This window comes from Seonamhaeicola sp. (assembly GCF_028281565.1).
In the GTDB taxonomy this organism is placed as follows: Bacteria; Bacteroidota; Bacteroidia; order Flavobacteriales; family Flavobacteriaceae; genus Seonamhaeicola.
Genome location: NZ_JANQJQ010000045.1, coordinates 1 through 57,671, shown reverse-complemented (window position 1 = coordinate 57,671; position 57,671 = coordinate 1). Strand labels below are relative to the sequence as shown.

Genomic DNA, 57,671 nt, shown 5'->3' with positions numbered 1-57,671 from the left:
GGTTTTAACTGACGTTCAATAACATAGGAATAGGCATCTAAATCCGGTTGATTATTAGGGTTCACTTTATAAACTTCCTTTTCCCTTTCTAAGATTTGTAAACCCATATAAGCACCACCTAAATCCCCCGAAACGACTAACAGGTTATTTGGTTTTGCTCCATTTCTATAGACTTCGTTATCATGATCTACCTGACCAATAGCCGTTACAGAAATTAACAACCCTGTGGTAGAGGATGTTGTATCTCCTCCCACAACATCAACATTATATATTTTAGCTGCGGTTTCAATACCGGCATATAGTGCTTCTAAAGCTTCTAAAGAGAACCTGTTAGACACCGCTATTGAAACAGTGACCTGGGTAGCCTGGGCATTCATGGCATATACGTCAGACAAATTAACCACAACAGCTTTGTAGCCCAGGTGCTTTAATGGCATATAACTCAAATCGAAATGTACACCCTCAACAAGTAAATCAGTACTAACAACTATTTTATGCTCTTTAAAATTTAAAACAGCGGCATCATCCCCAATGCCCTTCACTGTAGAAGGCTGTTTTACTTTAAAATTCCTGGTTAAATGGTCTATAAGTCCAAACTCACCTAAATCGCTTAACGGGGTCCTATGTTGATTTTTATCTTCTATCATGCTGCAAAAATAAGAAGCTTAATGCTATTATTCTATTTTAAAATAATAGTTTTATCAGGTTAAATTTGTTACTTTACATACGGTTTTCAAAAGCATGAGATAATATATGTGTATGAAAATTCGTTTTACTAAAAATTGCTAAGTATGTACTACTTAAAAAAGAAAAGGTATGCGCTTTATTTAGTTGCATTAATTTGCCTTACAGGCATTTTTTTATCATCATGTGAAAGAGACAATAATATTCCTTTAAATACTGATGGAGATGCAATCGTTGTTTTAGCGCCCTGTGTTAATGGTTTGGCCGATATTTATCCCTGCAATGATTACGATTTAATGGCAAATATTCCGTTAAGCACTTTTGATGCCACAGGCGGCAATGATTCCTGGGGATGGGTTGACCAAACTACCGGAAAAGAATATGCCCTTATGTGTTTAGATAACGGTATTGCTTTTGTTGATGTCACAGACCCTGTTAACCCTGTCTATTTAGGAAAGCTTCCAACAGCAACCATTTCCAGTTCTTGGCGTGATGTAAAAATATATGATGACCACGCTTTTATAGTGGCCGATTGCAGCTTTGGAAATTCTAGTTGCACCGATTCCCATGGCCTGCAGGTCTTTGACCTTACCAGGTTAAGAAATGTTGCCAATCCACCTGAAACATTTGCCGAGGACACTCACTTCACCGGTTTTGGAAAAGCTCATAATATTGTAATTAACGAAGAAAGCGGATACGCGTATATTGTTGGCGGTATTGATTACAGCGGCGGGCCTATATTCATTAATATCCAAAACCCGACTGCTCCTGTTATTGAGGGTGGTTTAAGCACCGGAGGGTATTCGCACGATGCCCAGGTTGTGACTTATAACGGACCTGATACTGATTATTCCGGTCAGGAAATATTCATTGGCAGCAATGAAAATGAAGTTGTTATTGCAGATGTTACAGATAAAGCAAACCCATCTATTATTTCAACAATAAGTTACAGTAATGTTGGCTACACACATCAAGGCTGGTTTACTTCAGACATGAAGTATTTCATATTAGGTGACGAATTAGATGAAAATAATTTTGGTTTCGACACTAAAACTATAGTTCTTGATTTTACAGATCTGGACAATCCGTTGTTTCATTTTAACTACTTTGGACCGTCAGTCGCTATTGACCATAATGGTTATGTAAAAAACAACAATTTTTACCTTGCTAACTACAGAGCAGGTATGCGGGTTATAGATATTTCCGATATTGACAATGCTACCTTCACAGAAATAGGCTTCTTTGATACCTATCCTGAGGACGACAATACTGCTTTTGATGGTGCCTGGACTGTTTATCCTTATTTCCCAAGTGGAAACATCATTATAAGCGACATCAACAGAGGTCTTTTTATAGTTAGAAAAAGCGGCACATAATGCTTTATTATGTCAGGACGTTCACAAAAATATCGCCTTCTTATCTGCATATTTTCTTCAGTTTTAGTCACTTTCAATTGTTCTAAAGACGATAATCCAAAAACGCCTACTCCTATTCAAAAAGAAGTAGATTTTGTAAAAACGCTTGGAGGTACAAAAAACGAAAGTGCCCGTTCTATTATACAAACTTCAGATGGCGGTTATGCCGTCTTAGGATATACTCAAAGTAATGATGGTGATATTACAAACAAAACCGATACATCTTTTGATTGCTGGTTATTGAAGTATAACCAAAATAGTACACTTGAATGGCAAAAGACTTATGGTGGAAGTGGTGACGACAGGGGCCATGATATCATTCAAACAACGGACGGTGGTTACGCCGTTTTAGGTTATAGCAAAAGTAATGACGGTGATGTTACAACTAATAATGGGTTAAACGATTTTTGGGTGGTCAGGTTAGATAGTTCGGGTGACATTTCTTGGGAAAAATCATTTGGTTTTTCAGGAACTGATACCGGCCATACTATTATTCAAACCAATGATGGCGGTTTTCTGATAACCGGTGTTTTAGATGTATCGGCATCAGGTGGACAAGGCAACTCCAAAGCATCAACAAAGAAACATGCCGGAGGCGATTATTGGGCTGTAAAACTAAATGTTTCCGGAGCCCTGGAATGGAGTAGATATTACGGAGGCACTTTTACAGATACGCCTTACGATGTTATTCAAACCGCTGATAACGGTTATATACTTGTTGGGTCCTCAGATAGTGATGACACAGATATAAAAGCCAATAAGGGCTCTTACGATTTTTGGGTGGTTAAAATTTCAGACACCGGAACCTTACTTTGGGAAAAATCATTTGGCGGTACCGAAATTGATGAAGCCCGGGGCATTACAAAAACCAATGACGGCAACTATCTTATCATAGGTGATACCAGAAGTAGTGATCTAGATGTTTCTTTTAATAATGGAGCTGCAGATTTTTGGGTCTTTAAGATGTCTCCAAGCGGAGATCTAATTTGGGAAAAAGCCTTTGGAGGCAGCAGTTTTGATGCAGCACGTTCCATCACCAAAACACAAGATGGCGGTTTTATCATCTGTGGAAGTTCAAGAAGTGCCAATGCTGATATTAATAACAATGGGCAAAATGATGCCTGGGTTATAAAAATTGATAGCAATGGTAATATGGCGTGGCAAAAAAGCATCGGAGGTTCGGGCGTAGACCTGGCATATGATGCTTTAGCACTAAGTGACAACTCCGTTATTATAGTTGGCGAATCCGGTAGTTCTGATATAGATGTCCCTGAAAACAAAGGTTTTTCCGATCTTTTAATTTTTAAAATAAAATAATCAATATGAATAAAATCGCCTCAATAATATTCATTCTATTTTCATTGTTATCATGTAGTTCCGATGATGACAATAACACTGTTAGCTTTTCCCTGAATTTCAGCCATAATTGGGACGGAACACCGGTAACCAATGCGGATTTTAACACTATCAAATTCACCAATGCCGAAGGAGACCAATTAAGCATAGAACGTTTACGTTATTTAATTTCAGATATTAAACTTGAAAAGTCAAATGGAGAAACTATCATTATCGAAGCTTATAACCTAGTTGATGTCACTAATAACCAAAACCTTATTTTCTCGCCAACCGCAACTATTTCTGAAGGGACCTATTCCAAGGTGTCTTTTATTTTCGGATTTAAAAACGAAAAAAATCTTGATGGGGTTTACCCGGATTTAAATACGGTTTCGTGGAATGTGCCGGCAATGTTAGGTGGGGGTTATCACTATATGCAATTAGATGGTAAGTTCTTAAACAGCTCTAACATGGAACAAGGATATAATTATCATGCCATCAGGGCAGCCGATAATCCCGGAGCAAACCCAACCTTTCCGCAAGACACTTTTTTTGAAGTTAATTTGGGAAGTGTCACTATTTCCAATAATGCCGTTTTCAATATTGAAATGAACATTGCCCAATGGTTTAAAACTCCACATACCTGGGATTTGAATGTTTTAAACCAGATGCTCATGCCCAATTCGGCAGCTCAAATTATGATGTATGACAACGGACAAAATGTATTTAGTTTAAAATCTGTAGATCAATAAAATTGAAAAAGAGGGTATTACATAATTGCGCTTTTTTGTTTTTCATATGTTTTTCTTGTACAAATGAAAAGGTAGATACTTACAGCCCAACCCCAAGTGCGCTACAAATACCTCAATTGTTTGGAGACAAAATCATAAACCCGGTTATCCCTTTTGATAATCCGCAAACTGTTGAAGGCATTGCCTTGGGGAAAAAATTATTTTTCGATCCTATTTTATCAGCAGATAACTCCCAAGCTTGCGCCGATTGCCATAAGCCAGAAAATGCCTTTACAGACCCGGATAGGTTTAGTGATGGCATTAACGGAACGCTGGGAACCCGAAACTCGATGCCCTTATTTAATCTGGCCTGGAATTATGATGAAGCATTTTTTTGGGATGGCCGGGCTTTTAGTTTGGAACACCAGGCTTTTAATCCGGTAACAGACCCAATAGAAATGGCAAGTACGTGGCCGGAAGTGGAGCAAAAACTGCAAGATCATTCAGAATATCCAACCCTTTTCAATCAAGCATTTGGAACCTCAAAAATAGATTCCTCTTTAGTTACCAAAGCTATAGCACAATTTGAGCGCACTTTAATTTCATCAAATTCAAAGTTTGATAAATATCTCTTAGGTGAAACTTCTTTAACACCTCAGGAACTTAATGGCTTTAATGTGTTTATGGATGAAAACAGAGGGGATTGTTTTCATTGTCATGGTAGTGAAAACAATCCATTGTGGACAGACAACCTTTTCCACAATAACGGTTTGGATGCTATTATTACAGATTTAGGTTTAGGCGAGGTTAGCGGAGACCCGGCAGATAATGGCAAATTCAAATCGCCTTCCCTTAGAAATTTAGCCTTTACCGCACCTTATATGCACGATGGCAGATTCGCCACTTTAGATGACGTGATTGACCATTATAGTGAAGGCCTTCAAGATTCACCTACCATAGATCCGCTGATGAAAAAAGTAGCTCAGGGTGGTGTTCAATTAAGCCCACAGGACAAGGCAGATTTAAAGGCTTTTCTTTTAGCACTTTCTGATTATGAATTTATCAATAATCCTGCTTTTAAAAACCAATAACTAAAAACTATAAAACCATATATTAATATAATGTTAGGTTGTGTTGTAATCCATGACTTATATTGTATATTTGTGCTCTATTTAGAGTGAATCTAATTAAAGTTATGATCAAAGTTTCAGAAACAGCAAAGAAAAAAGTAATAGAGCTTATGACCGAAGACGGTTATAATGCTGCTACGGATTTTATTCGAGTTGGTGTAAAAAGCGGTGGTTGCTCCGGGTTATCGTATGATTTAAAATTTGATAAGGAACAGCAGGATGGCGATAAACTTTTTGAGGACAACGGTGTGAAAATCATTGTAGATAAAAAAAGCTTTTTATACTTAATAGGGACGACTTTGGAATATTCCGGCGGATTAAACGGAACCGGGTTTGTATTTAATAACCCTAATGCCAACAGGACTTGCGGTTGTGGCGAATCGTTTTCACTTTAAATTTTAAGAGAGCATTATGTCGAAATATACCGAAGACGATTTAAGAGAAGAACTAAAAACCAAAGAATACGAATACGGTTTTTATACAGATATAGAGTCGGAAACTTTCCCAAAAGGTTTGAACGAAGATATCGTTCGTGCCATTTCTCAAAAGAAGGAAGAACCGGAATGGATGACCGAATGGCGCTTAGAGGCTTTCCGTATTTGGAAGGATATGGAAGAACCTGAATGGGCCAATGTAACCTATGAAAAACCCGATTTTCAGGACATTTCATATTACTCGGCCCCGAATAGCAAACCTAAATATGATAGTTTAGATGAAGTGGATCCGGAATTACTGGCAACTTTTGACAAACTTGGTATTTCCTTAGATGAGCAAAAGAAACTTGCGGGTGTTGCTATGGATGTGGTAGTTGATTCTGTTTCGGTCGCTACAACTTTTAAAGAAACCTTGGCAGAACAAGGCATTATCTTTATGAGTATTTCGGAAGCTATTAAAGAGCATCCGGAGCTTGTAAAAAAATATATAGGTACCGTTGTCCCTCAAAGAGACAATTTCTATGCAGCTTTAAATAGCGCTGTTTTTAGTGACGGTAGTTTCTGCTATATCCCTAAAGGCGTTAAATGCCCAATGGAACTTTCAACATACTTCAGAATTAATCAAGCCGGAACCGGTCAGTTTGAAAGAACTTTGGTGATTGCTGATGAGGGCAGTTATGTAAGTTATCTTGAAGGCTGTACAGCACCTAGCAGGGATGAGAATCAGTTACATGCCGCTGTGGTTGAATTGATTGCGCTTGATGATGCCGAAATCAAATACTCAACGGTTCAAAACTGGTTCCCTGGAAATGCAGAAGGTAAAGGAGGCGTTTACAATTTCGTAACCAAAAGAGGGTTATGCGAAACCAATGCTAAAATTTCCTGGACGCAGGTTGAAACAGGCAGTGCCATTACCTGGAAATATCCATCATGTGTATTAAAAGGCAATAATTCGGTTGGTGAGTTTTACTCCATAGCGGTAACAAACAATTACCAACAGGCCGATACCGGAACCAAAATGATCCATTTAGGGAAGAACACGAAATCGACTATTATTTCAAAAGGTATTTCTGCCGGAAAATCACAAAACTCGTATCGCGGATTAGTGCAAATAAATTCAAGAGCAGAAAATGCCCGTAACTTTTCACAATGTGACAGTTTACTAATGGGCAATGAATGTGGTGCGCATACTTTTCCTTATATAGAAACCAAAAATCAAACCGCTCAAATAGAACATGAAGCAACCACCAGTAAAATTGGTGAAGACCAAATATTCTATTGTAACCAAAGAGGTATTGACACGGAAAAAGCTATCGCTTTGATCGTGAATGGTTTCAGCAAAGAAGTTCTGAATAAGTTACCAATGGAATTTGCGGTAGAAGCTCAAAAATTATTAGAAATAAGCCTGGAAGGCAGTGTCGGATAAATCATATTTATGAAAAGAACAGTCTTTCTACTAATAATAGGTCTTTTAGTCTTTGCGAGCTGTAAAAAAGAAGGAGCCATTTTAAAAGGCGATTACGTATTCCATGGTGATGCCGCTGTTTTGCAAACCGACAGTATTATTTACGGAGTCATTATCAATAAACAAGTTCATAAATTAAATAAACAAGCCGAACCTTTTAAAAAACAACCGACCGATATGGTTAAAGTTGAAATAAGGGGAACGGTAAATAACGAAAAACACGAAACCATTCTTTGGGAAAACAAAATTGAGATTACTGAAATTCTTGATGTAGAGGCACTTCCCAACGAAGACTATAATAATGTTATAAAACTAAGTCAATAACTATGTTAAAGATAGAAAACCTACACGCAGGTGTTGAAGATAAAAGTATTTTAAAAGGTATTAACCTGGAGGTAAAACCGGGAGAAGTTCATGCTATTATGGGGCCAAATGGTTCCGGGAAAAGTACTTTGTCATCGGTTATTGCCGGAAAAGAAGAATACGAAGTTTCTGAAGGCAATATCATTTTTGAAGGTGAAGATATTGATGAGCTAGCCGCAGAGGAACGTGCGCATAAAGGGATTTTTATGTCGTTTCAATATCCGGTGGAAATTCCCGGTGTTTCGGTAACAAACTTTATCAAAACAGCTATTAACGAAACCAGGAAAGCACAAGGATTGGAAGATATGCCCGCCAAAGACATGCTTAAACTAATTCGTGAAAAATCAGATCTTCTGGAAATAGACAGAAAGTTTTTATCACGTTCACTAAATGAAGGGTTTTCCGGTGGCGAAAAGAAGCGTAACGAGATCTTCCAAATGGCTATGCTGGATCCTAAATTAGCCATACTTGATGAGACGGATTCCGGGTTGGATATTGATGCGCTTCGTATTGTGGCTAATGGTGTAAACAAACTAAAAGGTGAGAATAACGCCGTCATTGTAATTACACATTACCAAAGGTTATTAGATTATATCGTACCGGATTTTGTACATGTTTTACATGATGGCAAGATTGTAAAATCCGGCAGCAAAGAGTTGGCACATGAACTTGAAGCAAAAGGATACGATTGGATTAAAGACGAAGTCGGCGCATAGCGCCAGTAACCAGTTTGCAGTACTCAGTGACCGGTCCAACAGACTGAAAACTGAAAACCGCGACTGAAAACTGAGTAAAATGGATTTAAAAGAAAAATTATTATCGTCGTTTTTAGTATTCGAGAACCAGGCCGAAATAGATTCGTATGTCAACAATGTTAGGAACGATGCTATAAAAACCTTTGAAGAAAAAGGCTTCCCGACAAAAAAGGATGAAGCCTGGAAATACACATCTTTAAACAGATTATTAAAAGAAGATTACAGCGTATTCCCAAAACAGGAAAATGCTTTAGAATATAGAGACGTTAAAAAATACTTCATCCATGAGATTGACTCTTATAAGATAGTATTTATAGATGGCAAGTATTCATCGCATCTTTCAGCAACTACACATGACGGTTTAGATGTTTGTTTAATGTCTGCGGCCTTGACCAAGCCGAAATACCGTTTGGTCATAGAAAACTATTTTAATAAAGCCGCCACAGACGATAGTTTATCATCATTAAATACGGCATTTTCTAAAGAAGGGGCCTATGTCTACATTCCAAAAGGAAAAGTGATAGAAAAGCCCATTCAAATTATCCATTTTTCAACAGGTGATGAGTCGGCAACCATGTTGCAACCGCGCAATTTAATTGTTGTTGAAGAGAACTCGCATGTACAAATTATTGAACGCCACCAGAGTTTAACCGGTAATCCGGTGCTTACCAACAGTGTTACTGAAATGTTTGCTAAAAAGCGCGCTATCATAGATTACTATAAGATCCAAAATGACGGTGATAATGCTTCATTAATAGACAACACTTTTATTAAGCAAAAGCGGGAAAGCATAGCTTCAGTTCACACCTTTTCATTTGGTGGTAAACTAACACGTAACAATCTTAATTTTTATCAGGAAGGTCAGCGTATAGATTCCACATTAAAAGGTGTTACTATTATAGGTAACAAACAACACGTAGACCATAATACTTTGGTACATCACATTGAGCCAAATTGTGAAAGCCACCAGGATTATAAAGGCATTTTCGCCGATAATGCCACCGGTGTTTTCAACGGAAAAGTAGTCGTGGAAAAAGAAGCTCAAAAAACCAATGCATTTCAGGCAAACAACAATATTTTGGTTAGCGATAAAGCAACTATCAACACCAAGCCACAGTTAGAGATTTTTGCGGATGATGTAAAATGCTCGCATGGTTGTACGGTAGGGCAGTTAGACGAAAGTGCTTTATTCTATATGCGTACCCGTGGTATCCCGGAAAAAGAAGCCAAAGCATTATTGATGTATGCCTTTAGTAATAACGTTTTAAGCTCTGTTAAAATCCCGGAACTTAAGCGTCGCATCACCAAAATTATCGCAAATCAGTTAGGCGTCGATATTGGTTTCGATCTATAATTTTTTTAGAAGCTATTTCCCGCTAGGAGTTTATCCTGAGCTTAGTCGAAGGACAGTATCTTTTATTTTGTCATTCCTGCGAAGGCAGGAATCCAGCACAAAAGGATGCCGCTACTATCGGGGCTAAAAAACAAACATGTTAAACGTAGATGACATAAGAAAAGATTTCCCCATTCTTTCACGTAAAGTTAATGGCAAACCTTTAGTGTATTTTGATAATGCGGCAACCTCTCAGACCCCGCAACAAGTTATTGATGCCATTGTAGATTATTATTCAAACTACAATGCCAACATTCACAGAGGGGTTCACACTATAAGCCAGGAAGCAACAGACCTTTACGAACAGTCCAGACAAAAAATACAGGCTCATTTTAATGCGAAACATGCTCATGAGATCATATTTACATCGGGTACAACGCATGGAATCAACTTAATTGCTAACGGGTTTTCATCCATTTTAAAAAAGGGAGATGATATCATTGTCTCAGCTTTAGAACACCATAGTAACATTGTGCCCTGGCAAATGCTATGTGAACGCACCGGAGCAACCCTTAAAGTCATTCCTATGAATGATGCCGGCGAGTTGGTGATGTCTGAATACGAGACACTTCTTTCGGAACATACAAAACTGGTATTTGTCAATCATATTTCGAATGCCCTGGGAACCATCAACCCGATTGAATACATCATTGAAAAAGCGCACCAGGTAGGGGCAGCTGTTTTAATTGACGGTGCTCAGGCATGCCCGCATTTAAAACCGGATGTTCAGGCTTTAGATGTTGATTTTTATGTAGCCTCGGCTCATAAAATGTGTGGCCCCACAGGGATTGGTATGCTCTATGGAAAAGAAGCCTGGTTAAATAAACTACCACCATACCAGGGCGGTGGTGAAATGATTGCGGAAGTTACTTTTGAAAAAACAACATACGCGGACCTGCCTCATAAATTTGAAGCCGGTACACCGAACATAGCCGGAGGTATTGTTTTTGGGACCGCCATCGATTATATGAATACCATAGGCCTTGATGCTATTGCAACCTATGAAGGTGAGTTGTTAGAATATGCTACCGCAAAACTGTTAGACATAGAAGGCTTAAAAATTTACGGGACTTCAAAACATAAAACATCGGTACTGTCGTTCAATCTGGATGGTATTCACCCTTACGACGTGGGTTCTATTTTAGATAAATTGGGCATTGCTGTTCGTACAGGCCATCACTGTGCTCAACCGATAATGGACTATTACAAAATTCCGGGTACCATAAGAGCTTCCTTCGCCTTTTATAATACCAAAGAAGAAATTGACGCTTTAGTTGAAGGCGTTAAGAAAGCCAAAATGATGCTGTCATAAACTTTGGCTCCTTTTTTGTACTTTCATTTTTAAAATGCATCTTATGAAATGGATATTAATGCTTTTCAGTATTATAACGATTAAAACCTGTGATAATTCTAATACCCAAAAAGCCAATTCTATGTTAAATGACACCTATGACATAGTAGCTCTTAGTGGAAAAGATGTTTCGGAATTTGAACTCACTATCGCGTTTGCCGATTCTACTAAAAAGGTGTCCGGGTTTTCCGGTTGCAATCGTTTTTTTGGTTCCTATACCATCGAAAACAATACTATAAAGTTTGGCCCTTTAGCATCCACCCAAAAAATGTGTCCGCCAAAATTCATGAACATTGAAAGTGACCTGACAGAGGCCCTTGGTAAGTCAAATACCTTTTTAAAAGCACGTGATACTTTAAAGCTTTATGAACAGGATACTGTTTTAATTGAAGCAAAAAAACAGGGGGCATCACCCTCAGTTTTATTTGAATATTTACAACATTCGCGAAACAGCTTTCAACATATAAAAATTAACAGAAAATCCGTTTCAGTTCAAAACAAAAGAGAAGGGGACCTTACAGGGATCGTTTGCACCAAAGAGCAATGGCAAAAAATAATGGAAGCTAGTGAAAATGTTAAGTTTGAGAACATGCCTCTTTTGGAAGCGCCTTCGCAAAAACGGTTCTTTGATGGTGCTGCCATCGCTAAATTAAAAGTGACTTTTGATGGCAAAACTTACGAAACACCAAGTTTTGACCATGGAAATCCGCACCCGGACATAGCGAATCTTGTTAAAGAAATCTTATCAATAGCCCAAAACGTTGAATAACAAGGTTTCTTGTTGTATTTTTGCTTAAAATTACATGTTGTCAGGTTGAGCGCAGTCGAAACCTATTTTGAAGACAGCATTTACAATAACCTTTCGACTGCACTCAAGGTGACAAAGTTTTAAATTTGACATAGTGACAATTGAAGATATTCAAAACGACATCATAGACGAATTCTCAATGTTTGATGATTGGGAAGAACGTTACCAATACATGATAGATCTGGGGAAAGAATTGCCCTTAATTGACGACCAATACAAAACTGAAAGCAACATTATTAAAGGTTGTCAAAGTAAAGTTTGGGTACATGCCGAAATGAAAGACGACAAATTAGAGTTCACTGCCGATAGTGATGCTATTATCACTAAAGGTATTATAGCCATTTTAATTCGAGCGTTTTCCAATCAGCACCCAAAAGATATTATTGATGCCGATACCAGTTTTATTGATAAAATAGGGTTAAAAGAGCATTTATCACCAACGCGTGCCAATGGTTTGGTGAGCATGGTAAAACAATTAAAGATGTACGCTATAGCGTATCAAACCCAACTTAACTAGGTTTATTCGTTGATACGTGTATTTGTTTAAACGATTCAACAAATAAACGCATAAACATTTTGAAAATGAGCGAAACAACAATAGATACCAACGCCTTAGGCGAAAAAATAGTGAACGTTTTAAAAACGATTTACGATCCTGAAATTCCAGTGGATATTTACGAATTAGGGTTGATTTACGATGTCTTTGTCAACGAAGATTACGATGTTAAAATATTAATGACCTTAACAACCCCCAATTGCCCGGTTGCGGAAACATTACCCCTGGAAGTTGAGGAAAAAGTGAAATCACTTAACGAAGTAAAAACGGCTGAAGTAGAAATCACTTTTGACCCACCATGGTCACAGGACCTTATGAGTGAAGAAGCGAAGTTGGAGCTGGGTATGTTATAATAGTCCTTTTAAGATTAGAATCCAAATTATTACTCATAATCATGGCCGGTGACTATTACCATACCGAAGAATCCGTCAAACAATATATTGAATTGGCACGGGATGTTAGCGGAGCCCGGATTGTTGAGAAACTAAAAGTATTTCTCCCTGAGGGTTCTAAAGTACTTGAATTAGGCTCTGGCCCCGGAACAGATTATGGCTTGCTAAGCAAACATTACAAAACCGTGGGTTCTGATAATTCAAAAGTTTTTTTGAATCACTTAAAAACGAAATACCCAAATGGGGACTTTCTTGAATTAGACGCCGTTACCGTTAAAACCGGAAATACATTCGATGGTATTTATTCCAATAAAGTCATGCATCATTTAGAAGATAACGCATTTATTGAATCTATAAAACGGCAATATGAAGTGTTAAAACCGGATGGCATCATGTGTCACACCTTTTGGAAAGGTACAGGTTCCGAAATTTTTAAAGGCTTGTTCGTTAACTATCATACTAATGAGAGCCTCAAAAAAGCCCTTGGAGCCCATTTTGAAATATTACACCTGGATCAGTACAAAGAATTTGATGAAAACGATTCACTCATTTTAATTGCAAAGAAAAACTAATGGCAGACGAAATTATAAATCGCGTAGCGAATAGCAAACTGGTGACTTTAGACCTTGAGGATTTTTACCCGGAAGGCAAACGTATATTGTTCGATATTAAAGACTGGTTATTTGAAGGTTTCGTACTGCGCGAAAAAGATTTTAGAGCTCAGGTAAAGGCATTTGACTGGTCGAAATATCAGGATAGTTATATAGCATTAACATGTAGTACCGATGCTATTATTCCGGGGTGGGCCTACATGCTTTTAACCATTCATCTGGAACCTTATGCCAGAAAAGTGGTAGTTGGGGATTTGGAAACTTTGGAAACTTCAGTTTATCACGATATTATTAATGATCTAAAAGTGGATGAGTACAAAGACAAACCTGTCATTATAAAAGGCTGCACAAACAAGCCTGTACCTCAAAACGCTTATATCATGCTCACCAACAAGCTTAAACCGGTTGCAAAGTCTATTATGTACGGGGAAGCCTGTTCTTCGGTACCGCTTTACAAAAACAGATAATACTCTGTGACCCGAATTAAAAACAGGGTCTAAACCTTATATTTATACAACCTTAACAAATTTAAATTTCGAATGAAAAGACTATTACTACTATGTATCTTCTTTATAGGAATAACCTCCATGAATGCCCAAACAAAAGAAGAATTACAAGCCAAAAAAGCTGAAAAACAAGCCGAAGCCAATGCAGCCCAGGCAGAGGCCAATAAATTACAAGCTCAAATTGATGCTCTTCCCGGTTGGCGCATTGGGGCTTTTGGAACCATTGGTGGCACGCTTTCTAATTTTAATAATTGGTATGCACAGGGCACTCCAAATAATAATTCAGGGAATATCGGTTTTACGGTCAATGCTTATGCCAATTTAATTCAGGAAAAATTCTTTTGGAGAAATGCACTTACTACTAATTTAAGTTGGGTAAAGTTAGATGATAAAGATGACCCTAACGATGATGCCGGTTTTAACTCAACAACAGATGTATTTAACCTGTCTTCTCTTTACGGTAGAAACATTGGGAAAAACATTGCTATTTCAGGTCTAATGGAATACAGAACCACTTTACTGGATAATTTTAATGATCCCGGTTATTTGGATTTGGGCCTTGGTGCTACATGGACACCGGCCAAAAATTTAGTGGTAGTTGTTCACCCATTTAACTACAATTTTGTGTTCAGCAGTGGTGATACCGTTTTTGAATCTTCTATGGGGACTAAAATTGTAGCAGATTATACCAGGCAAATTGGTGCTGTTAGTTTTAAAACCAATCTGTCTACGTTCCAAAGCTATAAAGGCAGTGACTACTCCAACTGGACCTGGACCAACTCATTCAGCTATACATTATGGAAGATGATTGGTGTTGGTTTTGATTTCGGCTTACGTAATAACAAGCAAGAAGCATTGAATTATGCTTTAGCACAGGATCCTCCGGCAGCCACCGGATTTGATGATGTTGATAATGATCTGCAAACCTATTATACTATTGGTTTAAGTTATAAGTTTTAAGACGTATTTCTCTTGTGACGTATACACACAACTAGACCTGCCAGGTTTTAAAAACCTGGCAGGTCTTTTTACAATTTAGTTATCCCATATCTTCATAATTATAATCCGGATACAGGAAATGATTGTATGGAAAACGCGTGACATGAATCTCACGGACTTCATCATAAACACGCTTTTTAAAATCTTCCAGGTTACTTTTATTAATAGCAGAAATGAAAAGTGCATTATTGCCTATCTTGCTCATCCAGGTGCTTTTCCATTCGTCTAAGCTGTAATTGGCTTTGGTTCTTTCGGCAATTAAGTCGTCCTCATCAAAAGGCTCCGCTTTATAAGCGTCAATTTTATTAAAAACCATAATAGTTGGCTTGTCACTACTATTAATTTCACCTAAAATCTTATTGACTGAAGCTATATGCTCTTCAAAATTGGGATGTGAAATATCCACCACATGCAATAATAAGTCGGCTTCCCTTACTTCATCAAGCGTACTTTTAAAACTATCTACCAACTGCGTGGGCAGTTTTCTAATAAAACCAACCGTATCGCTTAACAAAAACGGCAGGTTTTGAATGACCACTTTTCTAACAGTGGTATCTAATGTGGCAAAGAGCTTGTTTTCGGCAAATACTTCGCTTTTACTAATCACATTCATCAGGGTGGATTTCCCTACGTTGGTATATCCTACTAATGCCACACGTACCATTTTACCACGGTTACCGCGTTGCACCGCCATTTGTTTGTCTATGGTTTTAATTTTGGCCTTAAGCAAGGCTATTTTATCACGTACAATACGTCTATCGGTCTCTATCTCTGTCTCTCCGGGACCACGCATGCCAATACCTCCTTTTTGGCGCTCAAGGTGTGTCCACATACCTCTCAAGCGCGGTAGTAAATATTCGCATTGTGCCAATTCAACCTGTGTCCTGGCATAACTGGTTTGGGCACGTTGTGCAAAAATATCAAGGATTAAATTGGTGCGGTCCAATACTTTTACGTTAAGTATCTTACTAATGTTTCGTTCCTGGGCAGCAGACAGTTCATCATCAAAAATAGCGGTTCCTACCTCATGTTCTTCTATAAACCTTTTAACATCTTCCATCTTCCCCGAACCAATAAATGTTCTGGGGTTTGGCATGTCCATTTTTTGCGTAAAACGCTTTAATACATCACCACCGGCGGTATAGGTTAAAAACTCCAGTTCATCTAAATACTCTTTTGACTGGGCTTCGTTTTGATCTTTGGTAATAATCCCTATTAAAACCGCTTTTTCTAAAGCTACATCCTTCTTTTCTATCATAAAACTAAATAATGTGCAAAGTTACGCAATTACAACTACTTTAATTCACAAAGAATTGCGCAACATTAAATATTGATCGATTCACAGGAATTGTTATTCTAGCGAATGCGGGAATCTTTTAAATTCTTTATTTTTATATTTTTAAAGTCAATTTTTAATTTATGAATGACTTTCTAGAGGATATTCCGGTGCAGGATAATATGCAAACCATTGCATTTTATAATCTTGAAAATTTATTTGACTTATCGGACGATGAACACACCAATGATAATGATTTTTTACCAACCTCAGCTAAAAAATGGACGCCGAAACGCTATAAGAATAAATTAAGAAAATTAGGATTTGCCATTTCCAATATTGGCAGAAAAGAAACCGGAAAGCACCCTGCCCTGATAGGTTTGGCTGAAGTGGAAAATGCCAAAGTAATTGAGGATTTATTAGATTCAAAACATTTAGCTGATTTGGATTATAGCTATGTGCATTACGAGTCGCCTGATGAACGCGGCATAGACGTAGCCTTACTTTACGACAAAACAGCATTTGAAGTCACGCACTCAGAAACTTTTACCGTGCATTTAACCGATGATGAAGGCTTACCGGACTACACGAGGGATGTTTTGCTGGTAAGCGGTAATCTGGATGGCGAAGCCATTCATGTGATAGTTAACCATTGGTCCTCCAGGCGTGAAGGCACCGAAGAGACAGAACCTAAACGATTAGCCTCATCAGAAAAAGTTGGCGACATCATTACTGCTTTAAAAGAAGAAAACGAAGCTGCTAAAATTGTGATTATCGGTGATTTTAATGACGAACCTCACAACAACAGTATTGTCAGGCTGGTTGAGGATTATGGATTGTACAACCCTTTTGAAACTTTACGCTCTTTCAATCGAGGCACCGTGAGCAGGTTTAAACAATGGAGTTTATTTGACCAGATATTCTTTACTACCAACTTCTTTGAAAGTTCAAAAAGTGAGTTTGAATATTTTAATGCCGATATTTTTGATGAAGCATTCCTGAAACAGTTTAAGGGCAAATTCAAAGGCTCCCCTTTTAGGACCTATGTTGGCAAAAAATACAAAGGGGGTTACAGCGACCACTTTCCGGTCTATGCGGTTTTTAAGAGATAAATAGACCTGCCAGGTTTTAAAAACCTGGCAGGTCTCAAGCCTAGCCTTGTAGTTACTCCACATAATCTACACTAATATCATCTAACTCATACACGCCATCAAACCCTTCTTGTCCACCACCCGTATATTTAAAAGCTATATGAATGGTTCCGCTTATACAAGATAAGTCGATATTTCCTGAAGGCAACCACTCCACAAAAGCATCTGAATCTTTTGCCACATAAGCATCTGTTAAAATGCTCCACGTTGCTGTTTTAATATTAGCTTCAACACCATTCCAATTCTGGGAGTAAAACACTTCCATATAGCTGCTATCGGCTCTACTATTAGATGTTTTAAAGTGAAGCGTTTCGCCTTCCTGGATGTCTAAATCAATTTCCGGAGTAATCAGCCAGCCGATATTTTTGGTGTCTCCGGAACCTGACGATCGGAATCTTGCAGAACGTCCCAATGAAGCATTGGTTGATGTTGAGGACCACGCTTCCCAACCTTCAGACCCAGCCTCTATATAGTTTGTCCATCCATTACCTTCAATCAACCGGTTATTATGCTGCGATTCGAAATCCTCAAAAAACAAATTGCCTGAACCAACAGATTCCGCTATACCACAAGAAAATTCTAAAGGATCACACCTTTCAGTGCTATCGAAATTCACATCCGCCAAATTGCCAGGTAAAATTACATTAAAATCATCTCTAAAGTCTCTGCTTAAAATACCAACTATACTTCCTTTTCCCGGTGGCACGGGAAGTGATTTAAAATCGGAAAACGTACTGGTTTGCATGATCACCTGAACACCGGAATCGCAACTTTCCAACAAACGTAAACCATCAAACTCGTCAAAAGACTCACCGGCAAAAGTAGCCCCTAACTCAAACCTGTTCAATTGCATGTTATCTAGCCGAATTAGGGTGTTCTCATCGGCTTCTGTCAAATTTTCCGGGCTTACTATCTTGGGTATTATTTCAATAATGTCATTACTTCTTATGACAATATCTTTATACTCTGTGGCCTGAATTTGTTTTACATTAACGGCATCACCTTTACCAATAGTTAAAACACCATTCGTTTCTCCTATAGTTAACCCGTTTAATTTTATATATACCTTTTGCCCAAACTGGTACGTATCTGATAAATGATTTTTATTAATATCTATTTTAAACCCAAGCCTGGGGTCATTATCAGGATTACTATCATCTGTTTTATTCTGAACAATGAGTTCTTCAAAAAAGTTCCCGGCTTTATCCGAAGACACCACATAGCCTTCAAGATAAACATCATCAGTAATAACTACCGTTGTGTTTCCTCCGTTAACAGCTTGTTCATATAAGGACTTAATGGCTTTAAATGTTGTTATTTGATTTTTAGGAATATCAGGCTCTGAAACAGAAATATCAGGAATACCATAATCACCATCTTTAATGCAAGACCCCATAAGTATTATGATATTGCTTAAAATGACTAGCATCTTTGCTTTACCGATTTTATTCATAATTATTTGTTTTAGATTCCTGCCAAAATTTATCCTGAGATAGTAAAGACAGGAGTGACAATTTCTAGAATCTGATGTTGAGGTTTAAGAAGTAGGTAGTTCCTCTTCCATACCAATATTTTGGCCCAAAAACCGGTATATCCAATGCCTTATCATCTCTTAATTCCCTATAATTAGCATTTCTTCCCTGTTCAAAACCACCGGTTTTATATATTTCATCCAAAAGGTTATTTATACTTGCAAACAGCCCTATATAATATTTGCCAACTTTCCATGATTTACCACCAACCAAATTAATGACCATATAATCATCAAAACGTTCTTGTTTTAATAAGGCTCTTGCTAAAGCTTCGTCATAATCGTTAAAAACATTGCCATCAAAATCCGTATTAAAGTTTGAAGACCTGGTTAATGGGCTTACATCAATATAAGTGTTTGAGAAAAAATTAGCTGTTGCTCCAAACCACCAATACTCCGGGTCTCTGTATTCAAAACCAACTGAACAGGCATTTTGAGGGCCGGAAGCCAACCTGTAATTTTTTAGTTTTGACTGGCCAAAATCCTTAAATCCATTAACAAAACCGGCATCTGTAGATTCCTGATCCGGCTCCGTTGAAAGATATAGATTAGGATTATTGTCATAAGTAAATTGACCAACAGCAGCAGCCCCTTTTAATTTAATATCTGAGGTTACCTGTGCTTCCACACCTATTTCTACTCCTAAATGCTTTTTATCAATGCCTTGTAAAATCTCCTGAACAAATACGGCATTATCACCACCAATACCATCGGCAAAAAAGAAAGATATCTCACTGGCATCTGTTATTTTAGTATAATATCCTGTAAATTTTGCCTGTACAAATGGTGATCTCAATATATAACTAGCATCTACAGACATGATATTTTCTTCTGAGATATCAGGTACCACATTGTGATTTTCTCTTGAGTTTGAAAAAGTATTTTGAATGGAAGGCGCTCTTGAAATATAACCGGCATTAACATTGAATAAATGTTTTCCTGTTAATTTTAAAGTTGCTCCTGCCTTAGATCCAAAACCAGTAAAAGGCAATGGCGCTCCTTTACCTAAAGAACTATCCGGGAAACCGCCATTTTGATAAATTCCTTCTCTTTGATATTGTGTTCGTTTTACATTACCTGAAACATAAAAATCTATCTTATTATAAGTTAATTGTGCTTGTGCAAAAGCATTAAGCTCAGTAACCAGCACATTGTAATGATATTTGAATTTATCGCCTTCGCTAACCAACCTGTTTGGGTTCAATAGATCATTTTGTGCTTCGTCTATATTAGTTGCAAAACCATCAATATCCAAATACGTCGAAGCCCCTAAAAGATCTAAAACTTCAGCAAAATTCTCTGATTTTAAATTTTTATAACCAACAGAGGCATTCAAAACCATATGGTCATTTAAGGATTTATTTAAAATGGAATTAACGGTTAATTGTGTATCATCTACTCTATCCTCATATAGAGCATATATAGCATTTCCACCATTCTGCACATTACTTAAGTTAGCATCATACATAGCATTCCAGTTTATCTGCCCATCATTTTGAAACGCTTTTAATGCTCCGTAAGCAAATTGCAAGTCGTTAGGAAAGTTTCTTTCAAAATAACCTGGTAATTTTTGATAATACGTTGGACTGGGGTTTGCCCCTCCTCCCTGGGGGAAACCATTAATTAAATCAGTACCGTTATAATCTAAACGACTGTTTCCCATTTTCCCGAACTGATAAGCCATATTGGTATTTAAAGTAGTTTTACTGTCTAAATCCCAGTAGTGATTCAGCATTATTACAGGTTCATTAACTTCTTTAATTCTTGAGTTTCTTTTTGCACCATCTTGCCAGCCCCAATATTCATTATACTTTGTATCCTTTAAATCATACACTTCTTGTGTATTGGGCGAAGATTTCCCTCTTCTATTTGGGGTGTAAATAGTAGTTAAGTTTAGACTATGCCTATCATTAAATTTCTTTTCTACGGAAACAAAAAACGAATTGGAATTGTAAAGCGTGGCGTCCTGATAGCCTTCACGGCCCCAGCGTCTTCCTACTGATATAGTATAGGCCCAGTTGCTTTTCAACAATCCTGAAGCATAAGTAGCCATTAGCCTGTTTGCATAACTCCTGTTAGAAGAAGCGTAAGTTATGCGTCCACCGGGTAGTGTTTCGGATGCTCTAACATTGACATTAGTACTACCTAAAACACTACCAAAAGTGTAACCGGCCGGAGCTAACCCAAATGACAACTCCTGATTTCTTAATACGTCATTAATCCCTCCCCAATTGCTCCATTGTGGTCTTCCGTTAAAAGCTTTGTTCATCTCAATACCATTTATCAGAATGGAGCTGTTATTTGAATCCAATCCTCGAATTCTAAAAAATGATGAGCTGAATTCAAAAGCCGCTGTCCTTTGAAAAATATCCAAAGAGGATGCCAGCAATCCCGAAATATTATCGGCGCCACTGGTATCATCATTTAGTTCGTCATCAGACAAGGTAATTGTAAATAAATCTTCTGTTTCAGAAGCAACCCTTTCTAAGGTCATATCCGTTATATTTACAATTTGACCTTCATTTACTACTATTGGAAATCGTTTTGATATATATCCTGTTTTTGAAATCGTTAAAATTTGTTCTCCTAAAGGAACACTTTCAGAAAACATAAATTCTCCTAACCGGTCAGTAAGTGTTTTTAAATTAGTCCTTTCAATGGCTACCAATACACCTTCAATAGGCTCAAAGGACAGGACTTCTTTTACACTTCCGGTAACGACCGTTTGTTGCGCATAAACAAGGGGTGAAAAAAATCCAAAAAAAAGAATTAGTAACCTTTTACTCATATTAATATTAAGATTAATACAATAATAAAAGTAATCTAATTCGTATAAATAACAAAATACGATATTATTTATACTAAACATTTAACTTTAGCTTAGCTTTGTATATGAAGTTAACTTATAGCTATTTCATGTTATGACCTATTTAAAATGTTGTGTTTCCGTTTTACTAATAACCTTAAGTATAACTATTAATGCCCAGGAAAAGAAATTTAAAATTCATACCGTAGCCTTCTATAACTTAGAAAACCTGTTTGATACCATTAACAACCCCAATAAATTGGATGAGCATAGCCCGATCATGGAGCTTAAGGCCAATAGAGGAAAAGTTTACAGGCAAAAGATCAAGAATATGGCGAGAGTTCTTGCCGATATAGGCAGAGAGACCACCAAAAACACCCCAAGTATCATTGGTATTTGTGAAGTTGAAAACCGGACCGTCATAGAAGACCTGGTCAATGACTCTTTACTGGCACCTAAAGATTATGGTATTATACATTATGATGCTCCCGATGCCAGAGGTATTGATGTGGCGCTTCTTTACCAAAAAAAAGTCTTTACGCCATTACATAGCAGTACATATGAACTGAAAATATATGACGACCAGGACCGGACAAGAGTTCATACACGCGATCAATTATTAGTTAGCGGAACGCTTGAAGATGAATTAATCCACCTGATAGTCAATCATTGGCCCTCCAGGCGGGGAGGGGAAAGCAGAAGCAGGCCCAAGCGAGTGGCTGCCGCTAAATTAACCAAACGCCTGGTGGACTCGCTACAATCTAATGATCCCTATGCTAAAATTTTCATAATGGGCGACCTCAACGACAACCCGACCAACGCAAGTATTGAAGACGTTTTAAAAGCAAAGGAAAAAAGGGACAATGTTGGCTTAAAAGGTATTTATAATCCCTTTACCAAATTCTATAAAAACGGCTTGGGAACCACGGCATATAGGGATATCTGGAATTTATTTGACCAAATACTGGTCACCAAACCACTGCTTGATAAGCATACACCTTCGCTGAGATATTATAAGGCCGGTATTTTTAATGCGTCTTATTTAATTCACAATAAAGGGCAGTATAAAGGCTATCCGTTCAGAAGTTTTTCAAGGGGTGCATTCACCAATGGCTTTAGTGACCATTTCCCGGTTTATGTTTATGTAGTTAAAGTGATAGAATAAGCATTTTTATGCCATCCATGTACTCCACGGGATCCTGGATAAAAACAACACTAAAGCAATAGTATAGAAAACAGCTATGGTCTTAAGCTTGGCTTTAGAGGTTAGTTTCTTTTTATGTTTGGAATAACCAATGGTAATCAATGCTACGGCAATGATATTTACCAACGGGTGTTCCACTAAGAACAAACGTGCCAAACTGTTGCTCATGACACCACCTCCTAATTCACTCCACAGTTCAAATCTGGGTGACACAAAATAAAGTATGATCCCTATTAAGAGTTGAATGTGTGAGACTATTAAAGTGAACAGGGAAACCCTAAAATCTTTGGCACTGTATTCTTTGCCTCCAGCAGTTTTAATAATCGCATTAAACGTGGCAATAATTAAAATTAAAAGCACAATATAGGCCCAGTAAGAATGTAAAGTAAGTATGGTTTCGTACATGATCTTGAATTTAAATGAAACCAAAAATAGTGATTTTAATCCATAAAAAAACCGCTTCTTAAAAGTAGCGGTTTGAAATCTTTAACAGATAAAAACTATTCCCATTTATTCTCGGCAGCATTACCTCCCCAAATCAAAGTAGCTAAATAGGGATTATCAATAAACGGGTTTCTATTCCCCTGAGCCCCATAAATAACCGTATTACGTTGTTCTTCAAAGACGGATACTGGGTCCTCAATATTCCATTGTAAAAACAACTCTATAGTACCAACCTTTGTGAATATTTCGCCATACCTAAGGTTCAAATACATCATCATTCTGGCCACATCCCCTTTCCAGGCATCACCGGGGAACCAGGTTTCTCCAATTAACTTATAAGCACCGCTCCCGTCAACAAAAGGATAGTTAAGCCTGTCACTGTTTACCGTAGCGTCACATGCTCTTAAATGATGTAAATCTGTTACGGCATCATCTGCACTTAATAAAGACTGCGGATACACGTGCTCCGTATTGAACGTTTGAGGGGAATAAGGGTTAGTCCCTGATGTATACTCTTCCCAATACCTACTTTCTCCTGAATACATTAAAATGACATTATCGGCATTACTCAAATCTTCATCGGCATTGTATAAATATTGATGCCTCTGGCCATACGATAATATGGTTGTATGTTTAGTCTTTGTTACTGCTTCCAATTCTTCAAACATTAAATCCGGATCTGCAGAAAAAATAACACCGCTGTAATAATCAACAAGTCCCGCCTGAATATTAAAATCAATGGCACTTATAACAGTTAGGGTAACGGTTGCCGTCGCACAAGAGTTTGTTGGCTCATCGTCATCACAAATGGTGTATGTAAATGAATCAGTTCCAACAAAATCGGTTTTAGGCGTATAACTTACCGTTCCATCCCCATTTAAAACTACCGTTCCTTCTGTTAAAGCGTCATCAATTGATGTTAATACGGCATCGTCAATGGCAGCATCATTTTCTAACAAATTAGAGATCACTTTTGTTTTATTCTCCAAAACATTCACGGCGTCATTTTCGGCCGTTGGATTCCCTTCATCTGTCACCGTAATGGTAACTGTAGCGGTTGAGCAATTAGCCGGCGCATCATCATCACAAAGGGTATAGGTAAAAGTATCATCTCCAACAAAACCCGGTTTTGGAGTATATAAATAATGGGTTCTTTCATCAGACACCGTTCCTCCTTTACTAGTAGTAGCATCAAAAGCGGTGATTTTGGCATTATCAACAACGGTATCATTATCCAATAAATTGGAAATTGAAAGTTCTTCGTCTTCCTGAGTGGTAGCAGTGTCATTAACTGCAACCGGTTCTCCGTCATCTTTAGGTTCCTGCTTTGGAGCAGGTGTATCATCCCCTCCTGAGCTACAACTATAGATCAAGGTTGTTATAACTATTAAAACAAATTTTTTCATTGCCATATAAAGGTATTGAATTATCAGGAAAAAAAACCACCTCTGGATGAGGTGGTTTTTTATATTCTATAAATGTTTGATTTATTGATATACCCAAACACCATCGGTTTTGATAACGCTCATGGTTTCGTTAACGGTAGAACCATTATAAATAACATACGTCAATACATACTTCTGCCCTTCTTCTGCTGATGGATTTTTATCATTTAAAAGTACATTAAATGCTTCCAAGAGCATCCCATCACTCCAATAATTGTTGCTTCCCGGTCTTCTGTCAAAACTTCCGAAGAACCCTACATTATCTGCCGGCCCCGGATATATTTCTATAAAAGCGTTGGAGATAAAAGCAACATCATCTCCGGTAAATGTATACTTAATAGTATTATCAGGAACCCAGGTAGATCCGTCATGACCAAACTGAAGCGTTTCACTAATTATATTGGTATATTCTGCCCAATCTGCACCATCAAAAATAAAGTACTTCACATAACTATACGTAGTTCTGTCATCAGTACGTCCATCGTTATCAATGTCATCAACATCGGTAACAAAAAGTTTGTACATAATAGCCTCAATATCGCCTGCTGCTTTCGGTTCAAACTTAAAGATATCTTTTAAAATGATTGGGATCTTGGCAATAGCCTCATCTTCATTGGAGAAATTCGGGAAGCCTTCTCCCATTTCAGTGTATTGGTCATCGGTGAATCCCAGTACAAACATCCATGCTCCGTCAAGGTATAAGTATCCGTTATTGAATTCATTAACGGAACCATTCCAAAAATCATAGGTTAATGACACTAAGGTTCTATCCTCCGGAGAGGGGTATTTCCACTCTAAGAACTCGTAAATTTCGGAGTCTCTGTCAAAATTCCCAAAAGTATGCCCCAAATCATCATAATCCTGGCTGCTTACGGTATATCTTATAAGGCTTCTCTCATCACTTTTAGGGGCCCACAAATCATACGTAACAACCGCTATAGACCCTAATCCCCAAATCGGATACTTGTCCGACAATAACCCTGGAATCATAGATTTAGCATCATCAGTAGAGCTAAAATTAGGGAAGCTTAAGCCCAGATCATCATAATCATCATCTGAAAGTGTTAGAGTCACGTCTCCAACAATAGGATCCTCAACAGCATCTAATCTGTTGTAAATATCTTCATTAGGATTACAACCGGTCATGATTGCTCCTAACATGGCTAAACAATAAATTATTCTTTTCATTTCTACAGTTTTTTAAAAATTAAGTTTTACTCCCACACTAAATGTTCTTCCAAAACCATAATAAACTAGTGCAGTATCCGTCCTAGATTCAGATCCATCTTGAGCATCAGAGATATATTCTGTGTCAAATACATTATTAACTCTACCTGTTAAAGTAGTGTCAAATGGTCCAAATTCAAAATCGTGCTTGAACACTACATCAAACAATCCAAAATCTGGTAGTTTCCAAGGTTGAATAGGATCTGTAGCTAACTCTGCAGCTATTTCTTCTGGAGTATCACCATTAACCCCCCTATCACTAGGGTCAAAATCGGCATAATTATCGGCAAAATAATTATAGTCTATTATTAACTTAGTCTCAGGAGAAATTTTATAATTTAGACCCAAAGCAGCAGTTGTTTGCGCTGCATCACCAACTTTTAATCCAGCAATGTGTAAGTTAAAAGGATCTCCAACTTGCTCTTGTTCTTCATTAAATATTATAACATTTTCTACATTGTTATCCCATTTCCAATCTCCTAAAGATAACATACCTGTAATATTTATTTTCTCACTAACTTTATAGTTAAAGTCTAATTCTACACCTTGGTGTATTGCATTAACACCTAAAATATTAGCTGTAGCTCTAGTAAGATCGGGTTGCTGGAAGGTTGCAGTTTCTGTTCTGTCATTCCATGATGTTCTATATAAATTTAAATTGGCAGACAACCTATCGCTTCTGTAACCATAACCCAATTCAAAACTTGTAATCTTTTCGTTTTCAGCATCAGCATTAATGTTGTCATTGCTAAAGTTTAAGAATACGGCATCAAAATCTGCTGCTCGTTCAAAATAACCAACATTAACAAATACATTATGATTATCATCTATTCTGTAGTTACCACCTCCTTTAACACTAAAGCCAAAAAAGTTGTATTTGTCAGTTTCCTGTAACGGATCAGAATCAAGGTAATTAAAGTAATCTATTCTTTGGTATGATGTATTAGAGGCGGCTAGAGCTAAATAGGTATTAAAGCTCTCATTCACATCATATTCTAATTGACCAAAAGCTCCTATCCATCCTACTTTACCGTCATTATGATAATTAATTTTATCGCCAACTCTTGTTAAATTATTCGGATTATTCTCATCACCATCATCTAACCAATACTGACCTCCTAATAAATCTGTAACTTCTTGGAAGTGAATACCGGTGTAAGATCTAAAATCTAAACCAGCTAACAGAACTAAATCATCAGATAAATATGTTTTTAAAGTTGATAAAACGCCATACCAGTTATGATCATTACGAGACGCTCTTAAAATGGTTTCTGATCCATTTGCGCCAAGCGCTTCATTTTCTTCAGCAATTTTATCGAAGTTTATAGGTCCATAAAGTCCTACTCTGTAATCACTGCTTCCATCAGGGTTAAACGTGAATTTATTTTCACCGCGAATTCCGCCACCGCCACCAGTACCAAATGACACATATGCAGAGGTACTAATTGAGGTATTATCACTTAAATCCCAATAATGATTTAAGGAAATTTGTGGCTTGTGATAAAAGTTATCTTCCTGAAAAGTTAATTGTCCTTGTTTATAACCCCAATCGGCATTAAATTTTCTACCTCTTTCATTATTTCTAAAAGTAGATATTAGCTGTCTATTTTGTCTTTGCCCATGTCGTTGTTTGGCACCAAAAGCAGAAAAAGAAATTCTGTGCGCATCGTTTATTTCTTTGGAAATATTCACAAAATAATTAAACCCTGTAAACTCGGTACCATCTACATAACCATCACCTTCTGTTTTAGCCGCAGAAACTGTTGCTGCAAAACCATTCTCCATTAAACCTGTAGAATAAGTAAGTCCATACTTAAAATACCCATCATTACCAATAGATGTTATTAGATTACCCCCTTGTTCAACATCCGTAGTCTTTGTAACAACATTAATGGTTCCTCCAATTGATGGTACAGCTATTTTTGAAGCCCCTAGACCTCTTTGAACTTGCATTTGGCTTGTTACATCACCAAGACCAGCCCAGTTACTCCAGAATACACGTCCGTTTTCCATATCGTTAACAGGAATACCATTAATCATAACGGCAACGTTTTCAGATTGAAATCCTCTTATATTAACGCGAGCATCTCCATAACCACCGCCTTGCTTGGTAGCATAAACACCTGGTGTGGACTTTAAAATTTCAGGAAATTCCTGTGTCCCTAATTTAAGTTCAATATCAGCTGATTTAATTGTTGAAACCGCCACAGGCGTCTTTCTGTCCACAGCAACTGATGCGATAATCTGAACTTCCTCTAAACCAACCTGACTGGATTCAAGTTCTATAGTTCCTAGATCGGTATTGCCCGAAAAGGCAATGGTTTTAGAGTTGTATCCAATAAAGGAGATTATAATCTCTCCGGAAGACGATGTTGTCTGTAAAGCAAACTTACCATCAAAATCTGAAGTAACACCATTAGATGTACCTTTCTCGATAACATTAGCCCCGGGAAGCGGCACATTAGTACCAGCCTCTACAATGGTTCCTGAGACTGTCTGAGCAAAAATAGCTGCACTAAATAACATAGCCACAACCATTAATAAAAAATGAGTAGTTTTTTTCATTGTGAAGAAAAATTAATTAATTGAATTAGTCGAACAAAAATAAGCATAATAAGCGTGCAAATGTTATGCGTGCATTAAATAATGTTAACAATTATTTAAAAAAAAGACGCGAATATCAAAATATTCGCGTCACTTATCCATTTTAAGTAATAAACCGTAAGGTTTTCTTTCTTATCTCAAACTCTTATAATAAGCTAACAGGTTATTAGTAGAGGAATCGTGTTCATTGATTACCGAACTATTGAATTCCTTTAAAATTTTAGAAGCTAATTGCTTTCCTAACTCTACCCCAAACTGGTCATAGCTGAATATATTCCAGATAATCCCCTGAACAAAAATTTTATGTTCATACATGGCGATTAATTTTCCTAAACTTTCGGGGCTTAATTTTTCAATAAAAATAGTATTTGTTGGCTTGTTACCTTCAAATATTTTAAAAGGAATAATAGCCTCTTTTGTTCCTTCCGCAATCACCTGATCTTCTGTTTTTCCATTCAATAGCGCTTCTGTCTGGGCTAAAAAATTTGAGATCAATTTATCCTGATGGTCCTGATTACCATGTAATGATTTGGCAAACCCAATAAAATCTGCCGGAATAAGCTTAGTCCCCTGATGTATCAATTGGAAAAAGGCATGCTGTGAATTAGTGCCCGGTTCTCCCCAAATTAAAGTTCCCGTTTGGTAATCTATTGGGGTTCCTTTTCTGTCAACGCTTTTACCGTTACTTTCCATAATACCTTGTTGCAAATAAGTTGCAAACTGGTTCAGGTATTGTGAATACGCTATAATAGCTTCACTTTCAGCATTAAAAAAGTTGTTGTACCAGATACTAATCAAACCTAATACCACCGGAATATTAGAAGCAAAATCTTCATTTTTAAAATGTTCATCCATTTTATTCGCTCCGGCTAATAAACTTGAATAATTATCATATCCAACTGCCAGGCTAATAGATAATCCTACGGCGCTCCAAAGTGAAAAACGGCCGCCGACCCAGTCCCACATGGGGAAAATATTATTTGGGTCTATTCCAAAGTTTTTAACAGCCTCTAAGTTTGTGGAAACCGCTACAAAATGTTTTGCGATATCTTCCTCTGAAGCCGATTGTAAAAACCAGTCTTTTATAGTATTGGCATTTGACAGTGTTTCCTGGGTAGTAAAGGTTTTTGATACCACCACAAAAAGGGTCGTTTCCGGATTTAAATTTTTAATCACTTCATTGACATGGTCTCCGTCAACATTACTAACAAAATAGGTTGTAAGGTGGTTCTTGTAATATTGCAACGCATCCACAACCATGGCCGGCCCCAGGTCAGACCCGCCAATACCAATATTGACAATATGTGTAAATGGTTTCCCTGTATAACCTTTTCTTTCGCCATTGACGACTTCATTTGTAAAGGTTTTAATCTTTTGCTTTACACTGTAAACTTCCGGAATAACGTTTTCTCCATCAACATTAATAGTTGCTGATTCGGGAGCTCTTAACGCTGTGTGCAATACGGCTCTTCCTTCAGTTTGATTTATTTTTTCTCCTGAGAACTGACTTTGAATAGCATCTTTAAGCTTAACATCATCGGCTAAGTCCAATAAATGTTTAAACGTTTCTTCTGTAATCCTGTTTTTTGAAAAATCTACATAGAAATCGTCCCATTTAATAGTAAATTTATTGGCTCTTTCAGCATCCTGAGCGAATAAATCTTTCATATGCAAATCTTGAACTTCACTAAAATGCGCTTTTAATTTTCCCCAGGCATTAGTGGTAGTAGGGTTGGTTGTAGGTAGTGACATAAATTAAAAATTCTGTGTGATAAGGTTTTCGTTTAATTGTTCTTCCATAACATCCTCATTAAACGGGATGCTATCTAATTGAACTTTTATAGGTTTTATATAGTCCAGATATTTTACTTTTAAGGAATCTGAAATAGGTTTAGCTTCCGGTAATTTTTGTTTGAACGGATCTACTTGCCTGCCATTTACCCAAAAACGGTAGCATACATGTGGCCCACCGGTATTACCGGTCATTCCAACCCATCCAATGACATCGCCCTGTTTTACAAATTGGCCCACTTTTACATTACGGTTTTTCATATGTAAATATTGGGTCTCATAAGTAGCATTATGTCTAATCTTAACATATTTGCCATTACCACTGGTATAACTTGCTTTAGTGACTGTTCCGTTAGCAGTTGCCATAATGGGCGTGCCAATGGGAGCCGCAAAGTCTGTGCCTCTATGGGCCCGTACTTTATAGCCGTAAACCGCTATTCTTCGTCTTAAATTATAACGAGATGATATTCTGCTAAACTTAACCGGTGCTTTTAAAAAGGCACGACGTAAATTTTTAGCTTCTTCATTAAAATAGTCTATGATTCCCTTAACAGAATCTGTTTCAAATTGGAAAGCGTAAAAAGGTTCTTTATTGTGTTCAAAATAAGAGGCCTTCACATCATGAATCCCGCCATAAATAGTATCATCAATATATTTGTCCGTATAGATTACTTTGAATCTATCCCCTTTTTGCAGGCGTCTAAAGTCAATGGTCCAGGCGTAAATATCGTCGGCTAATTTATTAGTCAGTACCGGACTAACCCCCATTTGATCCAGAGTTTCAGAAATACTACTTGTTATAACGCCTGTAACTGTTTTTTCTATATAGGTAATTGGCTTTCTGCTTTTGAAGGCATGAATGGAATCTTTAAAATTGATGACTACATATTCTTCTTTGTTGGGCTGATATATAAATGATTCCGGTAATTCCAGGGAATCTCTTGAACACAAAATAGTATAAGGCCTCCCTTGTTGAAAAAACCTGGCAATATTGTAGGCCTCCTTAGTTTTTTCGGCAATGTGAAAGATCTTAGGATAGCCAATTTTGTTTCGTTCCAAAATTTGTCCAAAACTTTCTCCAGCCTTTACGGTATCTCTTTTTACTACATAGTCGTTTAAATTGAACCCAAACTCATAGACCTCTTTAGGTTCTTCAACAACAGCTACTTCTTCTTCTACAACGTCTTCTTTCTTGTCTTCTTTACAAGCATTAAAAAGAGATAATAAAAGCACTAATATTACTAAATATCTGTTCCCCAATCCTCTATTTCTTTTTTTGTCCATAATTCCGGAAAAAATATCCTTTTTTGATACTTCGGATGCATGTATTTAACCCACTCACTACCACCTGTTGCTTCGGCCGTTTTACCACCAATATTCAAATAATGATTTGCCGTATTGTAATGCGCCATCACCCACTTAATGTTGACCGTATAGTCATAATGCCGCATTGCTTTTACAAGTGCTTTATCTTGTTGTGCTTCTTCAGGCAAAGCTTTGAACTTTGACCAAAGATTGTTTTTATAATAAAATTTGGTAAATCTAATAAACTCTTCCTTATATCGCTCTTCAAAAACTGTTAAAGTATAACTCTTTTTCCCTGTTTTATAATCCTTTCCCGCTGCCTGCCAGTATAAATGTTCAAAGGCATTTTCATAAGACGAATTTCTGTCAATAGTATCCCTGAACCTTTTATCAATAAGATTTATTAATTCTGTTGAAGCAAATTCTATTTTTCTATACTGCGCACTTTGAAAACCACTGGCCGGTGTTAATGTGGTTCTGAACTTGTTGTACTGATCTACATCCATACCATCTTTCATGATACTGAAAGACGAGGTAAGCACATCAAAATAACGACTCACACGCATTATTTTATCTGCAAAAGTACCCGCATCAACCTTATCATTTTTAGCTACCTGCTCTATTTCGGAAAGTATCATTTTGAACAGGAGTTCCGTAACCTGGTGGTACATGATAAATACCATTTCATCCGGAAAATCAGTTCTTGTTATTTGAAGGTTTAACAGGGCGTCGGTTTGAATATAATCCCAATAGGTAATGGGTTTACTGTGCAATAAGCCTTCTAAATGATCTTCTAAATCCTGGTCTATTGCCTTGTATTTTTCTTCGAGTTGGTTGGTAATGTCAGAATGTAACCCCATTAATTTTTAACTACTATTTGAAAAGGATGCTTTAATCCTTTAAAAGCGTCAAGATCTGCCCTTAAAGACCCCACTGCTAAATCTGCTTTGATGCGCAAAGGTACTTTATTTTTGTCTTTTGATACCCATAGTGTTAAACTTTCTTCCTCTTTAAACACACGCCCTGCCATAACATAAGGCCTGAATTTTAAAGTCTCTACTTTACCGAAATCTGTATTGATGGTTTCTTCTCCAAGATATTTTAGTTTGAAGCCATAGTTTTCTTCATCAAAAAACATATCAACTCTTACTTCATCACCAATACTTAAAGAATCGGTATCCATATGGTTTCGCAAATAATAGAAGGTAGATACCATATCCTGAATATTGGGCCTGGTATCAATCACCGATTGTTTATTATGCTTTTTATTATTTACGTAGGCTTTGTTGTTTTCCTGGTCAAAATCTATTTCAATATCTTTAGTATAGCCGCCTTCATCTATGTTTCTAATGAATTTATAAGGTAATATGGTTTCCTTATCAAAATAACTTTCATACCTGTCTTTTACCTTAAAAAACCATTTTATCATACCTGTGGTCCACCCTTTTCCAACCACATGGTACACATCTTTATTATTTAATTTGGCATCTTTAACGGTAAGTGTAGCATTTCCGGCTTTTAAAAAGCCGCTATAGCTCATTTTGAATTTGAACCATTCGCCTTCTCCAAATGCCGATTCTTGCTGTGAGAACGACATCTGCATTGCACAGAACGCTATTAGTATAAGTAGTATTTTCTTCATTTCTTAATTGGGTAATGTAATTAACTTCTTAAATACATTTTTATTGTCATGCCTAAGAAATTACAATTACTATTCCAAAAATATAAAAAAACTTCGGAGTGCCTGTTTTTATAAGAAGTTCTTAACACAAATTTGTTACACAAAAAAACGCCATCAAATCTTAATTTGATGGCGTTTTCACATTAAATTGGACAACTAATTAAAGTGTACCTCGTTTTGCCTGTTCCCTTTCTATAGATTCAAAAAGCGCTTTAAAGTTACCGGCTCCAAAACCACGGGCTCCCATACGCTGTATGATCTCAAAAAATAGCGTAGGCCTGTCTTCAACAGGTTTTGTGAAAATTTGAAGCAAATAACCTTCTTCATCTGCGTCAATCATAATACCAAGACTTTTCAGGGTCTCTATATCCTCTCTTAATTCATGATCATGTGCCAATAAACGCTCCGGTACGGCCTCATAATAAGCATCAGGCGGCGTGGTCAAAAACTCTACACCCCTGGAACGCATGCCACTTACAGTAGAAATAATATCGTCTGTTGCCACCGCAATGTGTTGTACGCCTGCACCTTCGTAAAAGTCCAAATACTCTTCAATTTGCGATTTTTTCTTCCCTTCGGCCGGTTCATTAATTGGAAATTTAATGCGTCCGTTGCCATTACTCATTACTTTACTCATTAGCGCCGAATACTCCGTATGAATTTGCTTGTCATCAAAAGACAGGAAGTTTTCAAAGCCCATAACATCTTCATACCATTTTACCCAGGTATTCATTTGGCCCCAACCTACGTTGCCAACCATATGGTCTACATATTTTAAGCCAAGTGGTTCCGGGTTATAGTCAGATTCCCATATTTCAAACCCGGGCATAAATATCCCGTTATAGTTTTTACGTTCTACAAACATATGAACCGTTTCTCCGTAGGTATAAATACCGGCTCGAACCACTTCACCATGCTCATCACGCTCTACAAAAGGCTCCATATATGATTTAGCACCTCTGCCGGTGGTTTCTTCATAAGCCTTTCTGGCATCTTCTACCCAAAGCGCAATGACTTTTACACCGTCACCATGTTTAACAATATGGTTGTTAATGGGATGTTTGGAATTTAACGGTGTTGTAAGCATTAATCTGATCTTGTCTTGCTTAATCACATAAGACACCGTGTCTTTACTCCCCGTTTCTAATCCTTTATATGCATAGGACTGAAACCCAAATGCGGTTTTATAAAAGTGAGCTGCTTGTTTTGCATTGCCTACATATAGCTCTACATAGTCTGTGCCTAAAAGTGGCAAGAAGTCTTGTGCGCCTTCAAATATTTTTTCTAAACCGTAGTTTACTGATTTTATGTCTTTACTCATGTCTCTACTATTTATGTGTTTATTTGTTGATATGTTTATCAACTTATTTAACCCCGATAGAAAAGGCATCCTTTTGTGTGGATTCCTGCCTTCGCAGGAATAACAATATAAAAGATACCACCCTTCGGCTTCACTCAGGATAAACTCTAAGCGAGGTATAGCTTTTAATTAATCTATTCCAACCAGGATTTATGATAATCCTCATCGGCAATTTTCATGGCTTCTTCCGTAACCATAAGTGGCTTGAAAGTATCTACCATAACCGCCAGTTCGTCCGTTTTCACCTGCCCAATACTGCGCTCAGCAGCTCCGGGGTGCGGCCCGTGCGGAATTCCCGCCGGATGCAATGAAATATGGCCTGCTTCTATATCATTTCGGCTCATAAAATCGCCATCCACATAATAAAGCACCTCATCTGAATCTATGTTACTATGATTATATGGTGCCGGAATCGCCTGCGGGTGATAGTCATACAAACGCGGTACAAAACTGCAGACCACAAAGGCATCAGTCTCAAAAGTCTGGTGTACTGGTGGGGGTTGATGCACACGCCCTGTTATAGGTTCAAAATCGTGTATGGAAAAGGCATAGGGGTAATTATAACCATCGTATCCAACCACATCAAACGGATGTGATGCGTACACCATTTCTATGATGTCACCTTGCTTTTTCACTTTAATTAAAAAGTCGCCGTTTTCATTATAAGTTTCTAATTCCTGTGGCTGACGAATATCGCGCTCACAAAAGGGTGAATGCTCCAGCAATTGCCCAAACCAGTTACGGTAACGCTTTGGTGTGTATATCGGGCGATGCGATTCTACAATAAAAAGCCTGGTGTCTTCGGTATCAAAATCTATTTTATAAATTACACCCCTAGGTATGAGCAGATAATCTCCATACTTAAAATCCAGATTCCCTAACATAGTGCGTAATTTTCCGGATCCTTTGTGGATAAAAATTAACTCGTCCGCATCGGTGTTTTTATAAAAATAATCGTCGGTAGATTGTTTTGGTGCAGCCAGCACAATAGCGCAATCACTATTCACCAAAACGGTTTTTCGGCTTTCTAAAAAGTCATTTTCAGGCTTAACCTGAAATCCTTTAAAACGGTATGATTTTATGTTGTTTTCAAGAGCTATTTTGGGCGCAACACTGTATTGCTTCTTTATTTCTTTTACCTGTGTTGGACGCTGCTCATGATAACTGTTGGTTGACATACCATCAAAACCAATAGTGCCAAATAACTGTTCATAATACAAGCTGCCATCCGGTTTTTTAAATTGAATATGTCGCTTATGTGGAATGTTTCCTAATTTGTGATAAAAAGGCATTTCTACTAATATTAAATGTTAGAAAATAAAATACTAAAAGTTGTAAAACTTTAAATATCAGTTATATATAAAGATACAAAAAATGCCTGCTTACTCAGGATTTCTCTTGATAAGGTAGTGTAGAAATTGTAATAAGTCTTCAAAGAAAAACTTCATAACCCTACAAATATCGTGAAAATAAATAAAATGAGTCTTAAGGATTAGTTAAAACCAGAACCCCAAATTAATAAACCAGATACTTTTTTTACGTTCCGTTGAGTGACTGTATTTTACCTGAATAGGCCCTAAAAAAGTCTCCATGGCATAGCCCAAAGCATAGCCTCTGTAATCCGGTAATGTGAACCATTCTCCGGAATCAAAAATATTATCGTCAACATTAGCCCAATTACCTTCAAGTGTAATATGGTGCTTTTTCACAACTTCATAATCTATACCGGCATAAGCTTTGACATAGCTATTCCCGGTAAGTGAAATAAAATCATACCCCAGGAACGGAATGAAATTATTTATCAGATTATTACCATAACCTCCCAGTGCGAAATCTAATGTCTGGGTTGACTTATCTCCTAATTTAAACCCACCGCTTGTTTGTAAGTTGATAGCCAATTTATCAGAGAAACTAAAGGCATATCCAATATCTGCTTTGGCAATAGAAAATGTTTCAAACTCACTATTAAAATGAGATGCATAAACATAGGTGTGCAAATCGCCATTAAAATAAACTCCTTTTTTAGGGAAGTACTTATTATCGTATGTATCTAACTTTAATCCTCCAAAAAGACTTACATAATCTGTGTTTTCAAAAATAAAATCTTCATCTTCATTACTTGTAGCCAACGTTTCCGATTTAATTTCCAAACGCTTATGTTCTACTCCTAAACTAAGGGCAAAATCTTTTCTAAATAAGGTTTGCAAATAGAACTGGTTGGTTTGGTCCTGGAGTTCCACATCTATTTTATTCAACCCGTTGGCATCAATTTCCGAATCTGATAGTAATAATTGAGCGCTTATGCTTTTATGAAAATCATTAAATGTAGACCGTAGGCCGACGCTCCAATAGAATCCTTTATCAATTAAATACTCAAAATCATAACGGACATTATCTCCTAAAACAACATCTAAAGAAGCTATATCATTATCGAATAATAATTGTTTCTTTGTGACATTCACTAAAGCACCACTTTTGTATAAATTGTCATAATGCACCCCAAACTTTAAAAAAGTAGTTGTTTCGGTTTCCTTCAAATTGGCATGAAAATCAAAGCCTTCTTTTTCGTCCGATGCTTTTAACTGATATTCAAAAGAATCAAAATTATTGGTAGCCACTAAGCTATTAATCCCATTCATTAGTTTCGTATAGCTTATTTTTTCTTCGTTTTTAAACTTTAACTTCCCCAAAACATAAGACCTGGTATATTTTTTTAATCCTTTTAAGGATATTCCGTTTATAATGATGCTGTCTTGAGTATACGGTCGCACCTCTGGCCGGGCAACGTCATCTGACTGGTTTTTAACCAAAGCTTTTAGTGCTTCCTGTTTTTCTAAACCCGCTGCACTCCCTAAATCAACTATTTGTTTAGCGGCATCAAACGATACTACGTTATAATCTTTTATATTCGGTTTTATATAAATATCGGTCTTTTTAGACTTCACCTCCATATCTTTTATGGTTCTGAAGTTATTGATTTGAAGGAGCACATCCAGGGCTGAAGTTAATTCATTTCTATCCATGAGTCCGTCCTGAACATCCACCCCAATAATGATATCCATCCCTTTTTCCCTGAGTTCATCTATAGGGTAATTGTTAACCACACCACCATCAATATAAATTTGATCTTTTATAGCTACGGGCTGAAATAAAGTCGGCAAGGCTCCGCTAGCCATAATACTTTGGGTTAAATTTCCTTTTTCCAATATGACCTGTTTTCCGGTTTCCATATTGGTAGCAATACAGAAAAATGGAATGGGAAGTTTACTGAAATCTTCTACCTCATTAACATGAAGTAACAGTTTCAGTAAATAATTGTAGGCATTCTGGCCCCTTGACAGTGCGGAAGGCAACTTGAGCTTATAACCATCAAAAGGCAATTTAACAGCATATTTTTCATCATTGTTGCGTTCAAAAAAGCCTTTGGATGCTCTTGGCAAATTATCAGTGATAATATTATCAAAATCAGCATCTCTAAAAATGGAATCGAGTGCTTTACCCGAATAGCCCGAAGCATATAAAGCTCCAATGATAGCACCCATACTGGTTCCTGCAACATAATCCACTTTTACACCTAGACTGTCTATCACTTTAAGTGCCCCAATATGTGCCAATCCTTTAGCACCACCACCACTCAATACCAAACCAACTTTTGGGGTATCGTCTTTCTCCACGTAAATTTGCGCTTTCGCTGAAATGAAAACGAGTAGGAATATGGCTGATATGATTGTTCTTAAATTCAACAATTTAGTTTAATTAAGGTTCTTTTCATGTCTGCGTGTGGCATGGCTAAGACATACATCTAATAAAAACAATAATTATGAGATTTCTCCTTTCGTTGAAATGACAAGTATATGTTTAAGTTATCACTTCCCATGATAATAATTATAGACCTTTTCGGCCCTTGAAACCCCAATTACTGTTTCTAATTCATCCAACTTGGCATTGGCTACCCGTTTTGCTGACTTAAAATGTTTTAACAGCTCTACTACCGTTTTTTCTCCAATGCCGGGTATGGTTTCCAATTCAGTATTTAACGCGCTTTTACTGCGTTTATTTCTGTGATGTTCAATCCCAAAGCGATGTGCTTCGTTACGCAACTGTTGAATGATCTTCAACGTTTCGCTTTTTTTATCTAAATATAGGGGAATTGGATCATTCGGGTAATACAACTCCTCTAAACGTTTGGCTATGCCTATAATGGCTATTTTTCCTCTTAACCCTAAAACATCCAGGCTTTTTAAAGCCGATGATAATTGCCCCTTCCCCCCATCTATGATGATTAAATGTGGTAAAGGTTGCGCCTCATCAAGTAATCTTTTATACCTTCTAAGCACAACTTCTTCCATGGAGGCAAAATCATCCGGCCCTTCCACCGTTTTTATATTGAAATGACGGTAATCCTTTTTACTGGGTTTTCCGTTCTTAAAAACCACACAGGCTGCTACCGGATTGGTTCCCTGAATGTTTGAATTATCAAAACATTCAATATGCCTTGGTTCTTCAGACAGACGTAAATCGGCTTTCATTTGTGCCATAATTCTGTTGGCATGCCTGTCAGGGTCTACAATTTTGTCCTGTTTGAAACGCTCCATTCTATAATATTTCGCATTGCGGAGCGATAAATCTAATATGTGTTTTTTATCTCCCAGTTTTGGTATGGTCACTTTTATATTTTCACCCAAATTCACCTCAAACGGCACATAAATTTCTTTGGAATTGGAGTGGAAGCGCTGCCTGATCTCGGTAATGGCTAATTCCAGTAATTGTTTATCGGTTTCGTCTAATTTCTTTTTTATTTCCAAGGTATGCGACCTGATAATGGACCCATAAGACAACTGCAAAAAATTCACATAGCCATAGGTTTCATCACTCATAATAGAGAAGACATCTACATTGCTGATCTTTGGGTTTACAATAGTAGAACGTGCCTGATAATTCTCGAGGACTTCTATCTTTTCTTTAATTCTTTGGGCATCCTCAAACTGCATCGACTCGGCAAATTGCTTCATCTGTCTTTTGAATTGCTGCAAAGAATCTTTAAAATTCCCTTTTAAGATTTGCCTGATGGCCTTTATATTTTCATTGTATTCGGCTTCAGTCTCTTTACCTTCACAGGCACCTTTGCAATTGCCTAAGTGATATTCCAAACAAACTTTGTATTTACCCGCTTTAATTTTCTCATCGGATAAATGATAGTTGCAAGTGCGTAGTGGATACAGGCCTTTTATCAGATCTAACAGTGTTGAAACTGTTTTTACACTGGTATAAGGCCCAAAGTACTCACCTCCGCCTTTAAAAACCCTTCGGGTTGAAAACACTCTGGGAAAGCGTTCTTTTTTTATGCAGATCCACGGATATGACTTATCGTCTTTCAACATCACATTATACCGTGGTTGGTGCTTCTTGATCAGGTTATTCTCAAGCAACAGGGCATCCGTTTCGGTTTCAACCACAATATGCTTAATATCGGCAATCTTTTTAACCAATACTCTTGTTTTACCGTAATCATGTGTTTTGGTAAAATAAGAGCTAACCCGTTTCTTTAAGTTTTTGGCCTTCCCCACATAAATAATGGTTCCGTCAGCATCAAAATACTGATACACACCGGGAGCGTTTGGCAAGGTTTTAAGTTGAATATCTAAGGGCGTTCCACTCATTATATCAAAGGTATTAGGATTTGACCAAAAAGAAAAACTATTTTAACCTGAAAGTCATTGGCATGATTCATAGAGATTCCCATTTTCACGGGAATGACAATTTCAACGGAAACCCCGACGCAGAGCGTCGAGGAATTCTTTTCAATTTAAAGTTATAAGTATTTAAAGTTTAGTATATTTATTTTCGAATAGTTTATTCATGTTAATAACAACCAAAGAACTTTAGGCACTTATAACTTAAGACACTTTAAGTACTTCTATGAACATCGTTATTCTTTCCAGAAACGCCAATCTATATTCTACGGCACGACTTGTTGAAGAGGGCGAAAACAGAGGCCATGATATGGAGGTCATAGATCCTCTTAAGTGTGATCTTATTATTGAGAAAGAAAAACCCACCATTTACTATAAAGATCGTTATTTAGATTATGTGGATGCCATCATTCCAAGAATCGGAGCTTCGGTTACATTTTTTGGATGCGCTGTAGTGCGACAGTTTGAAATGATGAATGTCTTTACATCGGTAACATCTGATTCTATAATACGTTCCAGAGATAAACTACGCAGCTTCCAACGACTCTCTAAGGCTGGCATAGGCATGCCCAAAACAGTATTCACTAATTACTCACGCGATATTGAAAAAGTACTGTCTCATGTTGGAGGCACCCCGGTGATCATCAAACTGTTGGAAGGCACGCAAGGCTTGGGAGTTGTTTTGGCTGAAACCCGCAATGCTGCCGAATCAGTTCTGGAAGCTTTTAACGGGTTACAAGCAAGAGCATTGGTACAAGAGTATATAGCCGAAGCAAAAGGAGCCGACCTGAGAGCTCTGGTAGTTGATGGCCATGTGGTTGGCGCTATGAAACGCCAGGGACGGGAAGGTGAGTTTCGTTCAAACCTGCATAGAGGTGGTAGCGCAGAAATAGTAAGGCTTAGTGAAGCTGAAATAAAGGTGGCCATGAAAGCCTCCAGGGCTTTAAAGCTGCCGGTATGTGGGGTGGATATGCTGCAATCCTCTCGTGGACCGTTGCTTTTAGAAGTTAATTCCACACCCGGTTTGGAAGGTATTGAAAAAGCCACCGGGAAAAATATTGCCAGAAGCATTATTACTTACATTGAAAGAAACAGGCGTTAAGTCTGAAAACGGATAGAAACAGATATATGGCTACTGAAAAAAAGGTCTTAACCATTCTTAATGAAACTATTGCTCCCGGAGAAAGCAAAGAAGTGAACTTTGATGTTGCTAACCTGCATACCTCAACACCTGTTAATGTACCTGTGATTATAGAACGCTCCAAAAAAACAGGCCCAACCGTGTTGTTTACAGCAGGTATTCACGGAGATGAAGTTAACGGCGTGGAAATTGTACGCCAACTTATCGCCAAAGAGATTAATAAACCCAAACGCGGCACCATTATTTGCATGCCGGTTATTAATATTTTCGGGTTTATCAATCTTAGCAGAGAATTTCCGGATGGCAGAGACCTTAACCGTGTCTTCCCGGGAAGCCCAAAAGGCTCTTTAGCCAGTAGAGTTGCTTATAAATTGATCCATGACATATTGCCTCATGTAGATTATATCATGGATTTTCACACGGGTGGTTCACGTAGATTTAACGCTCCTCAGGTTCGTATTGTTGAAGGCGATATTGAATTAAAACAACTGGCAAAAATATTTGGGGCACCTTTCGTGCTATACTCAAAAAACCTTAATAAGTCTTTCAGAAACACGTGCTATAAGCTCAATAAACCGTTGTTGCTTTTTGAAGGTGGCAAATCGTTTCATATTGATGACGGCGTCACCAATTCGGGAGTAAATGGCGCCAAACGCGTGTTGAAACACCTGGGCATGCTTAACTCTAAATTTAAGGCGTCAACACCAAAAAAGGCTTGTGTTTTTATAAGGGAAAGCAAATGGATCCGAGCCAAGTATTCCGGTATGTTTAAACCTGCTGTAAAACTGAATTCTAAAGTTCAAAAAGGGGATCTTTTAGGTAATATCACCGATCCATACGGAAAGCTTAATTACTTTGTGAAATCGCCTAATTCCGGGCATATCATCAATGTCAATGAAGCGCCAATTGTATATCAGGGTGATGCGCTGTTTCATATTAGCACCAAATTAAATGACAAAGACAAATAGTACAGACCTGCCAGGTTTTTAAAACCTGTCAGGTCTAATTATAAGCTACCTATGACAAAAGCTGAGCTAAGAAAAAAATATAAAGCCCTGCGCAACGACCTGTCTTTAGGCGACATAGATACGCTGAGTATTGCAATTGCCAATCAGCTTATCAAACTACCTGTTTGGGACCATTCGTTTTATCATATTTTTTTAGCTATAGAAGAACAAAAAGAGGTGAATACCGAATATATTTTAAGCATACTCTCCGGGAAAGACAAAAATATCCTGGTCTCTAAAAGTGATTTTAAAACCGGCACCATGACTCATTTTTTGTTGACCGACAGCACCAAAATCAAAAAGAACCATTACAACATACCTGAGCCGGTTGACGGTATTGAAATTTCAAGCGATAAAATTGATGTGGTGTTTATTCCGCTTTTAGCGTTTGATAAACAGGGTAACAGAGTGGGCTATGGCAAAGGGTTTTATGATAGATTCTTAGCTAACTGTAAACCGGAAACCATTAAAATAGGGGTATCCTTTTTTGAGGCTGAAGAACAAATCACCAATGTTTTTGAGAGCGATATAAAGCTGGATTTTTGTGTGACACCGGAGGAAGTTTACAGATTTTAATCCATTTCTAATGCTCCTCACAATTCTCACAATAAGTTTCCTTTAAATACTCATTTTCCAACAACTGGAACGTCACCCCGCCTTTTTCAACTGCATTAAACAATTTGCAATAGCGTGCTTTGTTAATGTTAATGGCGTTTAACATGATGGTTCTGTAATCGGTTTGGTATGTGAGATCGTCATTAATTAGTGTGAGGTTTAAATAATAGAACAGTAGGTCTTCATCTATAGCAATGCTTTTGGCTTTTTCTTCTAAAAGCGTAACGGCCATATCCGTATTGGCATAATAGCTGAAGAATTGTGCTAAACTTAAATAGTCATAGTCAGACAATGAGAATTTATTATAATTCTTGTTGATATAAGACACCGATGCATCTTTCCCCGAATAGTCCCGTTTTCGCATTAAATTTTCGGCTTTAATGATGTGGAAATTTACCATCATCCTTGAAATAAGTGAGGCATCAATACCGTAATGCTTCAATCCGTAAATCTGGTTTTTGAGCTTGGTTTCATTGACTTCGATGGCTTTAAATCGCCACAGCCTGATCTTTATAGCAGTGATATTGTATTTAACCTCACCATTTTTGGGTACTATCTTTTCAAGTTCCTGCAGTTCGTTATAAACAATCAAAGCCTGCCTGACATTTAGCATATACCTAAAAGCAGCATTCTTATTAAATATTTTAGCAAATTTTACCTGCCTGGGAATGTTCATCTTTCTGAGAAAATCCGGGGATATTTCTTTCCCTTTTAGTTTTTCAAAAATGGAATTCTGAATCTCATTAGCAACATCTAATTCCTCTTTGCTTATAGCATCATTAAACTTTAAAAGCAGTTCATTGGCAGACATCCCTTTATACTTGTCCTTCTTTTCCAAACCCAATTCCAAAAGCGCTTTTCTGTGATGCTTTAAAATAGGTTCCATCTCTTTTGAAAGTGCTCCCACTAATTTCGCCTTGATATCATTTTTATTAAGCCCCCCTAAATGGCTATACTTGGTGTCTTCAATATCGTTTAAAAACTCTACCCAGTTTTCGGACGAGGAAATCTCCGTTTTAATCGTTGGCTTTTGAAAGGCTTGTAATGCTTCAGCAATGGTACCGGCGCGTTGTTCCTGTAATTCCACATTGCGTTCCAAACTGCCTTCAACCGATGCATACGCTTTGATCTTTATGCTTTTTATATTAAAATCCGTTAAGTGTAATGAATCATAAATAGGCTTGATATCTTCCTGTGAATACTCTGATTTATTTTTTTCAAAAGGAATAGTAAACTTTAAGGTTTTGTTTTTAAGAATATAGCCTTCATTAGAGCTCGGTCTTATTTGCTTGGTATTATAGGTTAACGAATCTAAATACATCCCCATATCCAGCAATTCCCAGGGATAAGATTCCAGGTTATAGATTACCTGGTACCTGCACATATTCTTATTACTTAAAAACAGGATGTTGTATTCCAATTCGTCATTCAAAAAAGTATCGGGCAATCTTCCAACATGGACTCTATATATATTATCTCCAACCGGTTTTAGCATATTTCTCAATTTGGGTCCGTAAACCGGCTTAAGCAACAAGCCTTTTATTTGAGTACGGTCTGCCGTCTCTTCACAATCGTACCTGGTTTTTAGTACTACGTCAATAGCAATACCGTCACCGGAATTTTTGAACAGCAGATTGAACCATTTTTTATCATTTATTCTGAAGTATAAATTAGACTGCTCTCTTTCAATAGAAAATTTAACTTCTTTAGGCTTTTGCCTGAATATATTAGTGCATTGCTGGCAAACCTGGTTTCTATTGCTTTGCGGGAAAACAATGTCAAACGTATTTTGGGTATAAAGCTTATTGAAACTAAAAAATGATAGAACTAAAACCGAGAGAAGAATTTTAAATGGCATCAATGGATTATTTGGATTGAGAAGCTAAATATAGCCAATACACTTTAGGTAGAAAAATACTTACTAGTTATAAACAGGCTTTTAAGTAGAAATTAAAAGTATCAACCTTAATTATTTAGTATATTGTCTCCATCTTTATTTAAGAACGAAAAGTACCAATTTTATCAAAAGGCATGACTTTAAAAACATTTATTAACGCATTATTGTTTTTTTTACTCATCATAGGTTCAAGTTGCACTGAAAAAAGCAATAAAAACGTTTATGACGATGGAAAAAATACCCCATTTACGCTTATACCGGAAAGCCATTCCAACGTGACTTTTAAAAATACGGTTAAGGAAGATTTGTATTTTAATTTCTTAAACTATACCTACATATATAACGGAGGAGGCGTTGCCATTGGCGATATTAATAATGATGGCCTTGAAGATATTTACTTTACTTCAAATCAGAATTCTAATAAACTGTATTTAAATAAAGGAGATTTTGTTTTTGAAGATATTACAGAAACTGCAGGGGTGAAAGATGATACCGGATGGTCTACAGGAGTTTCAATGGTTGATATAAATAATGATGGCTGGCTGGATATTTACGTTTGCAAATCGGGAGCTCTTAAAGATCACCTCCTAAGACGAAATAAGCTTTATATCAATCAGAAAAACAACACATTCAAAGAAGAAGGAGCTAAATACCGTCTTAACTTAAGTGATTTTTCGGTTCAGGGATACTTTTTTGATTTTGATAAGGATGGTGATTTAGACATGTATTTGGTAAATCACAGAGAAGATTTTAATAACAGTAACGCCGTTACATCTCAAAAAATTAAACAGTTAACCTTGAAAGGATCCGATCTTTTGCTCAGAAATGAAAATGGTCGCTTTTTTAATATTACCCGTAATGCAGGTGTGGCCAACAAAGCCTGGGGATTAAGTGCCTCTATTGGTGATTTTAATAATGATTCCTGGCCGGATATTTATGTAGCAAACGATTTCTGGGAGCCTGATCTTCTATATATCAATAATAAAAATGGCACTTTTACCGACGAAATATTAACGCGTTTTAAGCATATCCCCACCAACAGTATGGGATCGGACTTTGCAGACATAAATAACGACCTACTCCCGGATCTGGTAGTTCTTGATATGTTGGCTGCAGACAGAAAGCGAAGTAAAGAAAATATGGCCACCATGAGTACTGAAGATTTCAATTATATGGTCGCTGAAGGCTACCACTATCAGTATATGTCTAACATGCTACAACTCAACAATGATCAGGGACTGTATAGTGAGATAAGTCAATTTTCCGGGATCGCTAAAACTGACTGGAGTTGGGCTCCCTTAGTTGCCGATTTTAATAATGACGGTTATAACGACCTGTTTGTAACAAACGGTATTGAGCATGATTTATCTAATCAGGATTTTAGAAATAAGATGCGGGAAAATATTGTTAACAAAAAAAAGGTGAGCCTGGATGAAGCAATTGGCATGATGCCCTCAACTAAACTTGCCAATTATATGTTCTTAAATAACACCGATTATACTTTTAAGAATGTTTCCAATGACTTTGGCTTTAATGCCAAGGTTAACTCAAATGGTGCAGCTTATGCCGATTTGGATAATGATGGTGATTTGGATTTGGTTTTGAATAATCAATCTGATATGGCTTCGATTTACAGAAATAATACTAACGGCAACTTCCTATCAGTAGCCTTGAAAGGTCCTGAAAAAAATATAAAGGCCATAGGAACTAAGGTTGAAATATTTGCCGATGACCTTAAGCAGCTAAAAGAGGTTTATCCAACAAGAGGGTACCAATCTTCGGTGGATTACAGGTTGATCTTTGGCTTGGGGGACTTTGAAACAATTGATAGCTTAAAAGTTATTTGGAGTGACAATAAAGTTCAGGTTTTCAAAAACATAAAAGCCAATAAAACTCTGAAAATATCGTATTCGGGAGCTAAGAATCCAAAAGCAACTAAAACCGGAAAGTCATCAATTTTTAAAAACGTAAAAGCCTCAGAGCTGGGTATTAGTTATAAACATGAGGCTGTTGATTTTGATGATTACAAATTACAATTACTGTTGCCTCAAAAACAATCAACTATTGATAACCCTTTAACTGTAGCAGATGTTAACAATGATGGTTTACAAGATATTTTTATTGGCAATACTTCCGGTCACCCGGCGGAATTATATGTACAAAACAGGGACGGAAGTTTTACTAAAACCAGTCAATCCGCTTTTCTGAAAGACAGAAAGTATAATGATAATAATGCTCTGTTTTTTGATGCGGATAACGACAAGGATCTTGACCTTTATATTGCATCCGGCAATTATAGTCAACCGGAAAATAGTATATTACTTCAAGACCGGTTATACATTAACGATGGAAAAGGGAATTTTTCTAAGGGAAAATTACCTAAAATGTTAACGGTTACCAAAGCCATTGCGGTAGATGATTTTGATGGTGACGGCGATAATGACCTATTTGTAGGAGGGCGTGTTATCCCGGGCAAATATCCGCAAATACCCCCTTCTTATTTATTGGAAAACAGAAATGGTAATTTTGTCAATGTTATTGATGAACGTGCTAAGGAAGCCAAATTTACCGGATTGATTAACGATGCCATTTTTTCGGATTACGACTCGGATGGCGACAAAGATCTAATCCTGGCAGGTGAATGGATGCCTGTTATGTTCTTTAATAATGACAATGGAATTTACACTGAAGAAACCATGTCATCCAACAATAGCAAAACAGGATGGTTTCAAAGCATTAAAGCTTCAGATTTTGATGGTGATGGCGATGAAGATTATCTTGTTGGCAACTTTGGTGAAAACAACAAATTTCACCCAACAGAGGCATCTCCTTTACATATATATGCCAACAATTTTGATACAAATGAAAGCTATGATATTGCTTTGAGTAAAGAATATGGGGGAGAACTATTCCCTACAAGAGGTAAGGAATGTTCTTCTGAACAAACCCCCTTTTTAAAAGAGAAAATTGCGACGTATAAAGAGTTCGCCAATTCCAATATTTTTGAGGTATATGGTGAAGAGAAAATTGAAGGCGCACTGCATTTGCAGGCTGCAACTTTTAGTTCATACCTTATTTTAAATGACAATGGCCATTTTAAATTTAACAAATTACCAAACGCGGCACAATTTGCGCCAACATTAGATTTTGAACTGTTAGATATCAATAACGACAATACTCCTGAAGTTATTGGGGTTGGAGGCGTTTATGATTCCGAAGTGGAAACTATTCGCTATGACGCCTCAAAAGGGTATGTTTTAACCAGGGACTCCGATAGTTTTAAAACTTTAACGTTAAACAATATATTGACTAATAACGAAGTCAAAGCCATTGAGCGCATTGACATAAAAGGTAGTCCTCATGTAATCTTATTAAATTCTAATGATGAACTTTCTCTTTTGATGTTGAAAAAATAAGGATTAACTATCTGCTATTTTTTCTTTAGGAAAAGCTTTTTTATTGAACACAATAAGCATCACAAAACCGGTACTAATAGCTACATCGGCAATATTAAAAACGGGTTCAAAAAACGTGAAATATTTACCCCCAAAAAAAGGCAACCATTCAGGCAAATAGCCTTTCCATAAAGGGAAATACAGCATATCGACCACTTTGCCGTGAAGTAAACCGGCATAACCGCCTTCTTCGGGTAAAAAAGAGGCAACATCAATAGCACTATCACTGAAAAAAACACCATAAAAAACAGAATCTATAATATTTCCCAAAGCTCCGGCAAAAATTAAAGCAATAGCCAATATTAACACCCTGGGCTTGCTTTTTCTGGTCACATCGTATAACCAATAACCAATACCGCAAATGGCTACAATTCTAAACAGGGTTAAGGCTATTTTGGCTGCTGTATCACTTATAAAGGGGATGAAGTCACTAATTTTTGTCCCCCAGGCCATACCATCATTTTCAATAAAATATATTTGAAACCAACTAAAAACGGTAACACTTTCCTGAAGTTGAAAATGGGTTTTAATATATATTTTACTTACCTGATCAATAAGTAAAACAATGGTGATTAATATGATGGATTTTTTAAGCGGCACTAACTGAATTACGATTTACGAATTTAGAATTATGATGAAACAATAACTAAAATAAAAAAACGCCTTTCTTCATATAATCAAGATTGGCGTTCTATATCATGAGGTCCCTTTTTTATATGGGATAAATTATTTCTGCATGTTTTTAGCTTCTATACTTAAAGTAGCATGCGGTACTAATTCTAATCGTTTTTTATTGATCAGTTTACCGGTAACACGGCACACCCCATAGGTTTTATTCTCAATACGGATCAAAGCGTTTTTTAAATCGCGAATAAACTTCTCCTGGCGGATAGCCAATTGCGAATTAGATTCTTTACTCATCACTTCACTCCCTTCATCAAAGGCTTTGAACGTAGGTGCCGTATCTTCCGTACCATTATTATGATCGTTCATATAGGCACTTTTAATAAGTTCTAAATCATGTTGTGCTTTATCTATTTTTTCCTGAATCAACTTTTTGAATTCTGCCAATTCTGCATCTGAATATCTTACATTTGCCGTTCCCATAATTTTAATGTTTTTGAATAAACAATTTGGTATTTACATCATCAAAAGCAATCTCAATACCGTTATCTAATTTGTCAATTATTTCAAGCTCATCTGCCAACGTTTCCGTTTTTATATAAGCCATGTTTGAATCTATAGCATTTACTATATGATCATCTTTTTGAAGTTTCACATCAATTCTGTCTGTGACTTCAAACCCTGAATCTTTACGTAAATTTTGAATTCTATTGATAAGTTCTCTCGCAATTCCTTCACTACGCAAATCATCAGAGATGGTAACATCAAGGGCGACTGTTAAAGCGCCTTCATTGGCAACCAACCAGCCTTCGATATCTTGAGATGTAATTTCTACATCTTCAAGCCCTAAAGTAACATTTTTTCCATTAATATCAACCCCTATTTCACCAGTTTGTTCAATTTTTTTAATATCATCGGCATCAAACTGTCTGACAGCATTCGCAATGAGTTTCATATCCTTTTCAAATCGAGGCCCCAAAACCTTGAAATTGGGCTTTATTTGTTTTACCAAAATATCGGAAGCGTCTTCTAAAAGCTCTATTTCTTTTACATTAACTTCGTGTTTTATCAGATCTGAAACTGCCAATATTTCTTCTTTTTGTTGCTTACCATCAACCGGGATCATTATTTTTTGAAGCGGTTGACGCACCTTGATCTTCTCTTTAGCCCTTAACGACAAAACTAACGACGATATTGTCTGTGCATTCTCCATTTTTCGTTCCAGGGGTTTATCAACAAAACTGTCGTCAAAAACCGGGAAATCCGCCAGGTGAACACTTTCAAACGTTTCTTTTTTGGTAACTGAATTCAAATCCAGATACAACTTATCCATAAAGAAAGGAGCTATTGGTGCGCCCAACTTAGCAATGGTTACCATACAGGTATATAAAGTTTGATAGGCTGAAATCTTATCCGTTTGATAATCGCCTTTCCAGAAACGCCTTCTGCTTAAACGCACATACCAGTTACTTAAATAATCCTGAGTGAAATCCGATATCGCCCTGGCTGCTTTGGTAGGTTCATAATCGGCATAATAGTCGTCCACCTTTTGAATAAGGGTATGTAATTCCGAAAGAATCCATCTATCCAATTCCGGCCTTTCGGCAATTGGAATATCTGCTTCGGAATAATCAAATCTGTCTAAGTTGGTATATAATGAAAAGAACGAATAGGTATTATACAGTGTTCCGAAGAATTTACGCTTAACTTCTTCAACACCTTCCAAATCAAACTTTAGATTATCCCAGGGATTGGCGTTTGAAATCATGTACCAACGCGTAGCATCAGCGCCGTAATTTGATAAGGTTTCAAACGGATCCACGGCATTTCCTAAACGCTTCGACATTTTTTGCCCGCTCTTATCTAATACCAACCCATTTGATACGACGTTTTTGTAAGCCACAGAATCGAATACCATGGTACCTATAGCGTGCAGGGTATAAAACCAACCACGCGTCTGGTCTACACCTTCTGCAATAAAGTTTGCCGGGTAGGTAGTACCTTCATCAATTAAATCAGCATTTTCAAACGGGTAATGCCACTGTGCATAGGGCATAGAACCGGAATCAAACCAAACATCAATTAAATCGCTTTCACGTGTCATTGGCTTTCCTGAAGGCGACACTAATGTAATCTGGTCCACAATATTTTTGTGTAAATCCAGTTTTGCATAATTCTCATCACTCATATTGCCAACTTCAAAATCGGCAAAAATATCGGCTTCGAGAACCTCAGCCGCCACTGCTTTTTGCATTTCAGCTTTAAGCTCTTCAACCGAACCAATGCATAAGGCTTCTTTACCGTCTTCAGTCCTCCATATTGGTAACGGGATACCCCAATAACGTGAACGGGATAAATTCCAGTCATTGGCGTTTGCCAACCAGTTACCAAAACGGCCTTCACCGGTACTTTTTGGCTTCCAGTTAATGGACTGGTTAAGTTCATGCATGCGGTCCTTAACATCAGTCACTTTGATAAACCAGGAATCTAACGGATAGTAAAGAATTGGCTTATCAGTACGCCAGCAATTCGGATAGCTGTGCTTATATTTTTCAACCTTAAAGGCTTTGTTCTCCTCTTTTAATTTGATGGCGATTTCAACATCTACCGAACGTTCCGGTGCTTCGCCATCATCATAATATTCGTTCTTCACATACTTGCCTGCCAGTTCTTTCATTTCCGGACGGAAACGTCCCTGTAAATCAACAAGCGGCACTAAATTGCCTTTCCTAGCTTCTTCCCATGAATCACCTATCAATTCTCTTAGTGTATCTCTTTGAATATTTTCTCGGATTGACGACTTGGCTGAATTAATTTCAAAGTTTTTCAAATTATTTTTAATCTCATGGAATAATTTTAGCAAATATTCTTTGCCATCTTCTTCATAAGTATTTATTAAGTAATCTTCTTTTTGAATGAAAATTTCTGTAAAAGCACTTCCTGAAACTGTAGTAATAGGAACTTCTGATTCATAAAGGTTGTCCAAGAAATCTTCATTACTTTCCAAAACAGGAACCAACATAGGCGGTACTTCCGGCTTAGCTTGTTTAGCCACCAAGGCATCATCGGCTCCAAACGTCGGTGCTGTGTGCACTATACCGGTACCGTCTTCTGTGGTTACAAAATCCCCGGAAATAACCCTAAACGCATGCTCCGGGTTATCATTCGGTAAGGCGTATGGTAATAACTGCTCATATCTAATACCCACTAAATCTGCTCCTTTAAATTCTTTTGCAACATAAAAAGGAATCTTTTTGTCTCCGGCACTATAATCTGATAATTCCGATTGGTCTTCAACCTGTGTAAACTTCCCTGCAAATTGTTTTGCCACTAACGGCTTTCCTAAAATGACCTTAGTAGGTTCAAACGTATATTGATTATACGTTTCAACTAATACATAATCTATTTTAGGCCCCACAGTAAGTGCGGTATTACTTGGTAATGTCCATGGTGTGGTAGTCCAGGCCAAAAAGTGAATGTCTCCTTCGCTTTGTAAAAATTCTGGTAAAGAATCCGTATGCGCTTTAAACTGAGCCACAACCGTAGTGTCAGTCACATCCTGATAGGTTCCCGGTTGGTTCAGCTCATGGGAGCTCAACCCTGTTCCTGCCTTAGGTGAATAGGGCTGGATAGTATAGCCTTTATAAAGCAAATTCTTATCATATATCTGCTTTAACAGCCACCAGACACTTTCCATATATTTAGGCTCATAGGTAATGTACGGATCGTCCATATCTACCCAATAGCCCATTTTTTCAGTCAGGTCATTCCAAACACCTGTGTAACGCATCACCGCTTTTTTACAGGCAGCGTTATAATCTTCAACTGTAATGGTTTTTCCAATATCTTCTTTGGTAATGCCTAGTTCTTTTTCTACACCCAATTCAATAGGCAAACCATGAGTATCCCAGCCTGCTTTACGCTTTACCTGGTAGCCTTTTTGCGTTTTATAGCGGCAGAAAATATCTTTGATAGCACGTGCCATGACATGATGGATCCCAGGCAATCCGTTTGCAGAAGGCGGCCCCTCAAAAAACACAAAAGATTCCTGCCCTTCCCTGGAGGTAATGCTTTTTTCAAAAATGTTGTTTTCTTGCCAGTATTGTAGTATTTCACCAGCTACATTTGGCAAGTCAAGTCCTTTATATTCAGGAAATTTGCTACTCATTTACGCTTAAATCTTATAAGGTTGCGAATTTAAGAATTTATCCTGAAATGGGTAATTTTTAAGCATAAAAAAAGCCGGAATAATACATTCCGGGTTTTTTAGTGTTTGGATTGATTAATTGACTATTATTTTCTTGGTGAATACCTGGTTATCGTCTGTTCTAAAGCAAGCCACATAGGTTCCTATGGAAATTCGCGGTATTTCAATACCATTACTTAAAGCATTATCCGAAACATCCTGAAGTTCCATAACTGTTTGTCCTGTCATACTTATTAAAGACAGCCTCTTTACCGAAGCACTTAATTTCTTTGCATAGAGCCTTCTTTGTTTGTTCAAATAATATATAAAGTTTTCCTCATGACGGGCTTCTTCAATACCTAAGGATTGTTGTTGTGATTGAAAAACTATCTCAAACCGTTCATTGAATTTCCCCTGTTCTGATGAAAAACCATAAGGGGTTCCGGGTTTTAAATCGAAATAGGTACCTGTTAGGTTATCTTTTAAGTAAATCTCTTCGGTGTCTTCAATATTTTCTAAATCGGTAATCCTTATTTCAAATGAATTGTTTCCTGAGGATTTAAAGTTTAATGGCACCACTTTTTCCGGTGTCAATTCACCATAGGCCTTGATGTTCATATTCTGCCCTTCTAAATTCAGGTTTAGGTCGTTGTTATTAATTTCGTCGCACTCAGAATCATAACCATAATTGTAACCATCCGTTGTTAAATCACTAAATCCTAAAAGCAACTCTCTCCGGGTGTCCGGCCCCGTCACGGTACTAAACTCCAAACGGATCTTTTTAAAAGGATGTTCCTCTTCAGAGGTAGTTTTTGCTGCAACGGAAGCTGTTTTCGATTTACTTTTAGTATTCTTAAAGAACACAGAACCGTTGTTGTAAGTACCGTCAGCATCATCTTCTAAAATAAACACCCGTTGTCCGTTGTTAAATTCCACATGGCCATCGGCAATAATTTCCGTGATGAATCCCTGCCCGATGGGTAGATACCTGGAGGGTACCAGTGTACCGTCTTGTGAGCCATTGTTAGCGCCACTGATTCCTACGAATTGATAGGCTCTTGTGGCCCCTAATTTATTCACCTGGGCATAACCACCGTTATACTCATTTAAATTATGAGAACTTCCGCTCCATTGTTGCCAAAGTTGGATGGTCCCATCTATGACACCCACATTATCATCAATGAATTTATGAATGTCTAATGCCGATGGATAAGGGTTTCCTAACAGATAATCTGTTTTAGAAACGTCTGCTACAGAGCCTGCCCCTCCTACATCGGTGACACTTACCAAAATGGTTCCGTTGTTTGGTTTCCCCTGAAAAATATATTGTTGATCTGCACCTACATTGCCTGTTCCTTTTTGGGTGTAACCAATACCCGGGCTTAGATCAGCTGTTGTTGACAGTTGGTCCCAATCCCAATAGGTAACGCCGTTCATGAATGTATACAACCAATACGTGCCAATATTACCACTTGCTGTATAGGCCGATGTAAACTGGCAATCAAACCCTGATTCATCTTTTAACATGTTCAACCTAAACGGTGTATTATTAGGATTATTGGTAGCTGCATTGTTATCGGTTAGTGTTGTAACGCCTGTAGTACCTATAGGCGAGGACCAGTAATTATACCAAAAGGGGTTGGCGGTCCCTTCCTGTCGTCTTAGAGTTTTTCCATCAGCTGATGTGACCAAATCACTGGTTTTTGTTTGAATTAACTGGGAATCATTCATCAGGTCTAAGGTCCCGTTAAGTTCAAAATACCCTGTATTTTTAACTAAATTATTGCCATTTATAGTCAGCGTTTTACCACTATCTATAATTAATCCATAAGTTGAAATTGAAGTGGAAATGGTTACATCGCTTTCAATTTTAACAATACACCATTCCCTGGTACTGGGAACACCTTCAATATCCCAAACACTTCCATATTGCCAGGCGCCTTCTAAACTCCAGGTACCATTGCCAGTGGTTTTATATGGCATAGGTGCTGTTTGTTCCTGAACGGTCGTAATGTTATGCATTGTTAAGGTGTTGTTATTTTGAGAATAGTCTGACACCTGATTTGATGCTATATCTGTCATCGGGTAATAGGCCAGTAAACTACTCCATGATATGGTGGCTTTAGTATCAAAATCTATGATATCTTTAGGTATAACAGAGCCCCTGACATTTCCGGAATTATTCTCAATTTCCTGATATATCATGGTTTGGATTTGAGAATCTGTTAAAGCTACATTAAAGACTCTTACCTCATCTATTTCACCATTAAAATATTCCGGGTCTCCTACAGAACTTGATTTACGCCCCACTTCAAAGTCTCCGGTCCAATCAGAAGACGGGTCAATAGTTGCTTCTATTTGATTTTCATTGGTATCCGCGGTAATAACTTCGCCATCAAGATAAATAATTTGCTTTCCTGCGGTTGAAGAAAACACACCTGCTACATGATGCCATTCTCCATAATTTATAGTCCCGGCACTTACACTATTTGATATTCCGGCCGATGTTCTAATGCTAAACTTAACTTCATTTCCTCCTTCCATATATAATCTACAGGCTGTATCTTCACCCACTATCGTTGTTTTTGAAGCCTCTGCATTTTCCGCATCAACTTTAATCCAGGCCATAATGGTAATGTTTCCTAAACCTTCTAAAACACTATTGCCATTTAAATAATCGTCTACTCCATCAAAATCTACGGCTGCTGATGATGGATACGCCACCACCGGAGCCAAATCACGATAATCTAAATCGCCTCCTGAATTAACATCGGAATCCTCATCCGGAAGAATTGACAAATCTGACGGATCTTCTATATCTTCGTTAACATCTAAACTTGCGTCATTTGTACCATTGGTCTCGAAAGCATTATCTAACCCATCCTTATCGTCATCAATTGAAGTAATGGCATTTGCCATGCCATTTTCCTCTATATCATTTTTACCGTCGTTGTCACTATCCAGGTCTTTATAATCTTCCGTTGTATCGGAATCTGTATCTACCGGTGTTATTCCGGTACCGTAGTTATTCCATAAACCCATATAAGAACCTGATGTATTTACAGTTCCACTTGGCAGTATATATCCTAAAGTAGATTGTCCTTCAATATTATCAGGTATCCCATCATTGTCACTATCTATATCGAGATAATCATATATACCATCAGCGTCCAAATCTTCACAGGCACTTGCAAAACCTTCATCAAAATTCATATGATTATCCATAGTTACAACAAAAGAATAGGTTCCTGCTGTAACAATAACGGTATCCTCAACTAATTTCCAGGGTGTGTTTTCCGAATCACCTCCGGTTGGGGTTATTGAGAATGTACCACTATCGGCAACCAACGTTCCTGCCGTACCTGAACTACCTGTATAAATACGTAATTGGGCTGTCCCGGTTAAACCATCGCGAGAAGAAAAATACCCTCCATACTTAAGTTTAGCATCATTACCAATAACTATGGCCTGGTAAAAATCATTGGAGCCAGAGTCTATGTCAAGATAGTATTGATCTTCGCCGTCACCTGTTAATATATTGGCATCTTCAAACGGACCGCCATTCTGGTAATCATAGCCTCCTGCGCCATCAACTTTTACTATATTAGCCTGGTCTCCTCCACCAAGAATCCATGGTGAAATATCTACACCGATATTGTTTCCGTAATTCAGCCCTGAAGCATTATTAAAACCACTATCTACCAAAAGGTTTTTACATTCAATATAATCAGTAATACCATCATTATCATCATCTACATCAACACTGTCGGTAATACCATCAAAATCGCTATCACCATCAAAAACATCCTGAAGACATAAAGTGAAGGTACCGTAATAACCGGAATAGGAATCCACAGAAATATAGTACCAGGAACCGGGAATCACATCCAGAGATCCCAAAGCAACATCATCATAGGTGCTAATATATCTTTTACTGGATAACTCGGTTACCCCGTCTGACTCCCACAAAGCCAATTGTGTTCTTCTATTGCTTCCCTGGGCGCCACCTATATCAATGGTAATATTGATTTCCCCGCTAGCCGGAGCCTGGAATTTAAACCAACGGTTATATTTAGGACCACTGTTATTCCAGTTAGAACCTGCATTTTTATCAGGGGAACCTCCACGTGTATCATAAACAGCATCTGATGAACAGGAATTAATAATTCCGGTAACATCTATAGCACCCTCGTAAAAATCATAATCCACCGCATCCTGAAGGCATAACGTGAAAGTACCGTAATAACCGGAATAGGAATCCACAGAAATATAATACCAGGAACCGGGTGTTAAATCCTGC

General features: G+C 37.4%; 43 protein-coding genes (1 of these 43 running past the window's edge). 22 read left to right on the top strand and 21 right to left on the bottom strand.

What is annotated here, in order from left to right; all coding sequences use genetic code 11:
• Positions 1-647: the 5' portion of a thiamine-phosphate kinase gene (gene thiL, locus Q0983_RS19445; RefSeq protein ID WP_299556769.1), read on the bottom strand. The gene continues 400 nt to the left of window position 1, outside the view; 647 of the gene's 1,047 nt are visible here — the first part of the coding sequence; the start codon lies at positions 645-647; its stop codon lies beyond the left edge, outside the window.
• Between the two features lie 144 nt (positions 648-791).
• Here thiL and Q0983_RS19440 point away from each other — a divergent pair, with 144 nt between their 5' ends.
• The 16 genes from Q0983_RS19440 (at position 792) to Q0983_RS19365 (ending at position 14,889) form a co-directional block, all read left to right on the top strand.
• Positions 792-2,060 carry a choice-of-anchor B family protein gene (locus tag Q0983_RS19440; protein WP_299556767.1) on the top strand — a complete coding sequence of 423 codons (1,269 nt, stop codon included), beginning with the start codon at positions 792-794 and terminating at the stop codon, positions 2,058-2,060.
• A gap of 9 nt (positions 2,061-2,069) precedes the next feature.
• The gene (locus Q0983_RS19435; RefSeq protein ID WP_299556766.1) at positions 2,070-3,416 is read left to right on the top strand and encodes a hypothetical protein; all 1,347 of its coding nucleotides are present in this window, start codon (positions 2,070-2,072) and stop codon (positions 3,414-3,416) included.
• Positions 3,417-3,421: 5 nt separating this feature from the next.
• The gene (locus tag Q0983_RS19430; RefSeq protein WP_299556765.1) at positions 3,422-4,186 is read left to right on the top strand and encodes an MbnP family protein; all 765 of its coding nucleotides are present in this window, start codon (positions 3,422-3,424) and stop codon (positions 4,184-4,186) included.
• A 35-nt stretch (positions 4,187-4,221) separates the two neighbouring features.
• Positions 4,222-5,256: a cytochrome c peroxidase gene (locus Q0983_RS19425; RefSeq protein ID WP_299556764.1), complete on the top strand. Its 1,035-nt coding sequence runs from the start codon at positions 4,222-4,224 to the stop codon at positions 5,254-5,256.
• A gap of 104 nt (positions 5,257-5,360) precedes the next feature.
• Positions 5,361-5,690 carry an iron-sulfur cluster assembly accessory protein gene (locus Q0983_RS19420; protein WP_299556763.1) on the top strand — a complete coding sequence of 110 codons (330 nt, stop codon included), beginning with the start codon at positions 5,361-5,363 and terminating at the stop codon, positions 5,688-5,690.
• Positions 5,691-5,706: 16 nt separating this feature from the next.
• Entirely contained in the window at positions 5,707-7,155 is a 1,449-nt protein-coding gene (gene sufB / locus Q0983_RS19415) for a Fe-S cluster assembly protein SufB (protein ID WP_299556762.1), read from the top strand.
• Positions 7,156-7,164: 9 nt separating this feature from the next.
• Entirely contained in the window at positions 7,165-7,518 is a 354-nt protein-coding gene (locus Q0983_RS19410) for a hypothetical protein (protein WP_299556761.1), read from the top strand.
• 2 nt (positions 7,519-7,520) lie between these two features.
• Positions 7,521-8,273: a Fe-S cluster assembly ATPase SufC gene (gene sufC / locus Q0983_RS19405; RefSeq protein WP_299556760.1), complete on the top strand. Its 753-nt coding sequence runs from the start codon at positions 7,521-7,523 to the stop codon at positions 8,271-8,273.
• 79 nt (positions 8,274-8,352) lie between these two features.
• Positions 8,353-9,666 (top strand): Fe-S cluster assembly protein SufD, encoded by a 1,314-nt coding sequence (gene sufD, locus Q0983_RS19400; protein WP_299556759.1) that lies wholly within the window; start codon positions 8,353-8,355, stop codon positions 9,664-9,666.
• 136 nt (positions 9,667-9,802) lie between these two features.
• The gene (locus Q0983_RS19395) at positions 9,803-11,017 is read left to right on the top strand and encodes a cysteine desulfurase (RefSeq protein WP_299556758.1); all 1,215 of its coding nucleotides are present in this window, start codon (positions 9,803-9,805) and stop codon (positions 11,015-11,017) included.
• Between the two features lie 43 nt (positions 11,018-11,060).
• Complete coding sequence (locus tag Q0983_RS19390) at positions 11,061-11,825, top strand: META domain-containing protein (RefSeq protein ID WP_299556757.1); 765 nt, start codon at positions 11,061-11,063, stop codon at positions 11,823-11,825.
• A gap of 133 nt (positions 11,826-11,958) precedes the next feature.
• Positions 11,959-12,381, top strand: a complete 423-nt coding sequence (locus tag Q0983_RS19385) for a SufE family protein (protein WP_299556756.1) — start codon at positions 11,959-11,961, stop codon at positions 12,379-12,381.
• A 65-nt stretch (positions 12,382-12,446) separates the two neighbouring features.
• On the top strand, positions 12,447-12,773 hold the full coding sequence (locus Q0983_RS19380; protein WP_299556755.1) for a DUF59 domain-containing protein: 327 nt from the start codon (positions 12,447-12,449) through the stop codon (positions 12,771-12,773).
• Between the two features lie 41 nt (positions 12,774-12,814).
• A complete protein-coding gene (locus Q0983_RS19375; protein WP_299556754.1) occupies positions 12,815-13,384 on the top strand; it encodes a class I SAM-dependent methyltransferase in 570 nt (189 codons plus the stop codon).
• Complete coding sequence (locus tag Q0983_RS19370) at positions 13,384-13,890, top strand: DUF2480 family protein (RefSeq protein ID WP_299556753.1); 507 nt, start codon at positions 13,384-13,386, stop codon at positions 13,888-13,890. Before Q0983_RS19375 ends, Q0983_RS19370 begins: the two co-directional genes overlap by 1 nt.
• A 72-nt stretch (positions 13,891-13,962) precedes the next feature.
• The gene (locus tag Q0983_RS19365; RefSeq protein WP_299556752.1) at positions 13,963-14,889 is read left to right on the top strand and encodes a DUF3078 domain-containing protein; all 927 of its coding nucleotides are present in this window, start codon (positions 13,963-13,965) and stop codon (positions 14,887-14,889) included.
• 79 nt (positions 14,890-14,968) lie between these two features.
• On the opposite strand, the gene hflX is transcribed toward Q0983_RS19365, so the two are convergent.
• Positions 14,969-16,186: a GTPase HflX gene (gene hflX, locus Q0983_RS19360; RefSeq protein ID WP_299556751.1), complete on the bottom strand. Its 1,218-nt coding sequence runs from the start codon at positions 16,184-16,186 to the stop codon at positions 14,969-14,971.
• Between the two features lie 161 nt (positions 16,187-16,347).
• Here hflX and Q0983_RS19355 point away from each other — a divergent pair, with 161 nt between their 5' ends.
• Positions 16,348-17,316 (top strand): endonuclease, encoded by a 969-nt coding sequence (locus Q0983_RS19355; protein WP_299556750.1) that lies wholly within the window; start codon positions 16,348-16,350, stop codon positions 17,314-17,316.
• 52 nt (positions 17,317-17,368) lie between these two features.
• On the opposite strand, the gene Q0983_RS19350 is transcribed toward Q0983_RS19355, so the two are convergent.
• A complete protein-coding gene (locus tag Q0983_RS19350; protein ID WP_299556749.1) occupies positions 17,369-18,808 on the bottom strand; it encodes a DUF5689 domain-containing protein in 1,440 nt (479 codons plus the stop codon).
• A 64-nt stretch (positions 18,809-18,872) separates the two neighbouring features.
• On the bottom strand, positions 18,873-21,674 hold the full coding sequence (locus Q0983_RS19345; RefSeq protein ID WP_299556747.1) for a TonB-dependent receptor: 2,802 nt from the start codon (positions 21,672-21,674) through the stop codon (positions 18,873-18,875).
• 133 nt (positions 21,675-21,807) lie between these two features.
• Here Q0983_RS19345 and Q0983_RS19340 point away from each other — a divergent pair, with 133 nt between their 5' ends.
• The gene (locus Q0983_RS19340) at positions 21,808-22,857 is read left to right on the top strand and encodes an endonuclease/exonuclease/phosphatase family protein (protein WP_299556745.1); all 1,050 of its coding nucleotides are present in this window, start codon (positions 21,808-21,810) and stop codon (positions 22,855-22,857) included.
• Between the two features lie 6 nt (positions 22,858-22,863).
• On the opposite strand, the gene Q0983_RS19335 is transcribed toward Q0983_RS19340, so the two are convergent.
• The 12 genes from Q0983_RS19335 to uvrC form a co-directional block, all read right to left on the bottom strand.
• Complete coding sequence (locus Q0983_RS19335; RefSeq protein WP_299556744.1) at positions 22,864-23,301, bottom strand: hypothetical protein; 438 nt, start codon at positions 23,299-23,301, stop codon at positions 22,864-22,866.
• 95 nt (positions 23,302-23,396) lie between these two features.
• Positions 23,397-24,746, bottom strand: coding sequence for an endonuclease (locus Q0983_RS19330; protein ID WP_299556743.1), 1,350 nt, complete (start codon positions 24,744-24,746; stop codon positions 23,397-23,399).
• Between the two features lie 81 nt (positions 24,747-24,827).
• Positions 24,828-25,973 (bottom strand): hypothetical protein, encoded by a 1,146-nt coding sequence (locus Q0983_RS19325; protein ID WP_299556742.1) that lies wholly within the window; start codon positions 25,971-25,973, stop codon positions 24,828-24,830.
• 12 nt (positions 25,974-25,985) lie between these two features.
• Positions 25,986-28,577 carry a TonB-dependent receptor gene (locus Q0983_RS19320; RefSeq protein WP_299556740.1) on the bottom strand — a complete coding sequence of 864 codons (2,592 nt, stop codon included), beginning with the start codon at positions 28,575-28,577 and terminating at the stop codon, positions 25,986-25,988.
• Positions 28,578-28,748: 171 nt separating this feature from the next.
• A complete protein-coding gene (gene pgi / locus Q0983_RS19315; protein WP_299556738.1) occupies positions 28,749-30,368 on the bottom strand; it encodes a glucose-6-phosphate isomerase in 1,620 nt (539 codons plus the stop codon).
• A gap of 3 nt (positions 30,369-30,371) precedes the next feature.
• The gene (locus Q0983_RS19310; protein ID WP_299556736.1) at positions 30,372-31,691 is read right to left on the bottom strand and encodes a peptidoglycan DD-metalloendopeptidase family protein; all 1,320 of its coding nucleotides are present in this window, start codon (positions 31,689-31,691) and stop codon (positions 30,372-30,374) included.
• On the bottom strand, positions 31,649-32,572 hold the full coding sequence (locus tag Q0983_RS19305; RefSeq protein WP_299556734.1) for a tryptophan 2,3-dioxygenase family protein: 924 nt from the start codon (positions 32,570-32,572) through the stop codon (positions 31,649-31,651). Before Q0983_RS19305 ends, Q0983_RS19310 begins: the two co-directional genes overlap by 43 nt.
• The gene (locus Q0983_RS19300) at positions 32,572-33,354 is read right to left on the bottom strand and encodes a DUF3108 domain-containing protein (protein ID WP_299556732.1); all 783 of its coding nucleotides are present in this window, start codon (positions 33,352-33,354) and stop codon (positions 32,572-32,574) included. The genes Q0983_RS19305 and Q0983_RS19300 overlap by 1 nt, the downstream gene beginning before the upstream one ends.
• Before the next feature lie 199 nt (positions 33,355-33,553).
• A complete protein-coding gene (gene hppD, locus Q0983_RS19295) occupies positions 33,554-34,714 on the bottom strand; it encodes a 4-hydroxyphenylpyruvate dioxygenase (RefSeq protein ID WP_299556730.1) in 1,161 nt (386 codons plus the stop codon).
• A 173-nt stretch (positions 34,715-34,887) separates the two neighbouring features.
• A complete protein-coding gene (locus Q0983_RS19290; RefSeq protein WP_299556728.1) occupies positions 34,888-36,045 on the bottom strand; it encodes a homogentisate 1,2-dioxygenase in 1,158 nt (385 codons plus the stop codon).
• A gap of 204 nt (positions 36,046-36,249) precedes the next feature.
• A complete protein-coding gene (locus Q0983_RS19285) occupies positions 36,250-38,496 on the bottom strand; it encodes a patatin-like phospholipase family protein (RefSeq protein ID WP_299556726.1) in 2,247 nt (748 codons plus the stop codon).
• A 123-nt stretch (positions 38,497-38,619) separates the two neighbouring features.
• On the bottom strand, positions 38,620-40,413 hold the full coding sequence (uvrC, locus tag Q0983_RS19280) for an excinuclease ABC subunit UvrC (protein ID WP_299556724.1): 1,794 nt from the start codon (positions 40,411-40,413) through the stop codon (positions 38,620-38,622).
• Positions 40,414-40,672: 259 nt separating this feature from the next.
• Here uvrC and rimK point away from each other — a divergent pair, with 259 nt between their 5' ends.
• The 3 genes from rimK to Q0983_RS19265 are packed head-to-tail and all read left to right on the top strand — an operon-like array spanning position 40,673 to position 43,170.
• Positions 40,673-41,548, top strand: coding sequence for a 30S ribosomal protein S6--L-glutamate ligase (gene rimK, locus Q0983_RS19275; protein ID WP_299556722.1), 876 nt, complete (start codon positions 40,673-40,675; stop codon positions 41,546-41,548).
• Between the two features lie 26 nt (positions 41,549-41,574).
• Positions 41,575-42,555 (top strand): succinylglutamate desuccinylase/aspartoacylase family protein, encoded by a 981-nt coding sequence (locus Q0983_RS19270; protein WP_299556720.1) that lies wholly within the window; start codon positions 41,575-41,577, stop codon positions 42,553-42,555.
• Positions 42,556-42,606: 51 nt separating this feature from the next.
• Positions 42,607-43,170 (top strand): 5-formyltetrahydrofolate cyclo-ligase, encoded by a 564-nt coding sequence (locus Q0983_RS19265; RefSeq protein WP_299556718.1) that lies wholly within the window; start codon positions 42,607-42,609, stop codon positions 43,168-43,170.
• 7 nt (positions 43,171-43,177) lie between these two features.
• Here the strand turns inward: Q0983_RS19265 and Q0983_RS19260 are convergent, their stop codons facing one another.
• Positions 43,178-45,067, bottom strand: coding sequence for a hypothetical protein (locus Q0983_RS19260; protein WP_299556716.1), 1,890 nt, complete (start codon positions 45,065-45,067; stop codon positions 43,178-43,180).
• A 173-nt stretch (positions 45,068-45,240) separates the two neighbouring features.
• On the opposite strand from Q0983_RS19260, the gene Q0983_RS19255 reads away from it, so the two are divergent.
• Positions 45,241-48,522, top strand: coding sequence for a VCBS repeat-containing protein (locus tag Q0983_RS19255; RefSeq protein WP_299556714.1), 3,282 nt, complete (start codon positions 45,241-45,243; stop codon positions 48,520-48,522).
• A 3-nt stretch (positions 48,523-48,525) separates the two neighbouring features.
• Here Q0983_RS19255 and Q0983_RS19250 read toward each other — a convergent pair whose 3' ends face one another.
• From Q0983_RS19250 to Q0983_RS19235, 4 genes are all read right to left on the bottom strand, one after another.
• Positions 48,526-49,161, bottom strand: a complete 636-nt coding sequence (locus Q0983_RS19250) for a lipoprotein signal peptidase (protein WP_299556712.1) — start codon at positions 49,159-49,161, stop codon at positions 48,526-48,528.
• A 126-nt stretch (positions 49,162-49,287) separates the two neighbouring features.
• On the bottom strand, positions 49,288-49,668 hold the full coding sequence (locus Q0983_RS19245) for a TraR/DksA C4-type zinc finger protein (protein ID WP_299556710.1): 381 nt from the start codon (positions 49,666-49,668) through the stop codon (positions 49,288-49,290).
• Between the two features lie 4 nt (positions 49,669-49,672).
• A complete protein-coding gene (locus tag Q0983_RS19240) occupies positions 49,673-53,353 on the bottom strand; it encodes a class I tRNA ligase family protein (protein WP_299556708.1) in 3,681 nt (1,226 codons plus the stop codon).
• A gap of 114 nt (positions 53,354-53,467) precedes the next feature.
• Positions 53,468-57,671: LamG domain-containing protein (locus Q0983_RS19235; protein WP_299556706.1), on the bottom strand; the 4,204-nt coding region annotated here is incomplete at its 5' end.

What these genes read in the sequence shown, in the direction of transcription:
- Q0983_RS19370 (WP_299556753.1), top strand. Translation starts at nt 13,384, where the DNA reads ATGGCAGACGAAATTATAAATCGCGTAGCGAATAGCAAACTGGTGACT.
- Q0983_RS19290 (WP_299556728.1), bottom strand. Translation starts at nt 36,045, where the DNA reads ATGCCTTTTTATCACAAATTAGGAAACATTCCACATAAGCGACATATT.
- sufD (WP_299556759.1), top strand. Translation starts at nt 8,353, where the DNA reads ATGGATTTAAAAGAAAAATTATTATCGTCGTTTTTAGTATTCGAGAAC.
- Q0983_RS19335 (WP_299556744.1), bottom strand. Translation starts at nt 23,301, where the DNA reads ATGTACGAAACCATACTTACTTTACATTCTTACTGGGCCTATATTGTG.
- rimK (WP_299556722.1), top strand. Translation starts at nt 40,673, where the DNA reads ATGAACATCGTTATTCTTTCCAGAAACGCCAATCTATATTCTACGGCA.
- Q0983_RS19340 (WP_299556745.1), top strand. Translation starts at nt 21,808, where the DNA reads ATGACCTATTTAAAATGTTGTGTTTCCGTTTTACTAATAACCTTAAGT.
- Q0983_RS19260 (WP_299556716.1), bottom strand. Translation starts at nt 45,067, where the DNA reads ATGCCATTTAAAATTCTTCTCTCGGTTTTAGTTCTATCATTTTTTAGT.
- Q0983_RS19355 (WP_299556750.1), top strand. Translation starts at nt 16,348, where the DNA reads ATGAATGACTTTCTAGAGGATATTCCGGTGCAGGATAATATGCAAACC.
- Q0983_RS19265 (WP_299556718.1), top strand. Translation starts at nt 42,607, where the DNA reads ATGACAAAAGCTGAGCTAAGAAAAAAATATAAAGCCCTGCGCAACGAC.
- Q0983_RS19375 (WP_299556754.1), top strand. Translation starts at nt 12,815, where the DNA reads ATGGCCGGTGACTATTACCATACCGAAGAATCCGTCAAACAATATATT.
- Q0983_RS19300 (WP_299556732.1), bottom strand. Translation starts at nt 33,354, where the DNA reads ATGAAGAAAATACTACTTATACTAATAGCGTTCTGTGCAATGCAGATG.
- Q0983_RS19420 (WP_299556763.1), top strand. Translation starts at nt 5,361, where the DNA reads ATGATCAAAGTTTCAGAAACAGCAAAGAAAAAAGTAATAGAGCTTATG.
- Q0983_RS19440 (WP_299556767.1), top strand. Translation starts at nt 792, where the DNA reads ATGTACTACTTAAAAAAGAAAAGGTATGCGCTTTATTTAGTTGCATTA.
- Q0983_RS19430 (WP_299556765.1), top strand. Translation starts at nt 3,422, where the DNA reads ATGAATAAAATCGCCTCAATAATATTCATTCTATTTTCATTGTTATCA.
- uvrC (WP_299556724.1), bottom strand. Translation starts at nt 40,413, where the DNA reads ATGAGTGGAACGCCCTTAGATATTCAACTTAAAACCTTGCCAAACGCT.
- hppD (WP_299556730.1), bottom strand. Translation starts at nt 34,714, where the DNA reads ATGAGTAAAGACATAAAATCAGTAAACTACGGTTTAGAAAAAATATTT.
- Q0983_RS19435 (WP_299556766.1), top strand. Translation starts at nt 2,070, where the DNA reads ATGTCAGGACGTTCACAAAAATATCGCCTTCTTATCTGCATATTTTCT.
- hflX (WP_299556751.1), bottom strand. Translation starts at nt 16,186, where the DNA reads ATGATAGAAAAGAAGGATGTAGCTTTAGAAAAAGCGGTTTTAATAGGG.
- Q0983_RS19365 (WP_299556752.1), top strand. Translation starts at nt 13,963, where the DNA reads ATGAAAAGACTATTACTACTATGTATCTTCTTTATAGGAATAACCTCC.
- Q0983_RS19380 (WP_299556755.1), top strand. Translation starts at nt 12,447, where the DNA reads ATGAGCGAAACAACAATAGATACCAACGCCTTAGGCGAAAAAATAGTG.
- sufC (WP_299556760.1), top strand. Translation starts at nt 7,521, where the DNA reads ATGTTAAAGATAGAAAACCTACACGCAGGTGTTGAAGATAAAAGTATT.
- Q0983_RS19390 (WP_299556757.1), top strand. Translation starts at nt 11,061, where the DNA reads ATGAAATGGATATTAATGCTTTTCAGTATTATAACGATTAAAACCTGT.
- Q0983_RS19350 (WP_299556749.1), bottom strand. Translation starts at nt 18,808, where the DNA reads ATGAATAAAATCGGTAAAGCAAAGATGCTAGTCATTTTAAGCAATATC.
- Q0983_RS19410 (WP_299556761.1), top strand. Translation starts at nt 7,165, where the DNA reads ATGAAAAGAACAGTCTTTCTACTAATAATAGGTCTTTTAGTCTTTGCG.
- pgi (WP_299556738.1), bottom strand. Translation starts at nt 30,368, where the DNA reads ATGTCACTACCTACAACCAACCCTACTACCACTAATGCCTGGGGAAAA.
- sufB (WP_299556762.1), top strand. Translation starts at nt 5,707, where the DNA reads ATGTCGAAATATACCGAAGACGATTTAAGAGAAGAACTAAAAACCAAA.
- Q0983_RS19320 (WP_299556740.1), bottom strand. Translation starts at nt 28,577, where the DNA reads ATGAAAAAAACTACTCATTTTTTATTAATGGTTGTGGCTATGTTATTT.
- Q0983_RS19325 (WP_299556742.1), bottom strand. Translation starts at nt 25,973, where the DNA reads ATGAAAAGAATAATTTATTGTTTAGCCATGTTAGGAGCAATCATGACC.
- Q0983_RS19330 (WP_299556743.1), bottom strand. Translation starts at nt 24,746, where the DNA reads ATGAAAAAATTTGTTTTAATAGTTATAACAACCTTGATCTATAGTTGT.
- Q0983_RS19240 (WP_299556708.1), bottom strand. Translation starts at nt 53,353, where the DNA reads ATGAGTAGCAAATTTCCTGAATATAAAGGACTTGACTTGCCAAATGTA.
- Q0983_RS19305 (WP_299556734.1), bottom strand. Translation starts at nt 32,572, where the DNA reads ATGGGGTTACATTCTGACATTACCAACCAACTCGAAGAAAAATACAAG.
- Q0983_RS19270 (WP_299556720.1), top strand. Translation starts at nt 41,575, where the DNA reads ATGGCTACTGAAAAAAAGGTCTTAACCATTCTTAATGAAACTATTGCT.
- Q0983_RS19255 (WP_299556714.1), top strand. Translation starts at nt 45,241, where the DNA reads ATGACTTTAAAAACATTTATTAACGCATTATTGTTTTTTTTACTCATC.
- Q0983_RS19395 (WP_299556758.1), top strand. Translation starts at nt 9,803, where the DNA reads ATGTTAAACGTAGATGACATAAGAAAAGATTTCCCCATTCTTTCACGT.
- Q0983_RS19345 (WP_299556747.1), bottom strand. Translation starts at nt 21,674, where the DNA reads ATGAGTAAAAGGTTACTAATTCTTTTTTTTGGATTTTTTTCACCCCTT.
- Q0983_RS19310 (WP_299556736.1), bottom strand. Translation starts at nt 31,691, where the DNA reads ATGGACAAAAAAAGAAATAGAGGATTGGGGAACAGATATTTAGTAATA.
- Q0983_RS19245 (WP_299556710.1), bottom strand. Translation starts at nt 49,668, where the DNA reads ATGGGAACGGCAAATGTAAGATATTCAGATGCAGAATTGGCAGAATTC.